51 protein-coding genes, 1 other RNA gene and 1 pseudogene (2 of these 53 cut by a window edge) are annotated in these 57671 nt (G+C 40.7%); 5 read left to right on the forward strand and 48 right to left on the reverse strand.

The features are described from left to right. The 17 genes from jag to DYD17_RS10040 form a co-directional block, all read right to left on the reverse strand. On the reverse strand, nt 1-9 hold the 5' portion of the coding sequence (jag, locus tag DYD17_RS09960; protein ID WP_115276470.1) for an RNA-binding cell elongation regulator Jag/EloR. The gene continues 906 nt to the left of window position 1, outside the view; the window shows 9 of its 915 coding nt (coding positions 1-9); its start codon is at nt 7-9; its stop codon lies beyond the left edge, outside the window. An 11-nt stretch (nt 10-20) separates the two neighbouring features. After that, nucleotides 21-848, reverse strand: a complete 828-nt coding sequence (locus DYD17_RS09965; RefSeq protein WP_115253145.1) for a YidC/Oxa1 family membrane protein insertase — start codon at nt 846-848, stop codon at nt 21-23. Next, nucleotides 814-1173, reverse strand: coding sequence for a ribonuclease P protein component (rnpA, locus tag DYD17_RS09970; protein WP_003052894.1), 360 nt, complete (start codon nt 1171-1173; stop codon nt 814-816). Before rnpA ends, DYD17_RS09965 begins: the two co-directional genes overlap by 35 nt. 539 nt (nt 1174-1712) lie before the next feature. Then, nucleotides 1713-2453: a response regulator transcription factor gene (locus DYD17_RS09975; protein ID WP_115253146.1), complete on the reverse strand. Its 741-nt coding sequence runs from the start codon at nt 2451-2453 to the stop codon at nt 1713-1715. Nucleotides 2454-2456: 3 nt separating this feature from the next. Further along, entirely contained in the window at nt 2457-3740 is a 1284-nt protein-coding gene (locus tag DYD17_RS09980) for a sensor histidine kinase (RefSeq protein ID WP_003052898.1), read from the reverse strand. Continuing rightward, on the reverse strand, nt 3741-5084 hold the full coding sequence (locus DYD17_RS09985) for a sensor histidine kinase (protein WP_115253147.1): 1344 nt from the start codon (nt 5082-5084) through the stop codon (nt 3741-3743). A 612-nt stretch (nt 5085-5696) separates the two neighbouring features. Then, the gene (gene gltX, locus DYD17_RS09990) at nt 5697-7145 is read right to left on the reverse strand and encodes a glutamate--tRNA ligase (RefSeq protein ID WP_003052902.1); all 1449 of its coding nucleotides are present in this window, start codon (nt 7143-7145) and stop codon (nt 5697-5699) included. 132 nt (nt 7146-7277) lie between these two features. Then, nucleotides 7278-8546 (reverse strand): MFS transporter, encoded by a 1269-nt coding sequence (locus tag DYD17_RS09995; protein WP_003052904.1) that lies wholly within the window; start codon nt 8544-8546, stop codon nt 7278-7280. Between the two features lie 94 nt (nt 8547-8640). Beyond that, a complete protein-coding gene (locus tag DYD17_RS10000; protein WP_003052905.1) occupies nt 8641-9342 on the reverse strand; it encodes a hypothetical protein in 702 nt (233 codons plus the stop codon). Nucleotides 9343-9345: 3 nt separating this feature from the next. Beyond that, nucleotides 9346-9792, reverse strand: a complete 447-nt coding sequence (locus DYD17_RS10005) for a LytTR family DNA-binding domain-containing protein (protein ID WP_003052907.1) — start codon at nt 9790-9792, stop codon at nt 9346-9348. Nucleotides 9793-10077: 285 nt separating this feature from the next. Beyond that, nucleotides 10078-10572 carry a beta-class carbonic anhydrase gene (locus DYD17_RS10010; protein ID WP_003052909.1) on the reverse strand — a complete coding sequence of 165 codons (495 nt, stop codon included), beginning with the start codon at nt 10570-10572 and terminating at the stop codon, nt 10078-10080. 188 nt (nt 10573-10760) lie between these two features. Next, the gene (gene radA, locus DYD17_RS10015) at nt 10761-12122 is read right to left on the reverse strand and encodes a DNA repair protein RadA (RefSeq protein WP_037585033.1); all 1362 of its coding nucleotides are present in this window, start codon (nt 12120-12122) and stop codon (nt 10761-10763) included. 82 nt (nt 12123-12204) lie between these two features. Next, nucleotides 12205-12651, reverse strand: coding sequence for a dUTP diphosphatase (locus DYD17_RS10020; protein WP_115253148.1), 447 nt, complete (start codon nt 12649-12651; stop codon nt 12205-12207). Nucleotides 12652-12759: 108 nt separating this feature from the next. Continuing rightward, a complete protein-coding gene (locus DYD17_RS10025; protein WP_003052915.1) occupies nt 12760-13527 on the reverse strand; it encodes an epoxyqueuosine reductase QueH in 768 nt (255 codons plus the stop codon). Nucleotides 13528-13645: 118 nt separating this feature from the next. Next, nucleotides 13646-15430, reverse strand: coding sequence for an ABC transporter ATP-binding protein (locus tag DYD17_RS10030; RefSeq protein WP_115253149.1), 1785 nt, complete (start codon nt 15428-15430; stop codon nt 13646-13648). Beyond that, a complete protein-coding gene (locus tag DYD17_RS10035; RefSeq protein ID WP_115253150.1) occupies nt 15430-17139 on the reverse strand; it encodes an ABC transporter ATP-binding protein in 1710 nt (569 codons plus the stop codon). Before DYD17_RS10035 ends, DYD17_RS10030 begins: the two co-directional genes overlap by 1 nt. Then, nucleotides 17132-17581, reverse strand: a complete 450-nt coding sequence (locus tag DYD17_RS10040) for a MarR family winged helix-turn-helix transcriptional regulator (RefSeq protein WP_003052921.1) — start codon at nt 17579-17581, stop codon at nt 17132-17134. The genes DYD17_RS10035 and DYD17_RS10040 overlap by 8 nt, the downstream gene beginning before the upstream one ends. A 202-nt stretch (nt 17582-17783) precedes the next feature. On the opposite strand from DYD17_RS10040, the gene DYD17_RS10045 reads away from it, so the two are divergent. After that, nucleotides 17784-18800, forward strand: a complete 1017-nt coding sequence (locus tag DYD17_RS10045) for an NAD(P)H-dependent glycerol-3-phosphate dehydrogenase (protein ID WP_003052923.1) — start codon at nt 17784-17786, stop codon at nt 18798-18800. A 31-nt stretch (nt 18801-18831) separates the two neighbouring features. Beyond that, nucleotides 18832-19734, forward strand: a complete 903-nt coding sequence (gene hasC / locus DYD17_RS10050; protein WP_003052925.1) for a UTP--glucose-1-phosphate uridylyltransferase HasC — start codon at nt 18832-18834, stop codon at nt 19732-19734. 163 nt (nt 19735-19897) lie between these two features. Here hasC and DYD17_RS10055 read toward each other — a convergent pair whose 3' ends face one another. The 3 genes from DYD17_RS10055 to DYD17_RS10065 all read right to left on the reverse strand — a co-directional run bounded on the left by DYD17_RS10055 (nt 19898) and on the right by DYD17_RS10065 (nt 23337). Further along, nucleotides 19898-20572, reverse strand: coding sequence for a rhomboid family intramembrane serine protease (locus tag DYD17_RS10055; RefSeq protein WP_003052927.1), 675 nt, complete (start codon nt 20570-20572; stop codon nt 19898-19900). Continuing rightward, nucleotides 20569-21096: a 5-formyltetrahydrofolate cyclo-ligase gene (locus tag DYD17_RS10060; protein WP_037585149.1), complete on the reverse strand. Its 528-nt coding sequence runs from the start codon at nt 21094-21096 to the stop codon at nt 20569-20571. Before DYD17_RS10060 ends, DYD17_RS10055 begins: the two co-directional genes overlap by 4 nt. Nucleotides 21097-21627: 531 nt before the next feature. Then, nucleotides 21628-23337 carry a thioester-forming surface-anchored protein gene (locus tag DYD17_RS10065; protein WP_115253151.1) on the reverse strand — a complete coding sequence of 570 codons (1710 nt, stop codon included), beginning with the start codon at nt 23335-23337 and terminating at the stop codon, nt 21628-21630. A 393-nt stretch (nt 23338-23730) separates the two neighbouring features. Here DYD17_RS10065 and DYD17_RS10070 point away from each other — a divergent pair, with 393 nt between their 5' ends. Further along, complete coding sequence (locus DYD17_RS10070) at nt 23731-25239, forward strand: helix-turn-helix domain-containing protein (RefSeq protein WP_115253152.1); 1509 nt, start codon at nt 23731-23733, stop codon at nt 25237-25239. A gap of 382 nt (nt 25240-25621) precedes the next feature. Here the strand turns inward: DYD17_RS10070 and DYD17_RS10075 are convergent, their stop codons facing one another. From DYD17_RS10075 to ffs, 5 genes and pseudogenes are all read right to left on the reverse strand, one after another. Next, nucleotides 25622-26971 carry a glucose-6-phosphate isomerase gene (locus DYD17_RS10075; RefSeq protein WP_115253153.1) on the reverse strand — a complete coding sequence of 450 codons (1350 nt, stop codon included), beginning with the start codon at nt 26969-26971 and terminating at the stop codon, nt 25622-25624. Between the two features lie 241 nt (nt 26972-27212). Next, nucleotides 27213-27539: pseudogene (locus tag DYD17_RS11295) on the reverse strand (TlpA family protein disulfide reductase); the annotation flags it as partial. 12 nt (nt 27540-27551) lie between these two features. Beyond that, nucleotides 27552-27824 (reverse strand): peroxiredoxin family protein, encoded by a 273-nt coding sequence (locus DYD17_RS11300; protein WP_236593268.1) that lies wholly within the window; start codon nt 27822-27824, stop codon nt 27552-27554. An 85-nt stretch (nt 27825-27909) separates the two neighbouring features. Continuing rightward, on the reverse strand, nt 27910-28530 hold the full coding sequence (locus DYD17_RS10085; RefSeq protein ID WP_115253154.1) for a hypothetical protein: 621 nt from the start codon (nt 28528-28530) through the stop codon (nt 27910-27912). 177 nt (nt 28531-28707) lie between these two features. Next, nucleotides 28708-28804: signal recognition particle sRNA small type (gene ffs / locus DYD17_RS10090), an RNA gene on the reverse strand. A 221-nt stretch (nt 28805-29025) separates the two neighbouring features. Between ffs and DYD17_RS10095 the strand changes: the two genes are divergently transcribed. Next, nucleotides 29026-30246: a transglutaminase domain-containing protein gene (locus DYD17_RS10095; RefSeq protein ID WP_115253155.1), complete on the forward strand. Its 1221-nt coding sequence runs from the start codon at nt 29026-29028 to the stop codon at nt 30244-30246. 101 nt (nt 30247-30347) lie between these two features. Here DYD17_RS10095 and tadA read toward each other — a convergent pair whose 3' ends face one another. The 5 genes from tadA to tgt all read right to left on the reverse strand — a co-directional run bounded on the left by tadA (nt 30348) and on the right by tgt (nt 33993). After that, complete coding sequence (gene tadA, locus DYD17_RS10100; protein ID WP_012767586.1) at nt 30348-30875, reverse strand: tRNA adenosine(34) deaminase TadA; 528 nt, start codon at nt 30873-30875, stop codon at nt 30348-30350. Further along, on the reverse strand, nt 30875-31654 hold the full coding sequence (locus DYD17_RS10105) for an MBL fold metallo-hydrolase (RefSeq protein ID WP_003052949.1): 780 nt from the start codon (nt 31652-31654) through the stop codon (nt 30875-30877). Before DYD17_RS10105 ends, tadA begins: the two co-directional genes overlap by 1 nt. Before the next feature lie 138 nt (nt 31655-31792). Then, on the reverse strand, nt 31793-32332 hold the full coding sequence (locus DYD17_RS10110; protein ID WP_003052950.1) for a biotin transporter BioY: 540 nt from the start codon (nt 32330-32332) through the stop codon (nt 31793-31795). Nucleotides 32333-32335: 3 nt separating this feature from the next. Beyond that, nucleotides 32336-32647: a CHY zinc finger protein gene (locus DYD17_RS10115; protein ID WP_003052952.1), complete on the reverse strand. Its 312-nt coding sequence runs from the start codon at nt 32645-32647 to the stop codon at nt 32336-32338. A 203-nt stretch (nt 32648-32850) separates the two neighbouring features. Next, on the reverse strand, nt 32851-33993 hold the full coding sequence (tgt, locus tag DYD17_RS10120) for a tRNA guanosine(34) transglycosylase Tgt (RefSeq protein WP_003052954.1): 1143 nt from the start codon (nt 33991-33993) through the stop codon (nt 32851-32853). Nucleotides 33994-34212: 219 nt separating this feature from the next. Here tgt and DYD17_RS10125 point away from each other — a divergent pair, with 219 nt between their 5' ends. Beyond that, a complete protein-coding gene (locus tag DYD17_RS10125) occupies nt 34213-35079 on the forward strand; it encodes a DUF975 family protein (RefSeq protein WP_115253156.1) in 867 nt (288 codons plus the stop codon). A 120-nt stretch (nt 35080-35199) separates the two neighbouring features. Here DYD17_RS10125 and perR read toward each other — a convergent pair whose 3' ends face one another. The 18 genes from perR to secE form a co-directional block, all read right to left on the reverse strand. Then, entirely contained in the window at nt 35200-35667 is a 468-nt protein-coding gene (perR, locus tag DYD17_RS10130) for a peroxide-responsive transcriptional repressor PerR (RefSeq protein ID WP_003052961.1), read from the reverse strand. Between the two features lie 66 nt (nt 35668-35733). Next, nucleotides 35734-36174, reverse strand: a complete 441-nt coding sequence (locus tag DYD17_RS10135; RefSeq protein ID WP_003052963.1) for a CoA-binding protein — start codon at nt 36172-36174, stop codon at nt 35734-35736. Nucleotides 36175-36380: 206 nt separating this feature from the next. Then, nucleotides 36381-39023: a DNA polymerase I gene (gene polA, locus DYD17_RS10140; RefSeq protein WP_115253157.1), complete on the reverse strand. Its 2643-nt coding sequence runs from the start codon at nt 39021-39023 to the stop codon at nt 36381-36383. Between the two features lie 144 nt (nt 39024-39167). Further along, nucleotides 39168-40895: an ABC transporter permease/substrate binding protein gene (locus DYD17_RS10145; protein ID WP_003052969.1), complete on the reverse strand. Its 1728-nt coding sequence runs from the start codon at nt 40893-40895 to the stop codon at nt 39168-39170. Nucleotides 40896-40912: 17 nt separating this feature from the next. Then, the gene (locus DYD17_RS10150; RefSeq protein ID WP_003052970.1) at nt 40913-42109 is read right to left on the reverse strand and encodes a quaternary amine ABC transporter ATP-binding protein; all 1197 of its coding nucleotides are present in this window, start codon (nt 42107-42109) and stop codon (nt 40913-40915) included. Nucleotides 42110-42541: 432 nt separating this feature from the next. Next, nucleotides 42542-43453: a diacylglycerol/lipid kinase family protein gene (locus DYD17_RS10155; protein ID WP_115253158.1), complete on the reverse strand. Its 912-nt coding sequence runs from the start codon at nt 43451-43453 to the stop codon at nt 42542-42544. A gap of 243 nt (nt 43454-43696) precedes the next feature. Continuing rightward, complete coding sequence (ulaG, locus tag DYD17_RS10160; protein WP_003052974.1) at nt 43697-44788, reverse strand: L-ascorbate 6-phosphate lactonase; 1092 nt, start codon at nt 44786-44788, stop codon at nt 43697-43699. A gap of 295 nt (nt 44789-45083) precedes the next feature. Continuing rightward, nucleotides 45084-46730 carry a BglG family transcription antiterminator gene (locus DYD17_RS10165; RefSeq protein ID WP_174221701.1) on the reverse strand — a complete coding sequence of 549 codons (1647 nt, stop codon included), beginning with the start codon at nt 46728-46730 and terminating at the stop codon, nt 45084-45086. 297 nt (nt 46731-47027) lie between these two features. After that, nucleotides 47028-47744 carry an L-ribulose-5-phosphate 4-epimerase gene (locus DYD17_RS10170; protein WP_115276471.1) on the reverse strand — a complete coding sequence of 239 codons (717 nt, stop codon included), beginning with the start codon at nt 47742-47744 and terminating at the stop codon, nt 47028-47030. A gap of 1 nt (nt 47745) precedes the next feature. After that, nucleotides 47746-48609: an L-ribulose-5-phosphate 3-epimerase gene (locus tag DYD17_RS10175; protein ID WP_003052980.1), complete on the reverse strand. Its 864-nt coding sequence runs from the start codon at nt 48607-48609 to the stop codon at nt 47746-47748. Nucleotides 48610-48612: 3 nt separating this feature from the next. Then, complete coding sequence (locus tag DYD17_RS10180; protein WP_115253159.1) at nt 48613-49275, reverse strand: 3-keto-L-gulonate-6-phosphate decarboxylase UlaD; 663 nt, start codon at nt 49273-49275, stop codon at nt 48613-48615. Between the two features lie 108 nt (nt 49276-49383). Beyond that, nucleotides 49384-49869 carry a PTS sugar transporter subunit IIA gene (locus DYD17_RS10185; RefSeq protein ID WP_003052984.1) on the reverse strand — a complete coding sequence of 162 codons (486 nt, stop codon included), beginning with the start codon at nt 49867-49869 and terminating at the stop codon, nt 49384-49386. 126 nt (nt 49870-49995) lie between these two features. Next, nucleotides 49996-50274: a PTS sugar transporter subunit IIB gene (locus tag DYD17_RS10190; RefSeq protein ID WP_002986367.1), complete on the reverse strand. Its 279-nt coding sequence runs from the start codon at nt 50272-50274 to the stop codon at nt 49996-49998. A 70-nt stretch (nt 50275-50344) separates the two neighbouring features. Then, nucleotides 50345-51778, reverse strand: a complete 1434-nt coding sequence (locus DYD17_RS10195; protein ID WP_003052986.1) for a PTS sugar transporter subunit IIC — start codon at nt 51776-51778, stop codon at nt 50345-50347. Between the two features lie 292 nt (nt 51779-52070). Next, on the reverse strand, nt 52071-54572 hold the full coding sequence (gene leuS, locus DYD17_RS10200) for a leucine--tRNA ligase (protein WP_115253160.1): 2502 nt from the start codon (nt 54570-54572) through the stop codon (nt 52071-52073). A 380-nt stretch (nt 54573-54952) separates the two neighbouring features. Continuing rightward, nucleotides 54953-56398, reverse strand: coding sequence for an LPXTG cell wall anchor domain-containing protein (locus tag DYD17_RS10210; protein WP_115253161.1), 1446 nt, complete (start codon nt 56396-56398; stop codon nt 54953-54955). Between the two features lie 432 nt (nt 56399-56830). Further along, nucleotides 56831-57370, reverse strand: coding sequence for a transcription termination/antitermination protein NusG (gene nusG, locus DYD17_RS10215; RefSeq protein WP_003052990.1), 540 nt, complete (start codon nt 57368-57370; stop codon nt 56831-56833). Nucleotides 57371-57588: 218 nt separating this feature from the next. Then, nucleotides 57589-57671 carry the end of a preprotein translocase subunit SecE gene (gene secE / locus DYD17_RS10220; RefSeq protein ID WP_003052994.1) on the reverse strand. Its footprint extends 94 nt past the window's final position, so only the last 83 of its 177 coding nucleotides appear in the window; its start codon lies beyond the right edge, outside the window; it ends in the stop codon at nt 57589-57591.

Below are 57671 nucleotides of genomic sequence, written 5' to 3' on the forward strand. Positions count from 1 at the left end.
TAATACCATAACCTAAACTCCTATTTTCTCTTCATTGCTTTTTTACGAGCACGACGTTCACGAAGACGGCGTTCTTTTTCTTCATTGGCAAGACGTTGTCTTTCCGCAATAATCTTAAAAGGATTGTTTAATAACAGTAGTTGTACCACTTGGAAGGCATTGGATACCGTCCAGTAGAGCACGACCCCACTGGCCAAGGTGAAACCCATGAAAAAGATCATTAGCGGCATCACATAAATCATAATAGTCATCATGATGTTTTTTTCTCTAGCCGCGAGGTTGGTTAACCACGTTGATAAGAACGTAAAGAGAGCCGCTAAAACTGGCAAGATATACAAATGGTCATGCTGTGCCAATTCCACCCACAAGAAGGTACCTGTTTTCAAGAAAGGTACCCGTGTCAATGCTTGGAATAGGGCTATCATGACTGGCATTTGAATCAAGAGCGGCATGAGGCTAGCATAAGGGTTGACCCCATATTTTTTGTAAAGAGCTTGACTTTCTTCAGCTAACTTCATCCGCGTTTCTGTATCTTTCCCAGCGTACTTCTTTTGCAATTCTCTAAGTTCAGGCTGGATGTCTTGCATCTTCTGACTTGATCTAATTTGCATGTTGAACAAAGGCATGAGCAAGAGACGAATGATGAGGGTAAAAAGAATAATCCCAACCCCAATAGACCCATCAAAGGAGAGCCATTGAATCGCTCTGGCAAAAAGATAGACCAACTGGTCCCAGCCACTGGTCGACTGGGCGGTTACTTCGCCACGGCCACAAGCCGCTAATAATAGAACTAAAGGTGCTAAACCTGCAATTTTAATATTTTTCTTCACTCTCAAAACCTTCCTCAAGCAATTGCGCTAACTTTAAAACATGATGTAAATTTTGTTGAAGCTCGTGGTAATCCAAAGTTTCTACTCCCTTGCGGGCAATTACCACAAAATCTTCTGATTTGAGCTGATTTCCTAGGGCCATAAGAACATGACGAATCTTCCGTTTCACAGCATTTCGTGTGACGGCATTTCCTAATTTTTTACCAGCTGAAATCCCTACTCGGAAGTGTTTTTGATCTTTTGCTAAATGATAAATGACAAATTTTCGATTTGCCGTGCTTTTGCCAACCTTAAAAATGGCTTGGAAATCTTTCTCACGCTTGACACGATAGGTCTTCTTCAAAACTTAACTCCATAATCTAAATTACTACCATTATACCACATCCCCTAAAAAATTAAAAAGCCCTAACCCTTTCAGATTAAGCCTCTTTCTGTACTATTTCTAGTTTTTGTGCTTCAACTGCCTCTTGTCACTCTATCTTTAGCCTAGTTCTCCTTCTGACAAAGGAATAAACTTCAGAAAACCACTATAAAAAGTCAGAGTCCACAAGACGTCAGCTACTTGTCTCTGTATTTAGCTATCAAAAAACCCGGCAAGCCGGGCTTTGACACTGATTTTACAATCAGTTAATGTGATATCCAAACAAAGACAACTGAAATAATCATATCATCTATTAGGCTGTCATATCAAAAATACTATTTGTTTATGGAGAGAGAGAGAAAACAATATTTTGATTGAATTGGGGATTGATCGCCTAATAGACCGATGATTTCGTAGATCTTTATTTACATTAGCTATTATAGCGAAAAATAGCCTGATAAGGTAACCATTTCCTGAAATGTTGGTTTTTTATCCTAAAATGTCAGTTATTAGGATTATTTTTAATGTAAGGCCTCCCATTTTTCAAAAAGGCATTTCATTTTTAAGCGTGAGACCATGCAGGAATCTCCATTATCAAAATAGAGGAGCTGTTTGGATTTATCAATACGCACAACCTTATCTAGATTAACCAAGTAAGATCTATGACATAAGAAAAGTTTTGGAGCCACGGCTTGTATCTCAGATAAATTGCCATAAAACTCCAATCTCTCCGTCTGAGTCCACAAACACACCTTATGGGGTGTCGTAGCAGTGGCAAAATAAAGGATATCTTTGTAAGGTAATTTCAATCTTGTCTGAGGGGTCTCAAATAAAAACATATCTTCTGATTCACGGCTAGACATCATCTCATAGGTATAGCGGATACATTCTTCAATCTGATCCCTAAATTGTTCTTTATCAACTGCTTTGTCAATAAAATCTAAGGCAGACACTTTGTATTTAAAAGAAATAGGAGCAAATTCAGAATGTGTGGTAACAAACACAATGACTGCATTGGGGTCTTTTTGTCGAATATCTGCTGCCAATTCAAGTCCTCGACGAGCCTCATCACCAATCTCAATATCTAAAAAATATAACTGATGGTCGCCTCTTTCTTGAATGCTTTCAAATAATTTATGAGGATTGGCAAACACTTCTAGCTGATTACAAGGTAATTTAGCCTCTTCCAAAATGTCTGCCACTACAGATTCAATACGTGTCTGTTGAATAAAATCATCTTCAAGAATAAAAATATTCATCATAGCTTATCTCATTTCTAACAATTGCCTCAAGCGGTAGTGATCACTTTTACTTGAAAGCGTAATTTGGGGATGACCATCTAATATTGTGAAAAAGCGTGGAAGACTCTTTTGACGGTCATGAAAAAGACTTACCATATCCACACGATTCGTTTTTGTACTATTTTCAATAATAAAGAATTGTTTCCCATCCTGTTTAAAATAGGCAATCGATAAAAAGGGCCTTCGGCTACCTTTTGCTGTCTCAATAGCGTTGTCCACTAGTCCAGTAAACAGTACAATAAGGTCTAGGAGTTTTATCGGTAAATCATCTATCACATCAGGAATTTCAATATAAAGATCAATGCCATAATGCTGCGCTTCAAGCAGTTTAGAATTCATGACACTGCGCACTACTGCTTCTTTGATATTGTCTAACGACGACATTTCATAGCCCGGCCGTCTCAGAGAGGTAGCTGATTGCTGAACAACGGTCTCATAAACTTGAGTAATACTTTCGATATCGCCACTATCGATACTATCTTTGAGACTGATTAAGATATTTTCCGAATCATGTTTAACTGTTCTGATATCACGGTAAAGTTGTTCAATCGACTGATTATAATTCTCTAAGTAAGCAATACGCTCATTCTGGGCTTGGGCTAACTTTTGTGATAACTGGTCCTTGGCAAAACGGTCTAACTTCACAATAATCCATATGAGAATAGCCAAATAGATAAAAATCAAAATAGAGCGGTAACGGAAATATAATCCTAAAAACTCACTCTGGACCTTCACCAAAAAATGCACAAAGAAATAGTAGGAAAACATGGTGGCATTCATCCAAAAAACCCACTTTTTCATTTTATCTTCGCTGATAAACCTTAGCAGGCTAAGATCAATGCTAAAAATATAGCTGAAGAGGTAAAACATGGGAAGAATCAGCAAATAACACAGTTCTAGAAGCCTAAGGTCACTATTGATTTGACGAATGCTGAACCCTAGCACAGCAGGCAAAAAGAAGAAACCAATCACCCGAAAAAGCAATTCAACAATCATAATGGCAAAGAAGCCATTGAAAATGTGTTCAGATAATTTCTTCTGAGGGGCAAATAATAAACTGACAATGATAAAGAAAAGTTGATCAATCAAGATGACATTATCAAAAAGGACATTTGCCTCAATAAAGATAGCCCCTGTCACACATAAGGGTTTCCACTTAAGCTTAATCCCTGAAGATTTTGAAAAAATAATCCAACTATCTATGAAGATGGTGGTATAGAAGAAAAACATACTGTGTATAAAAATCATCTAGTTGCCCTCCACCTTTGGAATTGTCAACGTTTGACTAAATTGATGACTGGAACTCTGAGTTCGCAAGCCAAGTTGAGGGTATTTTTGAATAATCCGTTGAGCATTAGCGAGACCAATCCCACGGCCTGATCCTTTAGAAGAGTAACCCTCTTCAAAAACTTTGGTAATGTTGACTTTTTCCTTGGTGCTATTAGTGACCGCAAACACCTGCTGATCATCCAATAGAAAGTAAGCAATGGACATCCGAGAAACTTTAGCCTCTAAAGCTGCTTCGATGGCATTATCACAAAAGATAGACATCAACAGCAACAAATCTAACTCTGGGAGGTAGGTTGCTTCAATCTTATCAGGGACCTCCACATTAAGGGCAATACCAGATTTTTCGGCACTGATAATCTTCGCTGACAGTAGACTTTTAATGGATGATATCCCGATTTTTCCTAACTTGGAAATATTATAGTGTTTGTCATCCCAGTAGTCGTTAGCGTCATGGACGGTCGAAGCGTACACCTCTTGGATATGGCTCACTGATCGTGTTTGAATGGCTTTGCCTAAGCTTTCTAAACAGTTCAAATAATCACTCTGAAAAATCCTAACATCCCGATAGAGTTTTTCCAGATGTTTGCCATAAGTTTCCAGATTGGCTACATAAGCCTGTTGCTCTTTTTTCAACTCGTTTTTGAGATACTCCTTGGATTTGTGATTAAAATAAGACAGTAGATAGACCAAAAGAAGCATGAATATTAAGAAGAGCAATTTATAGGAAGTTGGCATGACCATAGAATGCTTAAAATGTAAAAAAGGATCAGTAAATCCTAAAATCATAAAAATATCAATATAGTAAGCCACAATGAAGATTAATAAAATTTTATAGAAGTTACGAGATCTGACTGAGTGGTCCGTTTGGAAAATAATTTTATAATCTTTCCCCACAAGGTAATTAATGACGGCAAAACTTGGGAATATCATGGCATACGCTAAAAAATCTACCACAATATGACTAAAGTAAAGGTCATTAGATAGAAAAATGTAAGGAATAATGATCATCACAATGAAGCGAGATAATAAATCAATAAAGACACCGGGCGCAAAAGCGAGGAAAAGCGACTTTAGAGAAAACACTTGGTGATTTGCCTGCCTCAAGATTATTAAAAATAAAAGAGGGTCAATCAATAAAGGTGAGAGGTATGGAAATTGATTAAAAAACAAAGCTATCGCCAAGACAAATAATTGTTTCCAAGCTGGTAATGTAATATCAGATAAGAAGGAAAAAATTGAGATTTCGGTCAAGTAATAGATGATAATAGATACAAATAAAAAAATATAATCGCTACTGGCCATTTTTCCTCCTTTCTAACTTTATTATTTTAGCATATTTTCAAACGTTGGCTATAATACTATTTGATTACAATTCTTTAATCAAACTCACCTAAAAAACGTCAAAAAAATATTGTACACTAATTAAGCTCTAAAAACCATCTCCTGATGTCAAAACTGAGCATCTTTTTTCAAAAAACTAGCTTACGACCAGCCTGACAACCCAAATTTTCTGGTTAGAAGGTAATAAACACTATATTGGAAACAGACACAAAAAACTGAGAAGTTTCCTCCTCAGTCCCAGGTTGTAGACAATGTACCTCTAAGAGAATTGTTTACAATATCATCCAAAAATAGTATCACTGTCTGCCTTCTATTAGTCATAGGCGAGCGAGGTGAGCCCAAATCCAATACTTGACGCCGTAACAAAAACGCCAGAAACGTCATGTTTCTGGCGTTCGGAGATTTTGAGACCTAGGCTCAACATCTAGATATGAAATCCCGTAGGGAGTTGCTACCGTCCGTGCTAGCTAAGTAAAGTAGCATAAAAATAATAACTTTGACGAAATCAGACTTTCTCCTCAGTCCTTCCATGTCTTAGGCCTTGTTAGAATAGACAAAACTTATGACAGGTTTTTAAAGCATCTTGTTAATATGTTCGATAGATTTGTCACGACCTAGCAAATAGATTGTATTTGGTAATTCAGGGCCATGCATTTCACCAGAAACAGCAATACGGATTGGCATAAAGAGGTTTTTCCCCTTGATTCCTGTTTCTTTTTGAACAGCCTTAATTTGTGGGAAAATGTTTTCTGGTTTGAAGTCTTCATCTGACATAGCTTCCAATTTTTCCTTGAAAGCTTTCAAAACCGTCGGAACAGTTTCACCTGCCATTACTTCTTTTTCAGCTTCTGTCAATTCTGGGAAGTCTGAGAAGAAAAGATCGGTCAGTGAAATAATCTCATCTGCAGATTTTAACTGTGGTTTGTATAATTCTACTAGCTTCTCAGCTTTTTCAGTCAAACGGCCTGCTTCTTCAAGGAAAGGTTTGCAGAGGGCATAAACTGTTTCAAAATCCGCATTTTTTAAGTACTCATTGCTCATCCAATCCATTTTCTTCTGGTCAAAGGCTGCTGGCGACTTGCTGAGACGATTTTCATCAAAAAGGTCAATTAACTGCTCACGAGAGAAGATTTCCTCTTCTCCGCCAGGATTCCACCCCAAAAATGCAATAAAGTTAAAGACAGCTTCAGGCATATAGCCTTTTTTGCGGTAATCTTCGATAAATTGGAGAGTATTGGTGTCGCGTTTAGATAATTTTTTCCCTGTGTCAGAATTGATGATAAGGGTCATGTGACCAAAGGCTGGCGCTTCCCAACCTAGGGCTTCATACACCATCAATTGTTTTGGCGTATTGGCTATATGGTCATCCCCACGGATAACATGTGAAATTTGCATGTCGTGGTCATCTACAACAACCGCAAAGTTGTAAGTTGGGTAACCATCTTTTTTCTGAATAACCCAGTCACCACCAATATTGCCACCTTCAAACTCAATATCCCCTTTAACCATGTCCGTCCATTTGTAAATACCAGCTTCGTTAACAGCTAAACGAACGGTTGGAATAATTCCAGCAGCTTCACGCTCAGCAATATAAGCTGCTTTTTGCTCTTCTGTCATGCCAAGAAATTCATTGATGTAGCGTGGTGTCTCACCTGCTGCTTCTTGGCGCTCACGCTCGGCTGCCAATTCGTCTTCTGTCACGTAAGACTTATAGGCCTTGCCTTCTGCCAATAATTGATCAATGTATTTTTGGTAGAGATCTAGACGTTCTGACTGGCGGTATTGCTCATGGGTTTCTGGGCTTTCATCCCAGTCCATACCAAGCCATTTTAAGTTTTCTAATTGCGAACGCTCTCCGTCTTCCACATGACGTTTACGGTCGGTATCTTCAATACGAATGATAAAGGTGCCGCCATGATGACGCGCATAAAGGTAGTTAAAGAGCGCTGTACGCGCATTCCCGATGTGTAGTAATCCCGTTGGACTTGGTGCGTAACGCACACGAATTGGTTTTATTGACATGTGAGTCTCCTGTAACATTTTCAAAATTCAATCGTTTTTATTATAGCACTAATTAGACAAAAAAGGGAGGGGATTTCTCTCTTTCAAATCACAGCTGTTCTCTCTACCGAGAATCCGTCAGGAATTATCTTGTTAGATCACATCTTGAGAAGAACTAACAGGTGCTAGCTGGCGGTTCTTATACACATAAGCAATGAGTAAAACACTCAACCCCATAAATAGCATGCTAATCCAGTCTAAAGGAACTAACACCACCAGCCCTGATACCAAAAGACGTGATAGGACAGCGCCAAACTGAACATAGGTTCCAATTCCAGACCCAATCATGGCAAGCCTTTCTTCGGGTAAGGTATTCATGATAACAGCATTTAATTTAGGATTAATCATCCCAGAAATAATGGTTGTTAAGACAAGGCTACAGTAAAGACCATAAATAAAGTGAAGAAGGAGACTAATAAAAATAAAAGGAGTCATGAGGGTAATCAATTTAACCAAGAAAAGCAGACGTGTCTCTCTAAACACTGTCATGGCTAAAAAGCCACCTAAAATTGTTCCTGCAATACTAAAGGTTGATAAAAGCGCTAATGTGGTAACAGGATTAATGACCAGCATCGATTTGTCCTGACTAATGAGGGCTGCGACAAGCAGTGAAATAACTGTAAACAAAGCATTGAGAAAAGGGGCCACTACTAAACATTTACTAATATCAGGATATTTGATGCATTCTTTAGCCGCAATTATCATATTGCACCATAAATCTTTGATAAAACGTGTTTCGTTCTTCTGATCTACTAGGATTGGGCGTTCCTTAACCAAAGCGTCTAAGGATGGTGCTAAGAACACCATGAAGCAAGCACAGATTCCAAAGGTAGCCGCATTCACAAATGCTAAACTTCTAAAACTAAACACAGTAACCAAAACAGCGCCAAGAGTCTGGAAACCAATTGAAAAAAGAGACCGTGCTGTCTGGCGAAAAGCGAAACTATCTGCACGGTCCTCATTGGACACAATACGAAGACTTAGAGGGGTGTAAAGCCCATCCTCGTATTGTCCTGCCAGATCAGATAAGACATTGATGAAAGCCACCACAACGACAACCCAGAGGCTTGGTTGAAAACCAATAATAATACCGACAATCAAATAGAGTCCTACTCGAAAAAGTAAGGTCTGGATGATCGTTTTAACCTTATGAACAGTTTTATCCGCCCAATACCCCATGATAAAACCTGTCAAGTAGGGCAATGCCTCCGAAAGACCAACAATCGAAATGCCAAGCTTGGCATCAGGGAGCTGCAAGACATAAGCCATTAAGGCTAAATAGTACATTACATCTCCAAAACTGGAAAGCATATCATTGGCGAATACAGCCATAAAGAGCTTATTAGTCAGTAGTTTTTTCATGAGGTCTCCTTTGTTTAATTTACAGAATTTTTAGATGAATTAGCTGCTAAGAAAAGAGCAGAAAACTGGTCGTCTATTCTACTCTATGAATGGCCTAAAGGTAATGAATTTCAATACCTGAAAAGACCAAATCGGCAACGATAACCAAGACTTTTTCCGTTTCTGGTGCTGTAGGAGCTTGATTAACCGAGCTGAAAACATGATCTCCCACAACCTCTACTCGCCAATGACACGGAAGATAAATGGTTACGTACGAAAAGACGGCATCAACAGTGTAAGTAGCCTGTTCTCCTTCTATTTCAGCACCATCAAAGTAGACCGTTGCACTTCCCAACAAAACATCTACAGAATCATTTGAAAAATGATTGTCATTAATGTAACGGCTAAAACCGCCAAAAACCTTGCTCATGCCTTTATTAAGATGTTTAACCATCTTATCATTTTCAAAGGATGTCTGGTTATTATAATATGAAAAGATGGAGTTGCCATAACGAGAAGGGTTAGTGCCTTTGAAAATCAATGTCAACCCTAAACCAACTAGAATTGTCACCAGCATCAATAACCAGCTGGTGATATTAACCCAATGGAATATATCGTTTAACTGGGCAAAACTACAAATAGCCAATACTGTTCCTAAAATAAAATGATGTTTAGCAAGCTGGCTAATGGCTCCAAAGGTCAAAAAGGCAACCCATATAACAGTCCAAATAGGTAACTGGGCGAGTCCCAACTGTTCTTTGAAAAGCAAGAACCCTGCTAATAAAATCAATCCAATTCCTAATAATGTGCGTTTCATATGTTACCTCATTTCCCTAAGCTTCTCTTTCAATAATTGATAATAGTGGCGTGACACATGGACCTGTTTATGGGTCTCGTAAAAACAAATACGGCTTGTCCCTGAGAAAGATTTTTCCAAGGCATAAATGCAGCTTGTATTGACAATAGTCGCCTTAGCCACACGACAGAAAGTCGTCGGAAGATAAGCCTCTAATTCATATAACTTGAGTTTGACTTCATAAGCATTGTCTTTTGTATGGCCAAAAATTTTAGACCCATCTGTCTCAAATAAGAGAATATCGGAAAGAGCTAAAAAATATTCATTGTTGTCCTTGTAAAAAATCAGGGGCTGGCGCTCCAGTTGGAGAAGCGCCTGCTGAAGTTGAAGAACCTGCTCTGTGACCTGTGCTGCTTTAATGTTGACTTCAATATTCTCACAGGACGCATCTAATTCAATCACAATCTTCATTGGGCACCTCCCTTCCCTGTCCTAAGAAACATTTAATCTAGTCATCACCTTTGTTACTCTATTATAACAAGCTTTGACCTGAATACAAGAGCATTTAGGTAAGTGGTCTATTTTTCAACCTAATTGGTTAAAACCAATCCCTAAAACAACACAGACACTTACTACTGCTGAGCTATGGTATTTCTTAAACCCCTTGTCAATCAAAAAAGCCCCAGAAGGGCTTATCTATTAGGTATGACTAACGGAAGGTAAAAAAGACACTACACTTTAGAAAGCCAAGCTTATTTACACCACAGGTGTCATGCGTCCAGTGTCCACATCATAGACAGCTCCATTGATTACCACATCATCAGGAATCAAAGGAGACTGACGCAAAATAGCCATATCTTCTCTGACACTTGCCTCCACGTTTGTAAAAGGCAGAAAATCTCTATCGCCTACCTCAACGCCTAAGCTATCTCGAAGCTGCCTCGCAAAACCTTCATTAGTAAAGGTTTGCGCCCCACAGTCTGTATGATGCAAAACTACAATTTCGCGCGTTCCCATTTGCTGCTGAGAAATAACCAGCGACCGAATCATATCCTCTGTCACACGCCCACCCGCATTCCGTAAAATATGGGCATCTCCAAGGGCGAGGCCCAATGCTTGTGCCACGTGCAACCGCGAATCCATACAAGTCACTATGGCCACTCGCGTTTTAGGTTTTAGAGGTAAATGTGCTGTGCCGTGCAAAGCTACATAAGCTTCGTTAGCTGATAAAAAATGGTCAAAATAAGACATGCCTAAACTCCTTTTGAAAAATAGTAGAGCTATCTTAGATAGTAGTCTGTCTATCTTAACATCTTTTAGTAGAAATAGCTGGATTAACCTCTTATACGGTCGATATCGTTCGGAAAGTTAAAAAAAACAAATGATTTGGATACTTTCTTGACAAGGTTCCTCCTCACTTGCTCTTGCTTTCTAATTTTCTAGCCAAAAACGGCCTTTAAAACCTGACCGACTGTTGTTACACCCACCACTTCAATATCATTAGGAATACTGATGCCCTGCAGAGCATTTTTAGGGGCGTAAATTTTAGTAAAACCAAGCTTGGCTGCTTCATTAATCCGTTGTTCGATACGGGTCACCCGCCGAATCTCACCAGTCAATCCAACCTCTCCTAAGAAAGCTTCTTGAGGGTTGGTTGGTTTTTCCTTATAACTAGATGCGATGGCCACGGCTACAGCTAAATCAATGGCAGGTTCGTCTAGTTTGACACCACCAGCCGACTTGAGGTAAGCATCTTGATTTTGCAAGAGAAGCCCACAGCGTTTTTCTAAAACTGCCATGATTAGGCTCACACGATTGAAATCAAGTCCCGTAGTGGTTCGTCTAGCATTGCCAAAAACGGTTGGGGTGACCAAAGATTGGACTTCCGCTAAAATTGAACGACTGCCTTCCATGGTCACCACAATGGCGGATCCTGTAGCACCATCTAATCGCTCTTCAAGAAAGACCTGACTTGGATTTAAGACCTCAACAAGTCCAGCTGATTGCATTTCAAAAATACCGATCTCGTTGGTAGAGCCAAAACGGTTTTTCACCGCCCGCAGGATGCGAAAGGTGTGATGCCTTTCTCCTTCAAAATAGAGAACGGTATCCACCATGTGTTCTAACATACGGGGACCAGCCAAGGTTCCTTCCTTGGTAACATGTCCCACAATAAAGGTTGCAATGTTGTTAGTCTTTGCAAGTTGCATCAATTCGGCAGTGACTTCTCTCACCTGACTAACAGATCCTTGAACACCTGTAATATCAGGACTCATGATGGTTTGGATAGAATCAATAATCAAAAAATCTGGATTCAGGTTTTCAATCTCTGTACGAATGGCCTGCATATTGGTTTCAGCATAGAGGTAAAATTCATTGTCAATATCCCCCAGACGCTCACTCCGCAGTTTAATCTGCTCTGCTGATTCTTCTCCAGAAACATACAGAACAGTTCCCTTATTAGCTAGCTGCGTGGATACTTGCAGGAGTAAGGTGGACTTCCCAATACCTGGATCGCCACCAATTAAAATCAAGCTCCCCGGAACGACACCACCACCGAGGACACGGTTAAACTCTGCCATATCGGTCTGTGTCCGATGATAGTTGATATTGTCCACATCTTTTAATTTAACGGGCTTACTTTTCTCACCTGTCAAACTAACACGAGCATTTTTAATCTCTTTGACCTCAACTTCTTCCACAAAGGAAGACCAGGCCGAGCAGTTTGGGCAACGCCCTAAATATTTGGGTGACTGATATCCACATTCTTGACAAATGAAGGTTGCTTTTTTCTTTGCTATGGTACTCTCCCCCTTGATAAAATCAACAAGCTAGTCCTGTTGCATTAAGTAACAGGACCCTATTGGCTATAACACAACTTTCTTATTTTCCGGTAGAACCAAAACCACCTGTTCGTTCACCGCTGGCTTGATCACCATCAGCAATCAAGAAAGGCATGAAAACACCTTGAATAATGCGCTCACCAACTGCCAGTGTAACCGGTTGGTCCGTAATGTTTTGCATCTGCGCAAAAATATGCCCTTCATTAGCATCATTTCCATAGTAATCCCCATCGATAACTCCAACGGAATTAATTAAAATCAACCCTTTTTTCCGAGGATTTGACGAACGGTCATAGAGGTAAAGTACTTCGCCATCTTGCATATAGGCTTTAACGCCTGTTGGCACCAACTTAATCTCTCCTGGTGCAATGGTTACGGCCTCAGCAACAGACAAGTCATAACCAGCCGCATGCGCTGTCTCACGTTTTGGTAATAGGTCCTTATTGGTAAATCCTGATATAAGCTCAAACCCACGAATCTTAGTCATCTTTTTCATATCCTTTCAAGTCAATCATATCCTCTTATTATAGAATATTCGCAAAAGAATAGCAAAAAAGCGGTCGACTTTAAGCTGACCGCTCTTTAAAGCATATTATCACATCTCTTCCCCCCGATAACTAAAGCGGATGTGGGGGAAATCATTATCCAAATCCTTGTCTGCCATAAAAGCTTTGGCATCTTTTTTCACTTGAATCAAGTCAATGCCCTGCATTTTGGCAGCGTAGACACAGCCACAATAGCATTGGCGGTAAATATCATACTCCTCACACATTTCAACGGATCTGCGATAACCGTTGTTTTTCTTGAAATCACTTGGCAGATATTTGGTGGTGTAAACCTTTTGCACATCGATACCCACATCATTAATGATTTGCGAATTTTTATGAGGACTGATGGTTAGGGCACTGGCAAAGTAGTCAAAACCAAGTTCCACTGCTTTTTGAGCGGTCTTGTCTAATCGGTAATCAAAACAGACACGGCAACGATCCCCACCTTCTGGTTCCTCTTCTAAGCCTCGCACTTGTCGAACGTACTCATTGGGGACATAGTCCGCTTCGAGAAACTGAACAGTATTGCCTGTTTTAGCGTTGAACTCAGAGACAAACTGTTGTGTCACATAAGCTCTACGATGGTATTCGTCCTTAGGGTGAATGTTAGAATTGGCAAAGTAAACCGTAATGTCAGCAAACTGCGTCAGGTATTCTAGAGTGTAAGTGGAGCAAGGGGCACAGCAGACGTGCATTAAAATACTGGGACGCACGGATTCTTTCGCCCAAGCCTTGGTCATCTGCTGCATGACCCTGTCATAATTTATCTTTTGATTGGGATTCATGTTAGCGAGAATCTCTTGTAAATCAATCATTGTTGCTACTTTCTAGTTGTTTTTTCTCTTGCTTGCTATTATACCACACCAATCAAAAAAGCTTGACTGCTTTATTGATAAGCAAAAAAACTCCGCTAAGAAGCGGAGCTGATATCATCTATTCAAAGACAAATTGATTGTGATACAATTCAGCATAAAAGCCTTTTTGATGCAATAATTCCTGATGGTTTCCTTGCTCAATGATCTTACCATCCTTGAGAACAATAATTTGATCTGCATTTAAAATGGTTTTGAGGCGGTGAGCAATGACAAAGCTGGTTCGACCTGCTACGATAGCTTCCATGGCCCGTTGAATTTTACTTTCGGTAACCGTATCAACATTTGAAGTGGCTTCATCCAAAATCAACACTTCAGGATCAGTAAGCAGGGTTCTGGCAATAGAAATTAACTGCTTTTGACCTGTTGAAAAGACGTTGTCATCATCTGAGACATAGGTATTGTACCCTTCTGGTAAGGACATGATAAAGTCATGAATATGGGTTGCACGCGCAGCAGTTTCAACCATGTCTTGACTAATGGTCTGATCGCCAAAACGAATATTATCGGCAATGGTTCCTGAAAAAAGAACAGACTCTTGCAACACAATCCCAACCTTCTGACGGAGACTATCCAAATCGTAGTCACGAATATCACGACCATCAAAGGTAATCGAACCTGCATCCACATCGTAGAAACGGTTAATCAAGTTCATAATGGTGGTCTTTCCAGAACCTGTCGGTCCAACCACGGCAATCATTTTGCCCTTGGGTGCCACAATAGACACATCTGATAAGACTTTTTGCCCAGGAAGGTAACCAAAATCAACGTGATTGATGGCCACTGCTTCTTTTAAGCTGGTAAATGCTGGTGCATTTTGTGGACGAACTTCTTCGGTCTCATCAAACATTTCTTGAATACGGTGAGCACCGGTAAAGGCCAACTGTAATTCTCCCCAACTAGATGCAATTTGCATCATGGGTTGATAATATTGTTGCGAATACTGAACAAAAGTCACCACCAAACCTAGAGCTGCGGCAGCTTGTATGGATTTGTCGTTGAGGACAATTGCTGAACCAGCAAAAATCACGATAGCTGTGTTAACCAGGCTCATCCCATTCATGACTGGGAACAACAGCCCTGAGAACAGACGCCCTTTGAAGGTTGCCTGCCGAACCTTCTCATTGTGTTCCAAAAAACCTGCAACCGTTTCTTCTTGAACACCCTGTACAATAATCGCTTTTTGGCCAGAAATTTTTTCGTCCATGTAAGCATTTAAGGCACTAACCTCTTGCTGTTGAATATTGGTGTATTTTCTTGCCAAACGAATGATAATGACTAGGAAAATAAGAGCAACTGGGGTTGAAGCCATGGCTAGCAAAGCCAAGCGGCTATCTTGCCTAAACATCATCCAGACCAAGCCGATGTAAAGGGCAATATTAGTTACTACTTGAACCAAAGATTGGTTCAGCGAGTTTTGAATATTATCCAAATCGCTTGTGAAACGAGAAAGAATATCCCCATCTTTATGACGGTCAAAAAAGGCAACCGTCAATCGTTCTAATTTGCCAAATAAACCCTTGCGCATGCGGTTGGTTGAATGGGCTACAATACGCGTAAACAAGAAACTGTAAATCAAGTTAGCTAAAACGGTAAAGATATAAGCCATTAGTAACTTGAACATCACAGCATTAAAAGCAGATAAATCAGTACTAAAATGCGTCTGTCCACTCATCTTAGCAACATAATAAGCTTGTCCTATTTTCCCCAATTCGGTCAAGGAATCGCCTAAAAAGACAGGCGCCTTAACCTGCAAGTAAGTTGCCAGAATAATAGCAGCAGCAATCACTACAAATGATATCCGGTAACGTTTAAAATAAAACCAGAAAAAACGCGCTGTCTTCATTAGTCTTCCTCCTTCCCTTTTTGGGTCTCATAAATTTCACGATAAATCGCATTATTAGCAACCAACTCAGCATGAGTTCCTTCGCCAATCAGTTGGCCCTGATCGAGAACTAAAATCTTATCAGCCTTTACCACTGACGAAATCTTTTGGGCAATGATCACTGTGGTGGTCTCTTTCAACTCTTTATTCAAGGCTTCTTGAACTAATCTTTCTGACTTGGCATCCAGAGCCGATGTTGAGTCATCCAAAACAAGAATCTTAGGTTGGTTAATGACGCCACGCGCAATTGACATCCGTTGTTTTTGACCACCGGAGAAGTTATTGCCTCGTTCTTCCACTTGGCTTTCATAGCGGTCATCCATACGATCGATAAATTCCTTGGCTTGAGCAATACGTGCAGCTCGTTCCATGGCATGATCATCTGCAGTTGCTGATCCTTGACGAAGATTATCTGCAATGGTTCCCGAAAAGAGAATAGCCTTTTGCAACACGATAGAAACCGTTTGACGAAGAGTCGATTGACTCAAGGATTTAATCGGTTTGCCTCCCAGTAAGATTTGACCTTCTTGCGGATCAAACAAGCGCGGAATAAGCTGTGCCAGTGTAGACTTCCCAGCACCAGTAGCACCGACAACACCAACCATTTGACCAGGTTCAATCTTAAAGGAAATATGACGTAAGGTCGGCTCATCATCATTAGGATAAGTAAAGCTGACATCCTCAAAGACAATGCTACCTGAAACCTCTTCTTCTTGCTCAGTGCCAAAGGTCATGGCTGGCTCAGTATTGAGAATCTCTTTGAGACGACCAATAGAGACAAAGGCGCGACTAGCTTGCATGCCCATAAAGCCGACCATGATAATTGAAAACATGATTTGCATCATATAAGTCATAAAAGAAGCAATATTCCCAATAACAGTAGGATCTGTTTCAACCATGCCTGAAACCATATAGATGGACACATACACTGCCAAATAAGATACCAACATCAAAGCAGGTTGCATCAACGAAAAACCATAACCGATAAAGAGATTCAAATCTAATAGTTCATTGGACGTTTCTTTAAATTTGGCATATTGTTCCCGTTCTTGCACAAAGGATTTAACCACACGCACGCCACGAAGGTTTTCCTTAGCAATTCGATTAATCTTGTCCATCAACTTTTGGAATTTCCCAAAACGTGGGCCCATCTGACTCATGACCAAAACCATGATAAGACCAATCAAAATAACCATCAGCACAATCACCCACCATAAGTCAGGTAGGGTCTGCACCGCCATAATAAAAGCTCCAATAAAGAGAATCGGCAGACGGAAAAGCACTTGAAACAGCATCATTACCAAATTTTGGATTTGGTTAATATCATTGGTCATCCGAACCACGAGGTTCCCAGCATTAAATGCCTCCACATTAGCATATGAAAAACTCTGAATTTTTCGAAAAGTCTTTTCTCGAATATCCGCTGAGACCCCTTGAGCAATCTTAGCAGCTAAAATAGTATTAACTGCCCCGGAAATCAATCCCATCAGCGCAATAATAAGCAACAATATCCCCACATTGTAAATCTTACCTTGGTTATTTTGAATAACAGCACTCAGCACATCTTTTAAATAATGAGGCTGCAGCAAACTGCTCGCTACCACCCCAATAATCATGATGAGCGAGCCCAATGTGTACCATTTGTAACGCAAAATCGCTTCTTTAAGCATCGTTCTCTCCTTTGTAAGTTAGCATATTTTGCTTAAGCTGCTGAATCACCTTTTTAACCGTCAGCAACTCCTCTCTCGTGATTTCTTTAAAGAAATAATGTTCAATATCCTTACGACATTCTTGCAACAAAGGCAGTTTCTCCCGTCCTGCCTTAGCCAAAATGACTTGCTTGTAGCGCTTATCTACTTGGGAAGGAAGAACCTTAATAAAACCATTTTTGACCATGCGTTTAACAAGATTACTGGTAACTGATTTTGAAATTTGGAGTTCTTTTTCAATGTCCTTCACAAAAATTTCTTGATCTTGATGCTTGGATAGAAAAACCAAAACGTGTCCCTGGGGTCCTGCTAAATGTTCAAGGTTATATTTCTTTGCAATTTCATCGCTAATTTGTTCAACCTGATGTGTCAACTCACGCAAATCCGCAATTACTCGTGACATCTGTTACCTCCTTAATAGTTTTCATGATAAGTATTTTAGTTCTCTGGATAACTATTGTCAATTAAAATGTCTTGATTTTTAAAAATTCTAATTTCCATTCCAAACGGGCAAGAGACTTGATCCCCTCTGATATCTTTTCTGATAGAGTTACCTTTCCTCTTATGTTATAATAAGATGATTAGCTCTTAAAGGAGAAGGTAAAATGACAAAACAAAAAGTAGCTATTTTAGGACCTGGTTCCTGGGGAACTGCCCTATCACAGGTACTAAATGATAACGGCCACGACGTTCGTTTATGGGGAAACATTCCTGCTCAAATCGACGAAATTAATACCGAACATACCAATAAGCACTATTTTAAAGACATTGTCTTAGATGAGGCAATTAAGGCTACTCTTGATTTAAGAGAAGCTCTAGCAGATGTTGACGCAGTGCTTTTTGTTGTCCCAACCAAGGTGACGCGCTTAGTAGCTAAACAAGTGGCTGAAGCGCTAGACCATAAGGTTGTAGTGATGCATGCCTCTAAAGGGTTAGAACCTGGAACGCACGAACGACTATCGACTATCTTAGAAGAAGAAATTCCAACTGATCTCCGCAGTGAAGTGGTTGTTGTCTCAGGACCAAGCCATGCTGAAGAAACCATTGTTCGTGACATTACCTTAATCACAGCAGCTTCTAAAGATATCGAAGCCGCAAAATACGTCCAATCCCTCTTTAGCAACCACTACTTCCGCCTCTACACTAATACCGATGTGGTAGGTGTTGAAACAGCTGGGGCCCTCAAAAACATTATCGCTGTTGGAGCTGGGGCCCTTCATGGATTGGGTTACGGGGACAATGCTAAAGCCGCTGTGATTACGCGTGGTCTGGCTGAAATCACTCGTCTCGGTGTTAAACTAGGGGCTGATCCCCTCACTTACAGTGGCTTGTCTGGTGTGGGAGATTTGATCGTCACCGGTACTTCTGTCCATTCTCGTAACTGGCGAGCTGGGGATGCCCTTGGACGCGGTGAAAAACTCGAAGATATCGAACGCAATATGGGCATGGTTATCGAAGGCATTTCCACCACTAAGGTTGCCTACGAAATCGCTCAAGAATTGGGTGTTTATATGCCCATCACAAGCGCGATTTACAAATCCATCTACGAAGGAGCCGACATTAAAGAAAGCATCCTTGGAATGATGTCAAATGAATTCCGTTCTGAAAACGAATGGCACTAAGCCATAGATTATAAAAAGTGAGGAGTTACTGATGTCCAAAGTCAGAAAAGCAATTATTCCTGCTGCAGGTCTAGGAACACGTTTTTTACCTGCTACCAAAGCTCTTGCCAAAGAGATGTTGCCCATCGTTGATAAACCAACCATCCAGTTTATCGTCGAAGAAGCGCTAAAATCTGGCATCGAGGAAATTCTTGTGGTGACCGGAAAAGCTAAACGCTCCATCGAGGACCATTTTGACTCAAACTTTGAATTAGAATACAACCTCCAAGCTAAGGGGAAAAATGAGCTGTTGAAGTTAGTGGATGAAACCACTGCCATCAACCTTCATTTTATCCGTCAAAGCCACCCAAGAGGACTGGGAGATGCTGTCTTACAAGCCAAAGCCTTTGTGGGCAATGAGCCCTTTGTGGTAATGCTTGGAGATGACTTAATGGATATCACTAACCCGAATGCCAAACCTTTAACCAAACAACTCATGGAAGATTACGATGAGACTCACGCTTCTACTATTGCTGTTATGAGAGTTCCTCATGAGGATGTCTCCAGTTACGGGGTCATCGCTCCTCAAGGAAAAGCTGTCAAAGGGCTTTACAGTGTAAATACCTTCGTCGAAAAGCCGCAACCAGAGGAAGCTCCTAGTGACCTCGCTATTATTGGCCGTTACCTTCTAACACCTGAAATTTTTGATATTTTGGAAAGACAGCCCCCTGGAGCAGGCAATGAAGTGCAACTCACAGATGCTATCGATACCCTCAATAAAACTCAGCGTGTCTTTGCACGAGAATTTAAGGGTGACCGTTATGACGTTGGGGATAAATTCGGATTCATGAAAACATCAATCGACTATGCCCTAGAACACCCACAAGTTAAAGAAGACTTGAAAAATTATATCATCACACTAGGAAAAACATTGGAAAAAAGCGATGCTAAATAACCGAAATCAAATCAAGAAGCTTTTTCTTGATAACTTATGAATGACACTCAGTCCCTGAAACAACAGCATTTCAGGGACTAAGTTATGTTAATATCTTTTTTACCTGCTAATCGTCATCATATCCATGTGAAAAATCTCGTGACGATGAACTTACCTCAACACTCTAATAAAGAAAGCTTAGTAGGAGGACTGCAGCTAAAACCAAAACATAGGTAAGTAAAGCCAAATCTTTCTGTAATGGCTTTAGTCTCAGCTTTTGAAATTTATTGGAAAAGCCTAAGCCAAGCAAGGCTCCACCCACAATCCCACCAACATGGCCTGCCATACTCACATTTGGCATGACCAGATTCAACACTAAATTAACGATAATTAAAGTCTGATAAGCCTTACCAAGTTCTCTTAAAGCTTGATTATTCCCAAATGCACCTAAAACCATAATAGCTGCAAACAGTCCAAATAAGGAAGTTGACCCCCCAGCAGCTACTGTCTCTGGTGTGAGCCACATGGTAAAGGCATTTCCCATAATTCCTGAAAAAACATAGAGCAAGAGAAAGCGGTGCGACCCCCAAATCTCCTCAGCCATTTGACCAACAAAATAGAGGGTTAAGGCATTCACAAAAAAATGCCCCCAGCCAATATGCACAAAAATCGGAGTGACCAGACGCCACATCTGATTTGGAAAAGCCTTGACGGCCAGTCCATACATCCCACCAAATTGATAAATCGCTTGAGAACTAGTCGCTAGAGAACCATAAACCAACTGCATGGCCATAAATACCAAAGCTGTTAACAGTAAGAAGAAAATAGTCATGGGCTTCTCTTTTAAAAAATGTGTCATCTGCGGTAAACCTCCTGAACGGCGATATCATGGGATTCTGGGACAAATGCCTTCATTTGGCAATCGTAAATAGTGCTAAAAGTCGGGCCATCGTAATCTTGCAAATAACAGTCATAGTAGCCACCACCATAACCGATACGAAACCCTTGCTCGTTAAAAGCCACACCGGGAACATGCAGGCAATCAATGGCATACTTTGGAATTTCTTCTTGACTCTGAGGTTCTAAAATACCAAAGGAGGATACGGCTAAATCGCCCGCCTGATAAGCTACAAAAATCATGTTTCCTTTTGCCAGCACCTTTGGTACCACCACGATCTTTCCATCTGAAAGCGCCCGCTGGATGAAATCATCTGTTTGATACTCTGTTGGGAGTGAGAGATAGGTTGCTATCACCTGAGCCTCCTGATAAGTGGGACTATTGACCACATCGGCCAGCAACGCTTTGTCTTTTTGTCGCTTAAGCTCTGGTGCCATCGTTCGTAAAGCGTTCAACACTTCTTGCCGAATTTCTTTTTTCATCATGCCCCTATCATAACACAAAGCAAGAAAAAGATTCAAGATAACTTTCCTATCAATAACAATCCTAAATGCCACCTACCACCTTAAGCTTTTCAGAACAGCTTGTTATCTATCTACTAGTATCTCTTTGTGATGTCATGTCAAAACGATTTAACATAAAGGGCATCTAGAAAAAGATTTAAGGAAAGTTTAAGGTTCTTATCGTAAAATAAAGTCATCCTAAAAAGCGGTTTACCTAAACCGGTTGGGAGAATAAGTTTCTCCTTGTTTTCCCTTTTCATAAATCTCCTGGTCACCTATCCTCTTAGGTGACCTCCCTTATTAAGCCTAATCAGTTCGCCGACTGGTTAGGCTTTTTAGCTATCCGACATATGCCTCCTACCCTATGACTACTCCTTAGAAGCAAGTAACACAGGATTTCTGAAACAAAAAAAAGCTGAGAGCACCCTCATGCTTCCAGCCTCTTTGTTAGAATCTCCTGTTATAGCAACAAGTGATTCTTCTCTTACTAATCATTAATCATTGCAAAAGTTGTTAAGCTTTTGACGCTTTTCTTTTGAGAAGACCCCAAAGTGATACTAAGAAGAGGATCATTGCTCCCACGATAGTAGATAAGACATGTTCAGCTTCCCCTGCGGCTGGCAAGCTCTCCTTAGCCTTAGGTTTTTCAACGGCAGGTAGTTGTGGTTTGTCTTCCTTAGGCCACTCGTTATCAAAGTGGATAGAGAGTTTAGGCTTGCTATCTTCTACTTCAGTTGTAGAGCCAGATTGGCCATGTTCAGTTGGTAAGTTCTCCTCGATATCAACAATCTCTCCCTGACCGCCGATAATGACTTCTGGGCCTTTAGTATCCTCAACCTCGGTTGTAGAGCCAGATTGGCCATGTTCAGTTGGTAAAGTTTCCTCGATATCAACAACCTCTCCTTGACCGCCGATAATGACTTCTGGGCCTTTAGTATCCTCAACCTCGGTTGTAGAGCCAGATTGGCCATGTTCAGTTGGTAAGCTCTCCTCAATATCAACAACCTCTCCTTGACCGCCGATAATGACTTCTGGGCCTTTAGTATCCTCAACCTCGGTTGTAGAACCTGATTGGCCTTGCTCGCCTGAAAGGCTCTCTTCCGTTTCAACAATCTGACCTTGACCACCAACAATTACATCTGAACCTTTAGTGTCTTCAATCTCAGTGGTTGAACCTGATTGGCCTGATTGACCAGGTAGTGGTGAATCATAAGTCTCTTCCACAATAGGGTCTTTATTTTCTTGAATGGAAACAACTCCATTATGAGCACCACCTTGACTACCAGTAGCCGTATCTTCTGTCGTTTCAACAACATTACCACCACCGATAACAGTACCAAGATCTTCCTCTTTAGGAATTTCTGGTTTAGGGATAATAGGAATAGCAGGTTGCAATGGCAACATCGGTTCAACTAAAGGTTCCGTAGGAATCTCTGGTTTTATAATTTCAACATTAATATCTGGCGTGCTAGGTTGCGGTTGTTCTGGCTCTTTTGGTTCTGGAACTTTAGGTTCCTCTGGTGTTTTCGGGATTAAAGTTGAACCAAGAAGGTTTTGGTAGGGTTTATGAGCGTAATTTTTATCGGTAGTTATATAAATATCTAATGTATAAGCACCCATAGAATCTTGAGATTCACCTGCTTTTTTCCCCTCTTCCACTAATGAATCAAAAGCTTTTCTTTCTTCTGGAGTTAATTTTTCAGAAGTTTGTAAATAGGCATCAGGGTTATCCTGATTATCACTAAAAAACCAAATGGCTAATTGAGTAACTTTACGACTAGATAGCTCACTAAGACCTTGAATTTTTTTTACGGTTGGGTATCCTTTCTGTAAAACAGCTACCAGTGATTTTTCTATGTTACTGACTAATCTTGGGTTACTAGCATTTTGCTTAAAAATTTCCAAGTTACCTGTAGATTTTCTGTATAAGGGCAGTTTAAATTGGTAATCAAGTTGTGTTTCTTCAAATGTTTTTCCAGAGTTCCAATTCTCTGGCCATTCTCTATCCCGATTAAAACAATAAACAACGTACTCATCTTTTAACTCACGCTTTGGATCGCTTGTAGGTGACACATATAAAAAGAACGGTGATTGTTCTCTCGTTCCATCATTCCACCCATAATACTGTTCCGCTAATACCCTCAACGTCCCCACACCGAGACTTCCAGACATGACAACAACAGCTGCTGTTGTTGCCAGTAACTTTTTCACAATGTTCTTCAATTCTCTCTCCTCCAAAAGCGAGCTTCCTCAAATCATTTGAGAAATACTCAACTTTGCTTTTTAAATTATTTTACTTAGGATAACACACCATTCAGATTTTCCGAAGCCATATCACTCACTTTCCCTTCCTAAAATCGATAATCTTTTTATCTAATTTAGATATCATTATCATCGAACTATTATATTCTTAGTGATATCTATTCGAACATATCGCTAATTTTTTTATAATTTTTTATTCATATAAATAACCGCTAACTGTTTGCTTATAAGACCTGACACTTTTGTCTTATACTTGTCAAATCAACCATATGAAGTCCTGTTAGTTGACTTTTTAAAAAGTTCCGTTACAATATAAGGAATTGTACAATTTAATTTAAGGAGAGAGAAATTACATTGTTAGATCATTACTTGGAGCCAGATATTATTGACCAAAAGATCTTATTAGCTATTTTATTGACCGACAAAGAGCTGACCTTGGAGTCTGTCTGCACACAAACCGCTTTAACGCCTCAAAAAGTAAAACAATATTTCCGTCAGTTTAACGCCCTCTTTAAAGGTTCTCTACGCATTGAACTCGTCAAATCGATGATTTATTGCACAGTCATTGATAACAAGGAAGAGGGCTTTTTCTATGATATCTTTGCCTTGTCAGACACCTTAAAGATGCTGATCTTTCTACTCACTGACAACCAGCAAAATAAAGCTGTTGCAACTTATACACGCCAGCATTTTATTTCCCAATCAAAGGCTTACCGCCTTATTCATAAACTAAAAGACTACCTCCAAACCATTGGCCTGGACATTGTGGACAATACGGTTGTTGGGGATGAATTGCGCATTCGCTATTTAATCGCCCTCTTGCATAAAGAGTATGGCATTGTGCTATACGATATCCGTCATGAAGATATTGAAATCATCCATTCTTTTATCTTTGCAACACAAAGAAACCTGAAACCTTCTGCCTTTTTGGATAAGAAATTCCTCTTTTTTGACATCTTACTGATGTTGTCCTGGAGAAGGCACAAGCATCCTGTTCGCTTACCTGACTTACCGTTATTTAATCAGCTCAAAACCTTGTCCATTTTCGATGAAATCAAGCATTATGCTGTATCTGAAATTGAACCTCGAACCCAGCATCAATTATCAGCTGATGATTTTGACTACCTCTTTTTGATTTACTTGACAGCGGATAATTTTTTCCTCACGGATTACTGGACATCAGACCACCGAGAGCAGCTTTTTAACGTGATTGCTGAAGATTCCGACTATCGACTATTGGCGAGTCGCTTACAAGAACTGGTAGGGGACCATTATGACATTACCCAGCACATGTCTAGCTTACTCCCTTTCTTCAGAAGGACCCTCTATAATTTACAGATGCTCATTACCTTTGATGGTTACTATTCTGACCAGTATCAAGGAAATACCCTCTTGCTTGAAAAAATCAAAACACTTATCAAGAAGTGGCTAGCCGATACGGGCAGACAAGGAAATCTCAGTACAGGATATCTTCACTTCATGTGTTTACTGTTCGAGCAAATTTTGGAAAGTTCTGTAGCCCCCGTTAGCATTATTATTGTGGAGAGTCAGGAAACGATTGGTGATGTTATCACTCGATTTATTAGTTCGACCGTTCCTGCTTACAAGATTGATTTGTCACGGCTCAATATCTTATCTGAAAACATTTATCATTATGATAAACCGGTTGATTTGGTTGTTACCAGTCAAAACTTGCTGCCTTTTCTAAAAGAACTTAAGGTCTTTCCAAAAGAGACCTGCTTGATTGGTTTAAGTTTAGATGGTATTCAGCAACAATGTGAGGACTTGACTAAAACTATCTTAGCCTTGCACCAACAACATTATCAAAAACATTTGGAAGAGCTCTTATCTTCTTCACATTAATTGTTAATCCCTTCCTCTAAAGACTTTAATGCTTTAAGGGCTTTTTGACGATTTAAAAAAATCCTTTCGAGCTCTTTTATCACTTTCTTATCACTTATTTTGTCCCTTACTTCCTACTCATGCATCAAAAAAGTATTTTATTCGATAAGGGCTTTACTGATTTTCTATCTTAATCACACAGACTGATTCCAACCCTCATATGTCTTTACATCAAACATTTTTATTTGTCAACGATATTAGCCCCATCTGAGGCATACTATCAGACGTCAAGGCCTCGAGTAAGACAGTTTGTAAGAAACTTCACTCTATTACAATCCAGGCTCCTAAAACCGGAGCACTTAAAAAGACTTCCCTGAGGAAGTCTTTTTGATTAATCTGTTTATTAGAGTCGAGCGTTAAGCTCTGCTGATAATTCTTCAAAACCTGGTTTTCCAAGAAGCGCAAACATGTTACGTTTGTAAGCTTCAACACCTGGTTGATCAAATGGGTTAACAGCATTCATGTAACCTGAAACAGCGATAGCAAGCTCAAAGAAGTAAACAGTGTAGCCAAGGGTAAATTCGTCTTGAGCTGGAAGAGTAACAAACATGTTTGGCACGCCGCCATCTGTGTGGGCAAGAAGCACACCATCCGTAGCTTTCTTGTTAACGAAATCAACGTCTTTACCTTGAAGGTAACCAAGTCCATCTAGGTCTTCTGCTAATTCAGGAATGATAACGTTTTTACGAGGTTTATCAACACGAATAACTGTTTCAAAGAGGTTACGGTAACCTTCTTGGATAAATTGACCAAGTGAGTGTAAGTCTGTTGAGAAGTTAGCTGAAGTTGGGTAGATGCCTTTTTGGTCTTTTCCTTCTGATTCACCAGCTAATTGTTTCCACCATTCTCCAAAGTATTGAAGAGATGGCTCGTAGTTAGCCAAGATTTCAGTGATGTAGCCTTTGCGGTAAAGCACATTACGAACAGCAGCGTATTGGTAAGCAATGTTTTCAGAGATTTTGTCTGAAGAAAGGTCTTTACGCGCTGCATTTGCACCTTCCATGAGAACTGTGATGTCTGCACCTGATGCAGCAATTGGCAACAAACCAACAGCAGTCAAGACTGAGAAACGACCACCAACGTTGTCTGGCACCACAAATGTTTCCCAGTTGTTAGCGTCAGCTTCTACCTTAACAGCACCTTTCACTTTGTCTGTTGTAGCGTAAATACGCTTGTTAGCTTCTTCTTGGCCATATTTTTTAACCAAAAGTTCTTTGAAGACACGGAAAGCAATCGCTGGCTCAGTCGTTGTTCCTGACTTAGAAATCACGTTTACTGAGAACTCTTTGTCTTGAACGTACTCTACAAGGTCAGCTAAGTAAGTTGATGAAATAGAGTTTCCTGCGTAAAGAATTTGTGGCGCTTTGCGCTCTTTGGCAGTTTGTAAGTTAGCAAAGTGATGGTTTAAGAAATCGATAGCAGCTTTGGCACCAAGGTATGACCCACCAATACCGATAACCACAAGAACTTCGCTGTCTGACTTAATTTTTTCAGCAGCAGTCAAGATACGTGCAAATTCATTTTTATCATAGTTTTCTGGAAGATCAAGCCAGCCCAAGAAATCTGAACCTGGTCCAGTTCCTTCACGCAATAACTTGTCGGCCTCTGTGACTTGGCCTTGTAAAAAATCAATTTCATGTTGTCCCGCAAATGACTCGAGGACTTTTGAATAATCAAATGTAATATGTGACATGAGTTTCACTCCCTTAAATTTTAGGTTCCACTAGTATGATAACCTTTTCTATCTAATATTTCAATGGTTTTTATCGGATTTCGACCTCGAAAAAAGCATCATTTTTGAAAAGGTTTTCAAGCTTTCATCCTTATGAAAACAAGCTATGCGTGGCTCCTCTAAGGACAATGGAGGTGATGATAACCTTTTGTTTTCATAGTTTCTGAAATTTTTTCTGAAATAGCAGGAGTGCTTACTCTAGTTATGAGTCTTTATTCTGTTGAGGTAAGAGGTTTAAAATTTGGCTCTCCAGTTCGTTTTCCGTCATATCTGCAGTTGTGACGTGTTTAACCACCCCTTTCTTATCAATGAAAAAATAGGTGGGAACAGCAGTTACTTGTAACTGATTAGCAGCCGCCATCTGCTGATCATAATAAATAGGAATCTCATAAGGCAGTTGTTGACGGTAGTTAGCTGCCCTGTCTCTAGTTTCTTTACCTTGTGCGGATCCGGTCGCATTCAAAAAAAGAAAAGTGATGTCGTCATGGTAAGTTTGGTATAGTTTACTCATGATAGGCATCGCTTTTTGGCAATGCTGACATCAACTGGCCCAATCCATCAGAACCATGGGCTTGCATTTAAACTCACTTAGAGACACGTCTTTCCCCTCTTGTGTCATAATCTGGACGTCAGGAAGTGGTTGGTTAACCCAACGACTAGCAGGAATAGCTTCCGGTTGAGCTGGGGGAGTGACTTGTTTAGAACGCCATAGCATAAAGCCTAAGACAGTCACAAATAAGCATAGTATGCCAATAAGCGCGTAAAAATGACGATAGGTCTTCGTCCGCCGAACCTCTTTTCCAGGTATTTTCATTTACTTCATTAAATCATAACACAATATTATCTTTGGCTGGTTAATCTTGTCTATCAAAAAAACGATCCTAAGGCCGCTTAATTTGTTATTTGAGGGATTTGATAATTTCAATACGGGTAATAACCCCTTCGTGCATATGATCAATGCGCAAAGCGACATCCTCAAAGGCAATCGATGCCCCAATTGATGGGAGTTTATCTTCCATTTCTAAGTGCCGAAGCATCAAATCACGCATCAATTCATCTTTACTAGCAGCTGGTAAAGTCACACGCGCCAGCACATTTGCTAACTTAACCTTTTGGCTACCTCGGACAACCACATTAGACGTGTCATCAAAACTAGTAAAGAGGTATTTCCGAGTGGCAAACAAAATGGTTAGCGCCACCACACTTAGCAGTGAATCTACAGGCGAGCCATGAGCAACAACAATCTGACGAGCAATGGCAAATAAGAGAACTTCAATAATGGTGCCTGAAGTATGTTTACTCAACATCTTAATCAACTCGACCCCAATCGCAATACTCATCGCCTGGTTGAGAAAATTCTGCAGGTAGGTGTCCAAACCACTCTTAATTGAGAAAATCCCAGTCAACATCAAGGCTAAATGCCCAGTCAAAATCAACAATGATACTAATAATATAATGGAAATCAAAATCTCAACATAATACGACAATTCGTATAACCTAACTTGTAAATACTTTCTCATGCTATCTCCTTCACGTTACCTCTTCTCATTATATAAAAATTATCATCGTTTGAACACTAAAAAAGCAAGCCCTAGATGGACTTGCTATGAATATTAGGAGAAAAAAGCTGCTACAATGCTACGATTTTTTTATCAATTATCGCTTGCATGACTAAATAGGATTCCTTATTTAGTTAATAACAACAAAAAAAGAGCACACACCTGACAATCGCTTAGGGCTGCTGGATTCCTCCCCTGACCCACTTCACGCACAAGTGTTGCTCCACTTTTATTATAGCATATTATGATGCATTTGCAAAGGCTTCTTGAAGGCTTTAGCACACTTTTTCTTGATTCCTGCTAATGGCTTCTCGTTGTTTCATTCATTTTAGTGAGGAAGTTCATAAAGGACATTTTTCAGAAAACAACAATTTTATTTTGAAAACGTTTCACTTTCAATCAATTGCTCTTTCTCTATGGTATAATGAAAGGGATTAGATTAGAACGGGGTTGGTTATGAAAAAAAGGATTAAATGCTTAACAATAATGACTTTTGTGATGCTTGGCTTATCTGCTTGTAGTCTCATTAGTCAACCTTCTAACCAAGAAAATAACCTTACTTTAACAGGTCAAAAACGACAAAAAGCCATCGCAAAAGTGGGACAGCATTACTATTTTCAACAACTGTCTAAACCCGAACAAGAAAATTACCTCACTTTGCATGACAGTCTCTCACAGTTTCGTGAAGTTATCAGTTTAGCACCTACTTCTAAAGAAAGCCTCATCAAAACTGTAGATGCTTTTATGATGGATAATCCTGAGTTTTACTGGATTACTTCGGCGGATTACCGTTTTGAACTTTCGGACCAAAATGCCTTTGTCACCTTTCCGCTGCCAAAAGACGTTGAAAAAACCTACCAAACCTTACAAACCATCGGTGACAGTATTATAGCTAAAATGCCAGCAGAAAATGATTATGAGAAAGTGAAGTATTTCTACGAGGTGATTATCCAAGACACCGATTACAACAAAGCCGCTTTTGAAGCTTATCAATCGGGTGATCAAACTCAGATTTCTTCTAACCAGGATATCAAAAGTGTCTTTATTGATCATTTATCCGTGTGTAATGGTTACGCCCAAGCTTTTCAATTTCTCTGCCAGAAAGCTAATATTCCCGTTGCCTACATTAGAGGAACAGGAACATCTCGCCAAACGCAGGAAGCCTTTCCTCATGCTTGGAATGCTGTCCAGCTTAATGGTCAATACTACGGAGTAGATACGACTTGGGGCGATCCAGTCTTTGATAACCACTTGTCTCAACAGCAACAAACTGACATCAATTACAGCTTCCTTTGCTTACCAGATCAACTCATGTCGTTATCTCACCAAGCTAGCAAAGACATCGTCTTCAATGCTAAAGAGACCTCTAAAAACGTGTGGAAGATTCCGGTATGTACAGATGATAGCCTCATTTACGCTAAGCGTAACCAAAGTTATCTGACTACTTTTGACACTAATGTCATCCTCAACAGCCTAGAAGGCCAATTGTTACAAGGACAAGAACAGGTTAGTCTCCAATTTGCCAATCAGGCTGACTATGACCAGATGGTTGCAGATGTCGTCGATAACCAAGCCAGATACCACAACTTGTTTAGTCACTACTGGGACAATTATAGTGGCTTCTCTTATGGACTCTTAGCAGAAACCTTGAGTATTACCTTTACCAATCGTACTTAGATGACTAAGAACCACAGGACAGTTACTGCCCCTTTCTATCTTAAACACATCTATCCGCCCAAAAAGAGACTTAGTTATCCTTCTAAGTCTCTTTTTCTTGATTAGGTTTCGTCATTAGCAAGCAGTGCTTCTTGCTCTTTAGCTAGACGCTTAGCTTCTTTTTGACGTTCACGTCCTTGTCTAAAGAAGGTTTGCATGATGTTAGCACAGTCTTCTGCTAGCAGTCCACGCTCCACTTGCACGCGGTGGTTCAAGCGCTCATCTGTCAAAATCTGGTAAAGGCTGTCTGTCCCACCAAATTTTTGATTGCTGGCCCCATAGATGACATGGGGAATTCTTGCTAGCCCAATAGCACCACTACACATCACACACGGCTCGATGGTCACAAACATCGTGGTGTCCAATAATCGCCAGTTTCCTTCATGAGCGTTCGCCTCGTTAATAGCCATCATTTCGGCATGCATAATGGCTTGGTTACTCTCTTCACGCGCATTGTGCCCACGACCAATAATCTCACCATCCTTGACAATGACACAGCCAATAGGGATTTCAGCTTTCTGCAAGGATTTTTCGGCTTCTTTTAAAGCCTCTTGCATGAAATAAGTTTGTTCGTCTAAACTATACAACATTAGGAAAAACTCCCCAAATCCCACGACTTGTGAGGGAATGCCAATTCAACAGGAATACTTCCTGCGTACACTTGTGTTTCTTGCCTTAACACTTCCAAGTGATTGTCAGGATCAATACCTTCTGGAGGAACCGGTGGCATGTGGGTCAAGACAAGCTTCTTAACACCTGCCTGGCTAGCCATTAGTCCTGCTTCCTTACTGGTCAAATGTGCCATATGATTTTCATTGCCTTCGTATAAGTAAACATCTGCTAAGAAAAGGTCTGCTTCTTTTGCAAAGTCTGCCAATCCTTCAAAATAACCACTATCTCCAGTAAAGACAAGTACCTGACCAGTCGCTCTCTCTACAATTCGAAAGGCATAGCATACAACTGGATGAACCGTTTTAAGAAAGGTAATGTCAAAAGGACCAATCCGTTCAACTCCAGTGACATCATAAGCTTTTCCTTCGGAAACATCAGGAATGCTTAACTTAGCAAATTCGTGTCGGTCCTCATCATGCCCATAAATAGGTAGTACCTTTGGTTCCCACAAGTGTTTAGGGTAAAGTTGAAAATAATGTCGCAATACTCCTAAGTCGGCTACGTGATCAGGATGGTAGTGGCTAATAATCACTGCATCCAAATCGAGAGGACTGATTTCTTTCTCCAGCTCATTGAGCGCTCGACTACCAGCATCCATCAGTAATTGAAAGCCGTCATGTCCTGTCAGCAAATAAGACGTTGTTCCTGCCTCTTGATAGGGATAAGCTCCCCAAGAGCCTAAAGTGGTTAATTTCATCTCAAACCCTTCTTTCTTGCTTTCCTACTATTATAACAAAAATTAGTGTTAAAAAGGACTGAGACCCACCAAAAACAGGTCCTAGCAGATAAATCCGCCAAGACCTGTTCAACACAACTTAACTATTTGATGATTAGATTACTGTTTTGTATTCAAGAAACTGTCTTTGTATTTAACAGCAATAATCGTTGCAATAATTGCTTTGATGGTATCCCCTGGAATAAAGACCAAGTTTGATAAAAGAGAAGTCATCAACGGCATCCCTGTGTAAGCTGCCAACCAAATCGCTCCCATCACATCCACTAGCAAGACTCCTGAAATGAATAAGGCTAAGAAAGCAAGTGGTGTGTTCTTTGAGAACCAGTTACGGTAAAGTAATGAAAAGGCAATTGGGACAAAAAGGTAGGCAATAACATACCCAGCTGATGGTCCCATCAAGACTGGAATAGTTGTTCGTGATCCTGAAAAAACTGGTAAGAAAAGCCCAATCACTAAGAATAAGAAAACAGATAGGGTTCCTTTTTTACCACCCAACATCAATCCAGCCAACATGATGCCTAAGTTTTGTAAAACAATAGGGACTGGGATAAAGCCTAGCGGGATAGCAGGAATAAAACCTAAAATAATGATCAAAGTGGTCATCATAGCCACCTTAACAAGTTCCTTGGTTGTAAACATCAGTTACGACTCCTTTAAAAAATAGATATCCTTGTGTCGATGACAGGCCGGATTAAAGGGACTTTGACAATAGGGACAATGACCACACGCATACTCAGCTTGACTCAAGAGCTTTCGACAGTGGCCACAAATCACAGGAAACATTTCAGCAGACCCTGTTGGCACAAAGGCATGCTCTGTTAACTGGTCATGGCAATGGTAAGAAGCATAATAAGTCTGACAAAAAGTACATTTGAGGCTAACAATATCAAGAGTTGTGTGATAGTGCAGGCATCGATACTCTTGGTCAAGGTCAATTCCAAAACAGTCCGTCATATCTCATCCTCTTGTAAGAGTTTAATCAAAAGCTTACCCTTTGTCAACTCCATTTTTCAAAAAGGGTAACTATTTTCTGAAAAAGAACAAGGAAAAAACAAATTTTAGCTCTGAGCATCGCACAGTACCTACTTGTCTACACAAAAAATCCTGAAGCCAGAGACGATAAGTCGCCATCCGTTTCAGGATTTCATCATATCTAACTAGAAATTACGGTTAGATTTGTTATAACCATACCGTTCTAGGAAATCTTGGCGGAATTCAAGTAAGTTATCGTCCATAATAGCCTGACGGACTTTTTTCATCAAGTTAACCAAGAAATAAAGGTTGTGGTAGCTTGTCAAACGAATACCAAAAGTTTCGTCCGCTTTTAGTAAGTGACGAATGTAGGCACGGCTATAGTTTTGACACGTGTAGCAATCACAATCATGGTCTAGTGGGGTAAAGTCTTCTGCGAATTTTGCATTTTTCACCACGAGGCGTCCCTCACTAGTCATACAAGTTCCATTACGGGCAATCCTTGTTGGGAGCACACAGTCAAACATATCCACACCGCGGATCACACCATCAATCAAGCTATCTGGTGCCCCTACCCCCATCAAGTAACGTGGTTTGTTTTCTGGTAAGAGTGGGGTTGTGAAATCAAGCACAGCATTCATTTCTTCATGCGTTTCTCCAACGGCCAAGCCTCCAATAGAATAACCTGGAAAATCCATAGCTACCAAATCTGCCGCTGACTGACGACGAAGGTCCTCAAATCCAGCTCCTTGAACAATTCCAAACAACCCCTGGTCATGAGGACGACGATGGGCTTTTAAGCCACGTTCTGCCCAACGACTAGTACGTTCAATGGATTTTTTCACGTAATCATAAGGTTGGTAAAATTGTGGGCACTCGTCAAAACTCATCATGATGTCAGAACCAAGATTGTTTTGGATAGAGATGGCTTTTTCGGGTGATAGAAACATTTTTGAGCCATTCAAGTGATTTTTAAAGGTAACCCCTTCTTCAGTGATGTTTCGTGAATCAGCTAAAGAGTAAACTTGAAAACCGCCCGAATCGGTTAAGATTGGTTGATCCCAATTCATAAACTTGTGCAGACCACCTGCGCGAGCAATCAAATCATCTCCTGGACGCAACCAGAGGTGATAAGTGTTTGATAAAATAATCCCTGACCCAATAGCTTTTAACTCTTCTGGAGACTGTGTTTTAACAGTAGCCTGAGTTCCTACCGGCATAAACATAGGGGTTGGGAAAGTCCCGTGAGGGGTGATAATTTCTCCCAAGCGTGCACCCGTATGCTTTTCTTTTTTGATAAGGCGATACTTAATCGGATAATCTGTCATGTGCTTTCTTCCTTGCTATCAAGATAAACAGTCTTGAGCTTTTTTGATCTGCCTGAGTTTCCATCATAATGAAGGGCTTCAAGATGACATGTTGTTCCAGCGCCTATCATTTTATCAAAAAATTGCAAACTTGTCATGCCTTCCTAGACAGCAGAATTACCCTCATTATCAACTTTCTAGCTTCTCTATTTATGGTATAATATGGCAAAGGAGTTTATTATGTCAATTAAAGAAATAAAACGCCAGGCAAAGACGACCCTAGCAAATCTTTCTGGTAAATATGTACTATTTTTAATACCAACCATTCTCACTATTTTTCACTTTGGTATTGAGGTCCATCAAGGCTATGTCATGGCTACAGGCATCAAAATATCCTTAGTGGCCAACTACTTCCCTTTACTTATTGCCCTCATCATTACCCTTTTTACGTTATCAGCCGCCTTTACCATGATTGATGTTGTTAGGCATTACCGTCGAGAAGTGACTTTCAACGAATCAACAACGGCTTTTTCAGGAGAATACTTTGGTAAGTTGGTGGTGCTATTTATCATGAAATGGTTATTCTTCCTCGTTTGGTCCTTGATTTGGTTCCTTGGACTTTTCATCTTCATCCTAGGTTTATCAGCCTTTTTGATGAATGCCAAATCAGGTACAGGTGTGGCTATTTCCCTGATCTTTTTAGTGTTTGGGGCCATCTTAGCTGTAGTCGGATTTGGAATCTACCTCAACCGCTACTACGCCTATAGTTTGGCAGAATATATCCTTTACGACAAGGTGAAAGAAGGAACCTACTTGGGTACGGTTGATACTATCGAAATTAGCGTTGCAATGATTAAGGGGTATAAATGGAAACTCTTCTTATTACAACTCAGCTTTATCGGTTGGTTCCTGCTCAACATCTTGACACTGGGTTTGCTAAACATTTACCTCTTGCCTTACTTCACAACGGTCAATGTTATTTTTTATAACCAACTAAAACAACGCTTTGATGAAAGTGACGAACCTTTTGAAGGGGAACATCTCCGAATTCCTAAACTGTCAAATCATCAAACTAAACCTGTCATGTGTGACGACTCACACGACTAATGCTTCACTTCCTTTTCTGATACTGATAAAAATCTTCCAGCACTCTGTTGAACACTGGAGGATTTTACGATATTTTCATTAGTAGAGAGGTTCAGGACCACTTCTCCCGTGATGTTAACATTAGAAGTCGGATTTGCCTTTGGCCTGACACTCTGGACAAACACCATAAGCGATAACAGGGATACGTGTCACCTTATACCCCGTCTGCTGGTGAGCCTCTTTGGCAATGTCCATGACATCTACGTCCATAAAGTCAGCGATTTTGCCACAAACTTCGCATACCACATTGACATGTTGATGTCCCATAAAGTCATAATAAGTGGTTAAATCATTGCTAATCTTTAATTCTGCTACAAATCCTTCATCCACTAAGACTTTCAAGTTATTATAAACCGTCGCTAGACTCATGTTAGGGAATTTAGGCTGTAAGTCACGGTAAATCTTATCGGCACTAGGGTGCTCTGTTGACTGAATCATGTAAGAAATAATGGCTTTACGCGTTTCCGTAATCCGAATATGTTTTTGCCGTAGATGCTCTAGGACATTTTCATAGGCATCTAGGGCTTGCTGATGTGAATGAATGTCCATAAGCTGCTAACTCCTATCATTTTTTCTTTATTATATCACAAGATAAGGATTTCAACGACTAAAGATCTATCCTTGTTTGATGATTAAGTCTAAGTAGTCAACCTTGAGGCAGCGATTCATGACAATCGCCTGCTTGCCCGCAGATCGTAAAATCATTTCCGCTTCTTGATTTTCAAGGCCTAACTGTGCCCAAAATACTTTGGCTTGACTCTCCAAAAAGTCTCTGGCAACTTCTGGTAAAAACTCACTTCTGCGAAAGACATCTACAATGTCAACCTCAAAAGGAATAGCTTTGATTGTTGCATAGACTAACTCTCCTAAAATCGTCTGTCCTGCCAACTTGGAATTAACAGGAACAATCTGATAGTCCATAGCTTGCATAAACTTGGCAACCTGATAAGCAGCCGTATCTTGTCGGTCAGAAAGGCCGACAATAGCAATGGTCTTAGCAGATTCTAGATAAGTTCTTAAGATATCATCTGAAGGATTTTGAAATCGGTAGGTCATTTTCTACTCCTCACCTCTTTAAAAGAGAACATAGTAACAAGCCACAAAGACCAAGATAAAGGCTAAGGCAATCAAAAACATGACACCAGCCAATTTTAAAATCATTCGTAACAAGAGCTCAAAACCGTTCATTAGTTCCCCTTACAGTTTCTATTTTCATGTTATTATAACATATCTTATAAAAATGAGAAACTTCATGAAGAGAGCTACTTGGCTTCGTACCAGCTCTGGCCTGCATTTTCATCTGCGCGTAGAGGAACTGCCAAGTCAACAGCGACTTCCATGGTCTCTTTGACTAACTTTTTAACAGCAGCCAACTCAGTGTTTGGCACTTCCAAAACAATTTCATCGTGCACTTGAAGGAGCATTTTAGCTTTGAAACCACCTGCTTGCAAGGCGTTGTCCAGGTCAATCATAGCAATTTTTAGAATATCAGCTGCGCTTCCTTGAATCGGCGAATTGATGGCAGTACGCTCTGCAAAGGAACGTACGTTGAAATTGCGAGAATTGATGTCCGGTAATTCACGACGACGCTTAAAGAGGGTCTCCACATAGCCCTTGTCTTTAGCCTCACGAACCACATTTTCCATATAGGCTTTGATGCCAGGATAACGTTCAAAGTAAGTATCAATGTAAGACTTGGCCTGTTTCCGAGTGATGCCAAGGTTATTTGACAAACCAAAATCAGAAATCCCATACACAATTCCAAAGTTAACAGCCTTGGCATTGCGGCGGTCATTGGCAGTAACATCTTCTGCTTTCTCAATGCCAAAGACACGCATAGCCGTTGAGGTATGGATGTCTGCCCCTTCGTTAAAGGCAGCAATCAAATGCTCATCCCCTGAAATATGTGCCAGTAAACGCAGTTCAATCTGTGAATAATCTGAACTCAACAAGACGGCATCTTCTTGAGATGGGGTAAAGGCCTTGCGAATCAAACGCCCCTGTTCCAAACGGACAGGAATGTTTTGAAGGTTAGGGTCAACACTAGACAAACGACCTGTCTGGGTGAGGTCCTGCACGTAGCGGGTATGAATCTTGCCATCAGCCAGAATATAATCCTGCAAACCAATCACATAAGTAGACTGTAATTTGGTAATTTGGCGATAGTCCAAAATTTTAGCCACAATTGGAGCAATCGGCGCTAGACGTTCCAAAACATCCACTGCTGTAGAATAACCTGTCTTGGTTTTCTTAGTCATCTCAAGAGGTAACTGCATCTTCTCAAATAAGATACTGCCCAGCTGTTTAGGTGAATTAATGTTAAATTCTTGACCAGCCATATCGTAAATCTCTTGGGTGAGGGCTTCAATAATGGCCTTATTTTGCTCCGCCATGTCTTGCAGAGTAGCTCTATTAACCTTGATCCCTTCAATCTCCATTTTAGCAAGAATGTTCGCTAACGGTAGCTCAATTTCATGGTAAAGAGCAATTTGATCATGGTCAGCTAGTTTCTCCACCATAGGCGCTCTACTATCCAAAAGAACCTTGACTTTACGGGCTAAATGCCCAAGCAGAAGCTCTTTTTCAGGAACAGCTCTTTTGACACCCTTGCCATAAATGCTGTCATCTGCTTCTAGGGAAATGTCGGTGAAAAGCCTTGCAATAGTAGTGAGCTCATTGTCTTCCACATTTGAGAGAAGGTAATTAGCCAATCTGGCATCATAGCTAGGTGCCACTAAATCAAGTCCTAAGTGACTCAACAGGACCTTACTACGCTTAAAGTCATAGGTGGCAATAGGTTTTTCAAAGACCTTTTTGAAAAGGTCAGTTGATAACAAGCTGAGGTCAGTTGACGCATAAATCTGCTCTCCATGTCCCCATGCAAAGCCAATGATGTCCTCACGATGATAATTGTCCCGAAGCACTTCAAAGTAGAAGATGTCCTCATCGCTAAAAAGATCAGCAGAGAGAGAAGTAACTTCTTGGTAAGAAACAGCTGCGATAGCTTCTTGAGGCATCTGACTCGCCAAATCTTTTTTCAGTTGGACAAAATCCATTTCGTCGTAAAACTTAGACAGACTAGCAACATCAGGACCATTGTAGATAATATCATCTAAGCCAATTGTGATAGGAGATGTTGTATTAATGGTTGCTAAGGTTTTAGACAGAAAAGCTTGGTCACGGTCATTGAGCAAGTTTTCTTTCATTTTGGAAGCTTTGAAACCTTCAACGTGCTCGTAGATACCTTCTAAACTACCAAATTCGTGAAGGAGCTTGAGACCAGTTTTTTCACCGATTTTGGTAACTCCTGGAATGTTATCCGATTTATCCCCCATCAAGGCTTTGAGGTCAATAAACTGGTTTGGCGTCAAGCCCATTTTTTCCATGAGGTAAGCCGGCGTGAATTCTTCAAATTCGGCAACACCTTTTTTAGAGATTTCAACCACGGTATTTTCGTCAGCCAATTGAATCAAATCCTTGTCTCCGCTGACAATGGTCACATCGAAAGGCACTTCTGTGCGCTCCGCCATTTTATCCAGCGTCCCAATAATATCATCGGCTTCGTAATGTTCCAACTCATAATAAGCAATACCAAGGGCTGTCAACATCTCACGAATATAAGGAAATTGCTCACGAAACTCCTCTGGCGTCTTAGCGCGACCAGCCTTGTAGTCTGCATACATTTCTGTCCGGAAGGTGGTTTTGCCCGCATCAAAAGCCACCAGCACATGTGTGGGCTGGACTCGCTTCATCATGTGGTCTAACATCAAATGAAAGCCATAAATGGCATTGGTATGAAGACCGCTATGATTTCTAAAACGGTCGATTTGATTGTAGAGGGCAAAAAAGGCACGAAAGGCAACTGATGACCCATCAATTAACAGTAATTTATTCTTGTTTTCCATAGCCTTATTATAACACAGTGGTGCAGGCTTTGCTCTTTCAAGCCTTTACTTTTACCCATAAGTGAGCCCCAAACTGAAAAAAGCCTAGGAGCTCTCCTAGACTTCTATGATGATGTGTTATGATAAGCATTTCCTAAAGTTAGCTTATTTGGTCCAACTTGATACCTTAGATTTGTTTGCCTCTACCCATTTTTTAGCGGCAGCTTCTGGAGTCATGCCCTTGTTGATGTCAAGCATGACTGCTTCCATATCTTTTTTGGTCCAGTGGAACTTATCAATGATTTTGTAGACATTTGGAAGGTCTTTTTTCAAGCCTTTACGGGCAATGGTATTGATGTTCTCAGCAGAGCCAAAAGTTTCTTTAGGATCTTTAAGATACTTCAAGTCATATTTAGCAAACATCCAGTGTGGTGACCAAGCTGTCACGACAATAGGATCTTTTTTCTTGATGGCTTGGTCTAAGGAAGTCGTCATGGCTCCTGTTGATGCCGCAACTAATTCCCAGCTTGATAGATTATCATAGTCCTTAAGGGCATTTTTTGCAGCTGTCATGATTCCTGCACCTGGCTCAATTCCTGTGATTTTTTGATTGGCTTGACTAGTTAAATCCCCAATACTGTTAACATCTGTCATGTATTTTGGAACAGCTAAACCAAGTTTGGTCCCTTTTAAATTAGGTCCTAAATCATCTAATTTTGACTTGTATTTCTGATATTGTTGGCCATGGGTAACAGGCAACCAAGCACTGGTTGAAAAGTCGGCATTCCCATTTGCAATGGTTTGCCACATAACGGCATTGTCAAGCGGTGTCAAGGTTACATGGTAACCTTCTTTTTTCAAAACTTCTGCAATCACGTTAGTTGAGGCAACTTCAGAATCCCATTGCACGTAGGCAATGTTAACATTTTCACCTTTTTCTGCCATACCAGAAGTCATGGCCATAATACCACGTCCTAAAGCAGCTATCAAAAAGACAGCAAGCGCTGATAGAGCAATCCATTTATTGGTTTTGCCAGCTTTAGCTTTTTCTTGCGGTTTACTGTTGAAAAGCTGTGTCATACGGTCAAGAACAATAGCCAAGATAACCAAGGCAAGACCACTGACAAATCCACTACCAATATCAGCGTGCTGAAGAGCTGATAAGACTTCACGTCCTAAACCAGGCGCACCGATCATGGATCCTGTGACAACCATGGAGAGGGCTAGCATCATGGTCTGGTTGACACCCGCCATGATGGTATTTTTAGCCAAAGGCAATTCTACCTTGAAGAGCTTTTGTTTCCCCGTTGACCCAAAGGCATCTGAGGCTTCAATCAATTCTGTTGGAATGTCACGAATGGCCAAGTTTGTAAAACGAACCGTTGGTGGTAAGGCAAAGATGACTGAGGCAAACACACCCGGAACCATACCAATACCAAAGAAGGCAACGGCTGGAATCAAGTAAACAAAGGCTGGCATGGTTTGCATAAAGTCCAAGATAGGATTAACCACTTGGCGGACCGTGGCATTTTTAGCCATCCAAATCCCTAGTGGAATACCAATCAGAACTGAAATCAAACTGGCAACCAAGACCAAGGTAAAGGTATTAATTAATTGTTCCCAGAGACCTTGGTTATAGATAAAGAGCAAGCCTAGGAAAGTAAAGGTTGGTAGGGGCCATTTTTTCTTAGCAAGGAAAAACATAGCCGCTGTTACCAAGACGATAAAGAAAAGGGGATGAATAAACAAGAGAGTCTTGGTCATCCAGTCCATCAAGAAGCTTCCCACAGCTTGTAGGACATCAAAAAGTCCTGAGAAGGTTTTGGTTATCCATTCCGTTAATTGTTCAACCAGTTGAGCCACTGGTAATTTCGTTTGTAATATCGTTTCCAAAATGCAATCACTCCATTCTAGTTAAGGTCTTCATCTGGGATGTTAGCTAAAGCTTCAATCACACGTCCTCGGATTACAACCCCTAACAGACGGTTATTGTCATCTGTCACTGCAATCGGTGCAGAAGAGTCATAAATCAGTGGCATAATATCTGTGATAACGGTGTCTTTTGAAACCGTTCTAACGTCACGGTCGATGACTTCTGATAACGGTAACCCTTTTTTGCGGGCTTCAATAGCTGCATCAGCTGTTAAGCTACCCACTAATTGGCGGCGGCGATTCGTCGCCATCAACATAGACACCTCTTCATTATGCATACGGTTCAAGGCAACTTGAGGCCCGTCCAATTCAATGGTTGTCGTTAGCGGTTTAATCATAATATTTTGTGCTGTCAAGACTTTAGAACGGTCCACGTCTTCAACGAATTCACGAACAAAATCGTTGGCTGGGTTAGTCAAGATTTCTTCTCCCGTTCCAATTTGCATGATTTGACCATCTTTCATCAAGGCGATTCGGTCACCAATCCGCAAAGCTTCATTCAAGTCGTGACTAATAAAGATGATGGTTTGTTTCATACTGTCTTGCAGATCAAGCAATTCATCTTGCATTTCACGACGGATTAAGGGGTCAAGGGCTGAAAAGGCCTCATCCATTAATAGGATTTTAGGACTATTTGCCAAGGCACGCGCTAAACCAACACGTTGTTGCATCCCACCAGAAAGTTGGTCAGGGTACTGGTCCTTGAAATCCAGAAGACCAGAATTATCAAGGGCTCTTTCAGCTAATTCCTGTCGCTTTTCTTTTGGAACGCCACGCAATTCCAAACCAAATTCAGTATTTTCCAAAATGGTTTTATGCGGAAATAGGGCAAAGCTTTGGAAAACCATGTTAATGTCATGACGGCGAACTTCACGCAGTTGCTCTGCAGACATGGTTGAAATGTCTTTACCCCCAAGTAAGATCGATCCGGTTGATGGTTCAATCAAACGGTTCAACATACGAACAAGAGTGGATTTCCCGCTTCCTGATAGCCCCATAATAACGAAGATTTCACCTTCTTTAACCTCAAAGCTAGCATCATAGACACCTACAGTTGCACCTGTTTTCTTGAAAATCTCATTTTTACTTTTGCCAGCCTTGACCATTTCAAGCGCAGCCTTTTGCCGTTTGCCAAAAATTTTACTCAAATGTTTGACTTCTAAAATAGTATCCATTTATTCCTCTCCTAAATGATAAATTATGTCTAGGTATGATTTTGGCATGCTACAACCTAACAGTCACCAAAATATTAAAAGTAGCCCTACTCTTTTTGTAGTTATATGGTCACTTTTTTGCTTAAAAAAAGAATCTGCCGAAACAGAACATAACTATGTTATCATGTGTGGTCACTTTATGTCAAGGACAAGGTCCTGATTTTAGAACTATTGATCAATCCTGTAACCGTTTCTAAGCTTGTTATCACTGCATTTTTTTAAGATGATATTTTTTTGACTGGATAGTGAATTCTGCGCTATTTTCCCCTTAAATTGGCACTTTTAGGGTCACTTTGAAACAAAAAGCCACCTTAAAAAAGGTGGTCACTCACTCTAAAATGGCAACAAACAGTCGTGTGAAAACTAAGGTTTTTTAGGATAATCCGTAAAATGTTATTCCGTATCTGTTGTCTCTGATTTACGACTAGTGTAAACCTCTATATGGCTTGGAAGTACTTTAATGCTTAGAGGCAAGTCATCGCCTTCATCCCCATCGACATTACTTTTAAGACTAGCATCTTCCAGTGCAATATTAACTTCCTTGACCCGTTCATAACCCAATTGGTCACTGCCTTTGGTCTCAGCTGAAAATAGGCTTGGTAAGGCTGCTAATGTGTCAAAAAAAGTTTTGTCCTTGATATAAACCAGATGAAGGTAACCGTCATCTACTTTCGCATTTGCTGTCAGTTGATCAAATCCTCCAATGGAATTGGTCAATCCAACCAGAATGAGGGAACTTTTTAACTGCTCTTCTTTCCCATCGCGAGTCAGTTGAAAAGTGTAACTGGTATTGGTCACAACTTGTTTGAGGCCTGATAAAAAGTAGGCAAGAGGTCCTAAAGCTGTTTTTGCCTTATCGTCCACATTGTTAATGGACTCAGGAATATTGCCAATAGCAATAATGTTCATAAAATAAGCATCATTAACCTGGCCAACGTCAATAGCTTTAGGATGGTCCAAATCAAGACTGTCAATTGCTTGATCAGGATCCAAAGGAATATCCAAGGCACGGGCTAAGTCATTGACTGTCCCCAAAGGCAAAAAGCCAAAACGTGGACGATGAGACTGCCCCGATATCCCGTTGATAGCTTCATTAACAGTGCCGTCTCCACCCATCGCAAAGACACTATGGTAACCATCATCTGTTGCTTCTCGCGCAAAAGCCTTGGCATCTCCAGCTTCTTTGGTATGCTTGACAGTGACCTTATCGAAATGGTCAGACAATTTTTGCTGCATCTTCGTTTCGTATACTTTGGCCTTTTCCCCACCTGAAGCTGGATTAACAATCAGTAACGCATCTTTCATCTTTAGACTCCCTTCCTTGTGGCTGCTTCTCAATGATTCTCCTCAAGCTCATGGCTCTTTTTAACCACTCCTATCTGCCTTTATTGTAACACAAACCTTGGCATTTGCCTTTTCTAGAGACTGATTGAATAGTAATAGCTACTCACTCACCATTTTAAGCATCAAAAAGCTCACCCAAGTGAGCAGGTCCACAAAACCAACTGGCTTTGTGAGCTACCTCTAGCTTGGATGAGTCGATGGGTATTAAAGAAGAGCTTTGAATTGGATATTTGAGTCTTCTAAGAAGCAATCATCAAAACCACGTGGGTGATGGTATTCGATGCGGTCTTGGTCTTGTGGATAAGTGTATTTACCACCAACTTCCCAGATAAATGGATGGAAATCGTATTGAAGACGTTCTTTGCGCATTTTCCACAATTCAAGAATTTCATCTGTTGATGCCATAAAGTTTGACCAGATGTCATAATGAACTGGAATAATGACTTTGGCATGGAGATTTTCTGCCATACGAAGCAAATCAATCGAAGTCATCTTATCTTGAATACCAATTGGGTTTTCCCCATAGTTGTTCAAGGCAACGTCAATCTTGTAGTCACGACCATGTTTAGCAAAGTAGTTGGAGAAGTGAGAATCAGCACCATGATAAATGGTTCCACCAGGTGTTTCAAAAATGTAGTTAACAGCTTTACGTGCCATTTCGTCATCCGTCACCGCTAAACCTGCCAATTCACCACCTTGTGCGTCTGCTCCTTCGACAGGAAGAGTCACCAAGCAAGTGCGGTCAAAAGATTCCACAGCTGTCACTTTCATGTCTTTAAACTCAAAGCTATCACCTGGTTTCAAGATCATGATACGGTCTTCAGGCACACCCCATTTTTTCCAAATTTCGCCGCATTCGTATGGACCTACAAATTTAACGTGGTCAAGTTTTGGATTGTTGATAATGGCTGCCGCAGTATTGATATCAATATGGTCACTATGGTAGTGAGAAACCAAATAGTAGTCCAATTCGTTAATCATGAATGGGTCAATGACCATTGGCTGTGCTCTAAGGTTTGGTTGCAATTTACGCACACCTGCCATATTAGCCATTTGATGGCCGCGCACCATGTCTTTCACTTTTTTAGTTGATTTACCACGCGCAGACCACAAGTCCATGACAATATTAGCACCGCCCGGGGTTTTGATCCAGACACCGCAGTTTCCTAGCCACCACATGGCAAAATTGCCGTCTGGCACCACTTCTTCTTCGATTTCTTCGTTTAACCACGTTCCCCATTCTGGGAATGTGCTAAGAATCCATGATTCACGTGTAATATCTTGTACTTTAGCCATTAGATTTCCTCCAAGAGTGTTCTTCTTTTCTATAAGTTAAGTATAGACTTTCTTACCACTGATAAAAAGACCAAGTCTCACACAGTTGTGTGTTCAAAAATGGACTGGATTCAACCCTAACTAAGCTAGAAAAATGCCTTTAATGTGATGTTTTGCCTTCCTGAGATGATGAGAACAAAAGCAAAAATTGCCCTAAAAACAAGGGGAGATATTTTCTCAGAACATACTAAAAACCTCAGTTATGTTTTTTCTACGTCATAGAAAAACTGAGGTACCTTTTTTGATATGTAGACACTCACAACAATTCTCGGTGAATGAGTTTCTCAATTTTAGAAGTCAGCGCATAGCAATCGGACTCGTCTTTGACAACTGCCTCGATTGCCTTAGCCAGTTCTGTAGAAAAACGTGAGTGCTCTGTCAAACGCCCCTGTTTAGAGAAACGAATCAGCCTAATAATATCATCATCACTTAAAACCGGATTGACAATTAAGATAGGCACTTTGGTTTCCAAAATATCTGTTGTGGCAACAATCATATCTACTGATAAGAGGTCATAGACGCTCTGGTACTGCTCTGTGGTAAAGACCGCTTCAATCTGACCATTGGCCAAATACCGTTGGCACTGTTTGAGCAAGAGCTTTTGAATCCCAATCCCGTCGTCTGACACGATAACCAACTTGGTTTTGTCTTGATCAGGAGTATTATGCCGCAACTCTCCTCCGAGATGGATAGTTAGATAGGCCACGTCATCATCGGTCAGATGAATATCCCAATCCTTTTCGAAAATGGTGGCACAGGACTGCGCCATGGCAAATAATTCTTCGTATTTTTCTTTGATGTGGTCTGTCAGCGGATTAACCGAGAAAATACCATAAGCTTTGCGGTAAACAAGTGCCTTACAGTGAGTGGTTAACTGCTTTAACAAATCCTGCCTATGGGTGAAATGCAACTGGTAGCGTTTCTCCAACTGGTCAATAAAATGACTAATCGTCGCTCGCATCTCATCATAATCTTGACTTTCTACGTGGCGATCCTGATCTTTTCGGAAAGACAGCATGAGCATGGCTACCATTCCCACTTCAATATCGTCCAAGTGAAACTTAAAATTCCTATAGAGTTCCCCAGCTAATTCCTTAGCAATCTGGTATTCTTTACGCTTCCAGATAAGGTTAAAATCCTTTTTAAGAGCACTTTTAATATCTGAATCAAGCCGCATGTTACGATAACTTAAGAGCATGAAAGGTAAGATTTGCAACATAAATTGACTATCTTGAGTATTAATTGTCTTTCCTAGACTAGCCTGAGATAAAAGGAGGTACTCGTGAAAATATGCTAGAATATCTTTTGAAAAATAAACGGAAAGCCCCTGTATTTCTGACAACTTCCGATTAAACACGTCAATAAAACTACCATTTCCTCCTTGATAAACATCCACCAATAGTTTGTAAAGGTATTGAATTAAAACCATAGGATGACAATCAAAATAATAACCTCTCGCTTTAGTCACATGCAATTGAATCTTGTACTGCTTATCCTCCAATTCTTCCCGAAGTTCGGTCAAATCATTCAATATAGTATTACGGGACACATCATTGATTTGCATGAGCTTATCGATGGTCACTCGTTCAGTAGATACTGCAATATACACCGATGATAGACGCCTGCGTTCATCACTTTTCATGACGTAGTTGTAATCAGTCACGTCTTCTAATAGCAAACGGCAGGCAGCCTTTTGCTCGTCATTTAAGAGAATACCAATCCTTGGATAAGATGTGATTTGCTCAACTTCTCTTGGTAAAGCCTCATTAATCTTTTCAAGCTGATAATAGACTTTACGCCGTGATTGATTTAGGGCGTGTGAAATCGCCATGACTGTTTCAGGTACTTCAAGTTTAAGTAAGTATGAGAGCAAATCATAACTCTTTTTATCCAAAATCATCATTGTTACAAACCTCCTCTCTAAAAATCTGTCTTTGTCTATTTTATCATGATTTGGACAGCTTGACAGCTATCTCCTGTAAAGAATCTTGTTAGCAGGGCAAGTGTGTGGCTTTTATTAGAAACCCTATTTCTAACCAATCATCGCTAAGAAAACTCTTCCATAGCGAGGTGAAGTCGTCATTTTTTAAAGTAGCGATACCGAGCAAAATGAGGCTGGGACTCCTGTCCACAGCCTTTTTTTACTGTCAATATATCCTAAAGTAGACCAATACCTTAAGGTTAAAACTCACGCTTATTCTTAGTGCTCATCGCCTTTTTGTCCATAATAAGCATTTGGCCCATGTTTACGCAAATAATGTTTATCCATAATGTATGTTGGTGCAGGCTCTACGCGGGGATTGATTTGCTCAGTCAAGCGATTCATTTTAGCCACCTCTTCTAAGACAACAGAGTGGTAAACAGCTTGCTCCGGCGTTTTCCCCCAAGTGAATGGGCCGTGGTTACGGACGACAATACCTGGCACCGCCATAGGATCTAAGCCTCGCTTACTAAATTCTTCCAAAATCACGCTACCAGTTTCTTGTTCATAGGCCCCATCAACTTCTTCTTTCGTTAATGAACGAGCGCACGGAACTGGGCCATAGAAGTAGTCAGCATGCGTAGTTCCATAAAACGGAATGTCACGACCTGCCTGTGCCCAACCGACAGCTTCTGTGGAGTGAGTGTGGACAATACCCCCCACTTCTGGCCAAGCTTTATAGAGCTCCACATGAGTTGGTAAATCTGAAGAAGGGTTCAAATCACCTTCGACCACATTCCCATCAAGGTCTGTAACAACCATGTTTTCTGGTGTCAAAAGCTCGTAGTCCACACCAGAAGGCTTGATGACGATACGCTCTAACTCACGGCAAACTTCGGAGACATTGCCCCAAGTAAATTTGACAAGGCCATGTTCTGGTAAAGATTTATTGGCCGCACAGACACGTTCTCGCATTTCTTGTAAATTTTTTACCATATTACGTCAACCCCGCTTTTTCAATGAGTGGGTAAAGAAAATCCTGTGCTTCTTTGATAGCAGCTTTTGTTTCCTCTACCGTTTCACAATTTTCTGACCACATTTCAATCAAGAATGGCCCATTGTAGTTGGTTTTCTTGATGACCGCAAACATCTCTTCCCAGTCCACACAACCTTGACCAAATGGCACATCACGGAATTGCCCTTTTGAGGTTTCTGTGACAGCATAAGTATCTTTCAAGTGGAGGGCTGCAATGGATTTGTGGCCATTGTAAAATTCACTCCACAAATCATTATGCCAGGCAGACACATTGCCTGTATCAGGATAGACAAAGAGATAAGGTGAATCAATTTCTTTTTCAACTGCCAAGTATTTCTCAATAGAGTTGATAAAAGGGTCATCCATGATTTCAATGGAAAGCATGACTTGGGCTTGCTCAGCCCAGTCACAAGATTGTCTCAAGTTTTTGATAAAACGAGCACGGGTTTCAGGTGATTTTTCTTCGTAATAAACGTCGTAACCAGCCAATTGAATAGTACGTACCCCAAGGTCCTGTGCCAATTCAATACACTGTTTCATCAATTCCAGAGACTTGGCTTCAATAGCAGGATCGTTTGAGCCTAGTGGGTAACGTCTATGACCAGAGAAACAAATGGTCGGGATGCGAATTCCTGTTTCATAAATGGCTTTCACTAAATCAAGACGTTCTTCCTTAGTCCACTCTAAGCGAGCTAAGCGAGCATCTGATTCATCAACAGACATTTCCACAAAATCAAAACCTAAGTCTTTTGCAAATTGCAAGCGTTCACGCCAGGTAAACTGTTTTGGCGTTGCTTTTTCATAAATACCAATAGGACGTGCCATAGGTTACCCCCAGATACGTTTGATCTCATCTTTGAAGGCACGCGCCGCTGCAGCAGGATCTTCTGCTTCAGTAATGCCTCGCCCTGCGATAAAGGTAAAGACATCAACCCCTTCAAAAAGTTTCAAAGTGTCTACATCAAGCCCACCAGTTACTGACACGCGGAAGCCCATGTCAATCAATTTTTTCACCTTGTTAAGGTCTTTTTCACCCCAAGTTTCTCCAGCAAGAAGGGCATCACGTGATTGGTGGTAAATGGCTTGGGAAATCCCAGCGTCAAGCCATAATTGAGCTTGTTCATAAGTCCAATCACCATAAAGTTCAATTTGAATCTCCCCACGGTCTCCGCGCACTTCTTTTATGGCTTTGAGGGCTGCTTCCATGGTTGGAATTGTCGCACAGCAGATACAAGTCATCCAGTCAGCACCACGTTTTGCATTGTTTTTAGCCACCGTGCCACCAGCATCAGCACATTTGGTATCTGCCACGATGATTTTTTCTGGGAAAAGGCTGCGCAAAACCTCAACCAACTCGCTTCCGATTTGAAGCAAGCAAACCGTACCGGCCTCGATAACGTCTACTTCATGGCCGACTGAAACGGCCGCTTTGATAGCCCCTTGCAAGTTAGAATGGTCTAAAGCAACTTGTAAATTTGGAAGATGTGTCATGTGTTTTTCCTAGAACTCTCAGCGGCTATGAAAAAGCTGATGAGGAGTTCTTATCCTTTCAATAATGATTGTGAGTCGTTTTATCCGTTTAAGTCAGTAAGCTATCGCTTAAGAGTCTAAATCCAAACCTTCTAAATACGGGCTATTTTTTGATTCTTCTACCATTGCCAGCACTTCTTCTGAACTTTGGCAAGCCACCAAGCGTTCAATGGCATTATCAAGTTCAAACAAGGCCACAATTTGTGGAATAGCGACTGTTGTGTGGATAGAAGGGTCTGTTGCCGCCAACGTCAAGAGAACAGAAACCTCTTTACCATCTGAGAAGGTGACTGGTCTTGTTAAAGTAATCAAAGAAAAGGCATTACGGTTGACCCCACGACCTGCTTCTGCGTGAGGCATTGCCATCCCTGGCATCAGCACATAATAAGGGCCGTATTTTTCGGTTGATTCAATGATGGCGTCGTAATAAGCTGATGTCACTGCTCCGCTATCAATTAAGGGCTGAACAGCTAATTGAACAGCTTCTTGCCAAGTCTGTGCCTGTAACCCCAAACGAATAGAGTCGTTAGCAATAAAGGCTTGTTTTAAATTCATAAATATATCTCTTTCTAGTGTTTTTGTTTTAAAACACACCATTTTCTTGTCTGTTAACTGACTTTTGCTAAAGAGAAAGAGTTGGGAACCTTCGTCACAACTCCTCCTTTTTGTTTTAGAATCAGCTTATAGCACTTCTTGCAATTTGGTTTTGATTTCATTGTCATCCATCAGGTTATCAAGACCAACTAGGTGACCTTTCGTACGACCATCAAGTTCATGAATCAAGTGGTTTGAAGCCACCACAATATCATAACCAGAAGCCAGACCTTTTGCTTCACCAACAGAACAAGACGCAGATTGAATATCAGTCACACCAAGTTGACGAAGTGCATTTTCAACTTTCATTTTAATCACCATAGATGATCCCATGCCATTGCCGCATGCTGTTAATACTTTAACCATTCGTTTTTCCTCCAAAGTTCTTAGGTTTATATCTTGTTAAAATAGCAGAGCTATTATGCGAGAGTGGTGCTTATTGAGCTTCACCACGGTAGTAAGCTTCTTTATCTTTAGCTTTTGCGAATTGCAATTGTGGAATAGCAAGAAGGAAAATGCAGACAAGAGCATAACCTGCAATGCCAAGGAATTTGAAGAGGTAACCAAATGGTAACCATGGAAGAACCAAGTCGATGTTTCCGTGATAACCACCTGTAAGGCCTAGTAAACCAACAGCTACTGCACCGAGTGCAACTTGCAAAATACCTGAGATAAAGGACAATGCAACTGCTGCTTTCCAACCACCACGTTTATCAGCGTAAACCGCAATTGCCGCATTATCAAAGAATACGGGAACGAATCCTGTGATAATTAAGATTGGGTTTTTAAAGATAACAAGAAGAGCAATCGTGATTAATTGACCGATCAAACCAAAGGCAAATCCTGAAAGAACCGCATTTGAAGAACCAAAACCGTAAGAGGCTGCAACGTCAACCGCTGGGAATGATCCTGGAAGCAATTTGCTTGAGATCCCTTGGAAGGCATTGGTCAACTCAGAAACGAACATACGTACACCTTGCATCAAAATGAAGAGGTAAACAGAGAAAGTAAGTGATGTTTGAAGAATATACATGAAGAAAGCTTGCTTAGCTGGGTTGAAAGCGCCTGGTCCGATTAACTCTACATTAGACATGATGTCTGGACCAAGGACAGCCAAGATAGCTCCAAAGAAGACTAACATTAAGGTTGCTGACGCAACAACGGTATCGTGGAAAATATTTAAGAAGGTTGGTAATTTTAAGTTATCAAGGTTTTCTTCTTTTTTACCAAAGATTGGCGCAACCTTATCCACAAACCAAATAGCAAATTGTTGTTGGTGACCAATCGCAAAACCACCGCCACCTGTTAGGCGTTGTGTTGCTTCAACCGTCATGTTTGAGCTGACTGCCCAGTAAAGACCACAGATGATACCAACTGCCCACGCACCAAAGGCATTTTGGAATTGAGGGATTAAGAGAAGGACAAAGACAGAGATAGTTGCTGCCTGTTGTACCATGATATGACCAGTGATGAAAAGGGTACGAACTTTAGTGACTTTGCGAAGCGCAACGAGAAGAATGTTGACCCCAAAACCAATCAAAAGAGCTGTAGTGGCTACACTGATGAAGCCCATTTCTTCTAATTTGGTATTGGCAGCCGCAAGACCAAAGTAAGGGTCAATAACAGCTGCTTTCAATTCAAATTTCTTGGCAAGAGCCACTAAGATTGGACGGAAGGTCGTTACCAGACCACCTGCACCAACGTTCAAAATCAGATAACCAACTGTCGCTTTGACAAAACCGGCAAAGACTTCATAAATTGGTTTTTTAAGGAGTAAATACCCAATTAAAACCAAAAGACCTACAAAGAAAGCTGGGTTTTGCAAAATGTTTTGCGAGAACCAGTTTAGGGGAGCTAGGAACATTTCCATGCGAACTACCTCTTTTCAAAGTTTATAAATATAATGTTTTTATATGTTCATTATAGGTAATGAAAGCGTTTTAAAAAAGACCAACTATCACACAAAGAAGTGTTCAAAATTAGACTTCAGTTAACTTATTTTAATATTTAACTATACTTAATTTATTTAAAACCCTTTAAAAAAAGTAGTTAATCTCCCAACAAAGCCATAATCCTTAGGCTTTTCCAACGAAAAAAGACCCCCCTGGAACAGGTCCCCAGTGGAGTCTATATAGATATCAACTATTATTAGTCTTTGATTGTTACTTTACCACGATATTAACAAGCTTGTTAGGGACTGCAATCACTTTGACAATGTCTTTGCCTGCAATCTCAGCTTGTACTTTCTCGTTAGCAAGGGCTGCAGCTTCTAAGTCTTCCCTAGAAAGGTCCTTAGCAACCACTAATTTCGCTTTGACTTTTCCTTTGATTTGGACAACGATTTCCACATCATTTTCAACCAATTTGGACTCATCCCAAGTTGGCCAAGCCACATGAGCAATGGACTCATCTGATTGAGTAATCATTTGCCAGAGTTCTTCACCTAAGTGTGGCGCAAATGGAGCAATCAATTGCACAAAGCCTTTGGCATAGTCCACAAACAACTGATTTTCTTTATTAGCTGCATTGACAAAAATCATCAATTGAGCAATGGCAGTATTGAACTTCATGGTCTCAATTTGTTCAGTAACAGCTTTGACAGTTTCGTTATAAACTTTATCCAAGGTGCCGCTATTTTCCGTCACAATCTCCTTAGTCGTCACCAAACGGTAGACGCGGTCAAGGAACTTACGAGAACCTTCTAAGCCTTCTTCGCTCCAAGCGATTGAGGCATCTAATGGCCCCATGAACATTTCGTAAACACGCAAGGTATCTGCACCGTATTGTTCGACCACGTCATCAGGATTGACAACGTTTTTGAGTGATTTAGACATTTTCGCTGGTGCTTGTTCAAGCTCCTCACCTGTTTCGATATGGAAGAAGCTGCCATAACGTTTTTCCACCTTGTCAGTCGCTACAAGCGCTCCACGATGGTCACGGTAACTTGCTCCCAAAATCATCCCTTGATTGAAGAGTTTTTGGAATGGTTCTTTGGTTGGCACAACGCCTAAATCGTAAAGGACTTTATGCCAGAATCGAGCATACAGGAGATGAAGCACCGCGTGCTCGGCACCACCCACGTAAATATCAACAGGCAACCATTGTTTCAACAATTCTGGGTCCGCCAAAGCTTGATCGTTGTTAGGGTCAATGTAGCGCAAATAATACCAGCTTGAACCAGCCCATTGTGGCATAGTATTGGTCTCACGACGACCTTTAACACCATCTTCGCGGGTCACTTCTAACCAATCAGTCAAGTTAGCTAGTGGTGACTCACCTGTTCCTGAAGGGCGAATATCTGAAGTTACTGGCAAGACAAGCGGCAACTCATTTTCAGGAACAGCTGTTGAGGTGCCATCCTCCCAGTGGATAATTGGAATCGGCTCACCCCAATAACGTTGGCGGCTGAAGAGCCAGTCACGCAAGCGGTAAGTCACTTTTTCATTTCCAACTTCCTTGTCTTCAAGCCAAGCTACCATCTTAGTGATTGCGTCAGTCTTGTCTAGACCGTCTAAGAAGTCGGAATTAATGTGAGGTCCATCCTCGGTGTAAGCAGCCTCTGCCACATTACCACCCTCAAGCACTGGAATAATCTCAAGGTCAAATTGTTTGGCAAATTCCCAGTCTCGTTCGTCGTGGGCAGGTACAGCCATAATAGCCCCTGTACCATAACTTGCTAGCACATAGTCCGCAATCCAGATTGGCATTTCTTTGCCATTGACCGGGTTAATAGCGTAGCTACCCGTCCAAACACCTGTTTTTTCCTTAGCGAGGTCAGTGCGGGCCAAATCAGATTTCAAGCTCGCTTGGCGTTTGTAGTCAGCCACTGCCTCTGCTTGTTTAGGGCTAGTGATTTCGTCAACAAGGGCATGTTCTGGCGCCAAAACAGCGTAGGTTGCTCCAAACAAGGTGTCAGGGCGTGTGGTAAAGACAGTAAAGTCTTTGTCACTGCCTTTAACCTTGAAGGTCACATTGGCACCGGTTGACTTACCAATCCAGTTACGTTGCATATCCTTGATAGACTCTGGCCAGTCAACCTCTTCTAAATCTTCTAAAAGACGTTCAGCGTAGGCCGTGATTTTAAGCATCCATTGGCGCATTGGTTTGCGGACAACAGGGTAGCCACCACGCTCAGAAGTTCCATCAGGCAGCACTTCCTCATTGGCAATAGCTGTTCCCAACTCTTCTACCCAGTTCACAGGAACTTCTGCCTCATAGGCCAAGCCTTTTTCATACAATTTGGTAAAAATCCATTGCGTCCACTTGTAATAGTCTGGGTCAGTGGTATTAACTTCACGATCCCAATCATAAGAAAAACCAAGGGCATTGATTTGGCGTTTGAAGTTAGCAATATTTTCCGCTGTAAACTCTGCTGGATCATTACCGGTATCCATAGCGTATTGCTCAGCAGGCAAACCGAAGGCATCCCAGCCCATTGGGTGCAAGACATTGTAACCTTGAGCACGTTTAAAGCGACTTAGAATATCTGTTGCCGTGTATCCTTCCGGGTGTCCGACGTGAAGACCGGATCCTGAAGGGTAAGGAAACATATCAAGTGCATAAAACTTAGGTTTCGAAGCGTCTGTTCCTGTCTTAAACGTGTGATTGTCAGCCCAGAAGGCCTGCCATTTCGGTTCAATGGCTTTATGATTGTAAAATGTCATGTCAAATCTCCCATGTAAAAAAGTCTAGTCTCCTTATTATAGCATGATATGAGGCTTTTAGGAATGGGCAAGTGAAGCGATGTGTTGTTAATTTCAGATTTTTCAAACTATTATAGCTTTATAAGCTCCAAGAAAGTCGCCCAACACCTCCCAATAATAGATAGTCCACCAAACACTTGTACCATCCATCCCGTGATAACCATAAAATCTAATAAACAGTTAGAAAACCACAACAACTCAAATCACTGTTAACCAAAAAATAACATCTGACAAGCGAAAGTCATATTAACTGGAAAACACGCCGATACTAATAAAGAATGAAAAAAGCAAACCACTAGGATTTGCTTTTTTAGCTTTTAGAGATAAGTATCAGACTGAGATTAGTCTTCTTTGCGTTTGCCTGCAACAGCCATAACACCTGCACCTTCCATAATGGTAAGTGCTGCAGCTGTAAAGAATGCGTTGGTAGCTTCACCTGTTGATGGTAATTGTACCTTGTTAGATGCAACACTTGATGATGCCATACCAGTTGTAGCTGACGAACCTACTTTAGTAGATTTAGTAATATCTTTAATCTTAGCTGCTGATTCAGCTTTCAAGCGGTCAATTTCTTTTTGGAAGTTAGCTTTTTCTTCTTTAGAAGTGTTTTCTAAAGCTTCAAACTCTTTAACTTTAGCTGCAAGCTCTTCTTCAAGACGTTTAATTGCTGCTTCAAGCTCTGCTATTTTTTCAGCATGTGCTTTCTTCAAGTCAGCAATTTGTGTTTCAAGTTTTGCTTTTTCAGATTTAACTGCTTCAAGGTCTTTAGTAACAGTCTCTAGCTCTGCCTTAACTTTAGCCACTTCTTCTTTGGCAGCAGTCACTGCAGACTCAAGTTTAGCAACCTTAGCTTCTGATTCAGTTTTTGCTTTTTTAAGTTCTGCTACTTTAGCTTCTGATGCTACAAGTGCGGCATCTGCATCTGCTTTTGCTTTTGCTAAGTCAGAAAGGTCACGTTTACCAGCTTCAACCAACTGATTTGCATTAGCAAGATCTGACTTCACTTTTTCGACTTCAGCTTGAAGTTCTGCGATAGTGGCATTAGCAGCTTCTAATGCGGCATCTGATTGAGCTTTTTCAGCTTTCAAGCGGTCAATTTCGGCAAGTTTTTCCTGCATTTCACGTTTTGCAGATTCCACAAGACGACCAAAGCTATCCACAGTATTGAGAAGATCTTCAGCTTCAGCTGTTTTAGCCGCTAATTGATTAGCTAAGTCTGTTGAGACAGCAAAGGCTTTGTCTCGGCTAGCTTCTGCAGCTGCTAACTTATCGGCAAGATCTTTAGAAACGTTAAGAGCATTAGCCTTAGCTTTTTCAGATTCTGCTAACTTATCGGCAAGGTCTTTAGAAACTTTGAAAGCGGTATCGCGTTCTTTTTGCGCACTTGACAAGTCTGTGGAAAGTTTTTTAGTCTCTGCAAGAGTTGCTTTTAACTCATCATCTAATTTGCTTACTTTTTTAGACAACTCATCTGCTTCTTTATGTTTTTTAGAATACTTGTCTGCTTGATCTCTTAATTGATCATTTTTCTTGTTTAATTCTTCTTGGGTTTTCTCAGAAAGATTCTGAAGAATTTTACTCTCCTCACGGAACTGAGTAATTCTCCTCATTGCCTCTTCTTTTGCTTTAGCAAGTAGATAAGGAGCCAAAGGAGCTGTATTGTCTCTAGCTAAAGGACTATCTGCATGTAAATTTAATAAATCTTCAAGAAATTTATCTGGTAATCTATCATTAACTGAAAAGGCAACACTTTTCTGTACAACATTTATAAAGTGTTTTCTAGGCAATTAGATAGAATCTAGCCATATCACATCTGCTTATACTTATCAGAAACATTTCCTAATTTTTCAACTTCCACGAGAATCCTAGTATCATTACTAGCATTATTAGTAGTATCAACTCTTCTCAAAAAAGGGCTCTTTGAATACTAGCTTTCTTTCAGCCGGCAAAACTGTACTTTAGGTATTGTACTATACCAGTTAATACAAACGATGCTACAACTCTATCTAAAACGATTTTTTCTCAGGTATCCTTCATTTATTTTTCTTTTGTCTTCTCGTTTACTTAAATGTCATCCCTTTACAGACTATTGCAAGGTAGCTTCACCTGTTTAAAGACCTTTTCATTTACCACACTAAAAATCAGACGATAAAACATACCGTCCGATTATTTTTTATGTCAAAAAGTGATTATTACAATGCTATAATCACTTTTATTGATTACAATTCTGCAATTTGGTAGAGCTCTACTTCCGCCACTGTTTCGGAACCAAACATATTAAGTAACAGTTTCACTTTATTGTTTTCAATTTCAACCACACGTCCTTCTTGGCCCATAAAAGCGCCATCAATAATTTGTACCACATCGCCCTCTTTGATGTTAGTATCAAAGACATCAATGGTTTGTCCCATAGATAATAGGATGGCACGGATTTCTTCTTCAAGTAGTGGCGTTGGTTTAGAACGGTTACCGTGTGAACCCACGAACCCAGTAACGTTTGGGGTGTTACGCACCACGAACCAAGCTTCATCTGTCATGACCATTTCTACCAATACATACCCTGGGAAGCGGTTTTCTTCGATTTCTTTGGTTTGCCCATTTTTTTCCACGTTAACGGTTTGCGTTGGGATTTCCACGCGCAAAATATTGTCCAACATGTTGTAAGTCTGTGCACGTTGCAAGAGGTTTTCTTTCACCTTGTTTTCGTAGCCTGAGTAAGTTTGGAGGACGAACCAGCCCTTGTCAAAAGAATCTAACATGATGTTTCCTTTCATTATAAAAAAAGCCTCTTTTGGCTTTTGCGATGTTTTCTATTACCCTCATTATAATAGAAGAAACTGCCACTGTCAATGAAAGACCTTGTTCGTGACACTTTCTAATCTCCATTTTCAACCTGAGCTATTAAGCACTCAAAAAGGCTGGGAATAATTCCCAGCCTGGCTTTTCCAAGCGATGTTTTCCAATCTCTTTAGTTAACTTAGAAGAAATTGATCAATGATAATACGCCTTTTGACAACAACTGGTCAAAGATATAAATAATCACCGTAAAGAAAGCCGTGT

Origin of the sequence: Streptococcus dysgalactiae subsp. dysgalactiae (assembly GCF_900459225.1) — a bacterium.
GTDB lineage: Bacteria > Bacillota > Bacilli > Lactobacillales > Streptococcaceae > Streptococcus > Streptococcus dysgalactiae.

Excerpts from the sequence above, each read along its gene's own strand:
- DYD17_RS10185 (WP_003052984.1), bottom strand. The coding sequence starts at position 49,869 with ATGAATTTAAAACAAGCCTTTATTGCTAACGACTCTATTCGTTTGGGG.
- DYD17_RS10000 (WP_003052905.1), bottom strand. The coding sequence starts at position 9,342 with ATGAAACGCACATTATTAGGAATTGGATTGATTTTATTAGCAGGGTTC.
- ulaG (WP_003052974.1), bottom strand. The coding sequence starts at position 44,788 with ATGGCTAAAGTACAAGATATTACACGTGAATCATGGATTCTTAGCACA.
- DYD17_RS09975 (WP_115253146.1), bottom strand. The coding sequence starts at position 2,453 with ATGATGAATATTTTTATTCTTGAAGATGATTTTATTCAACAGACACGT.
- DYD17_RS10020 (WP_115253148.1), bottom strand. The coding sequence starts at position 12,651 with ATGACTAAGATTCGTGGGTTTGAGCTTATATCAGGATTTACCAATAAG.
- DYD17_RS10155 (WP_115253158.1), bottom strand. The coding sequence starts at position 43,453 with ATGAAAGATGCGTTACTGATTGTTAATCCAGCTTCAGGTGGGGAAAAG.
- DYD17_RS10040 (WP_003052921.1), bottom strand. The coding sequence starts at position 17,581 with ATGTCACGAGTAATTGCGGATTTGCGTGAGTTGACACATCAGGTTGAA.
- DYD17_RS10010 (WP_003052909.1), bottom strand. The coding sequence starts at position 10,572 with ATGTCTTATTTTGACCATTTTTTATCAGCTAACGAAGCTTATGTAGCT.
- nusG (WP_003052990.1), bottom strand. The coding sequence starts at position 57,370 with ATGTTAGATTCTTTTGACAAGGGCTGGTTCGTCCTCCAAACTTACTCA.
- DYD17_RS11300 (WP_236593268.1), bottom strand. The coding sequence starts at position 27,824 with ATGAAAATACCTGGAAAAGAGGTTCGGCGGACGAAGACCTATCGTCAT.
- DYD17_RS10165 (WP_174221701.1), bottom strand. The coding sequence starts at position 46,730 with ATGATGATTTTGGATAAAAAGAGTTATGATTTGCTCTCATACTTACTT.
- DYD17_RS10190 (WP_002986367.1), bottom strand. The coding sequence starts at position 50,274 with ATGGTTAAAGTATTAACAGCATGCGGCAATGGCATGGGATCATCTATG.
- polA (WP_115253157.1), bottom strand. The coding sequence starts at position 39,023 with ATGGAAAACAAGAATAAATTACTGTTAATTGATGGGTCATCAGTTGCC.
- hasC (WP_003052925.1), top strand. The coding sequence starts at position 18,832 with ATGTCCAAAGTCAGAAAAGCAATTATTCCTGCTGCAGGTCTAGGAACA.
- DYD17_RS10150 (WP_003052970.1), bottom strand. The coding sequence starts at position 42,109 with ATGGATACTATTTTAGAAGTCAAACATTTGAGTAAAATTTTTGGCAAA.
- DYD17_RS10170 (WP_115276471.1), bottom strand. The coding sequence starts at position 47,744 with ATGGTAAAAAATTTACAAGAAATGCGAGAACGTGTCTGTGCGGCCAAT.
- DYD17_RS10030 (WP_115253149.1), bottom strand. The coding sequence starts at position 15,430 with ATGAAGACAGCGCGTTTTTTCTGGTTTTATTTTAAACGTTACCGGATA.
- DYD17_RS10055 (WP_003052927.1), bottom strand. The coding sequence starts at position 20,572 with ATGACACATTTTTTAAAAGAGAAGCCCATGACTATTTTCTTCTTACTG.
- DYD17_RS10085 (WP_115253154.1), bottom strand. The coding sequence starts at position 28,530 with ATGAGAAAGTATTTACAAGTTAGGTTATACGAATTGTCGTATTATGTT.
- DYD17_RS10035 (WP_115253150.1), bottom strand. The coding sequence starts at position 17,139 with ATGCTTAAAGAAGCGATTTTGCGTTACAAATGGTACACATTGGGCTCG.
- DYD17_RS09980 (WP_003052898.1), bottom strand. The coding sequence starts at position 3,740 with ATGATTTTTATACACAGTATGTTTTTCTTCTATACCACCATCTTCATA.
- DYD17_RS10135 (WP_003052963.1), bottom strand. The coding sequence starts at position 36,174 with ATGACCTACCGATTTCAAAATCCTTCAGATGATATCTTAAGAACTTAT.
- DYD17_RS10175 (WP_003052980.1), bottom strand. The coding sequence starts at position 48,609 with ATGGCACGTCCTATTGGTATTTATGAAAAAGCAACGCCAAAACAGTTT.
- DYD17_RS10125 (WP_115253156.1), top strand. The coding sequence starts at position 34,213 with ATGTCAATTAAAGAAATAAAACGCCAGGCAAAGACGACCCTAGCAAAT.
- DYD17_RS10105 (WP_003052949.1), bottom strand. The coding sequence starts at position 31,654 with ATGAAATTAACCACTTTAGGCTCTTGGGGAGCTTATCCCTATCAAGAG.
- DYD17_RS10045 (WP_003052923.1), top strand. The coding sequence starts at position 17,784 with ATGACAAAACAAAAAGTAGCTATTTTAGGACCTGGTTCCTGGGGAACT.
- DYD17_RS10075 (WP_115253153.1), bottom strand. The coding sequence starts at position 26,971 with ATGTCACATATTACATTTGATTATTCAAAAGTCCTCGAGTCATTTGCG.
- DYD17_RS10110 (WP_003052950.1), bottom strand. The coding sequence starts at position 32,332 with ATGTTTACAACCAAGGAACTTGTTAAGGTGGCTATGATGACCACTTTG.
- DYD17_RS10005 (WP_003052907.1), bottom strand. The coding sequence starts at position 9,792 with ATGAAGATTGTGATTGAATTAGATGCGTCCTGTGAGAATATTGAAGTC.
- perR (WP_003052961.1), bottom strand. The coding sequence starts at position 35,667 with ATGGACATTCATTCACATCAGCAAGCCCTAGATGCCTATGAAAATGTC.
- DYD17_RS10095 (WP_115253155.1), top strand. The coding sequence starts at position 29,026 with ATGAAAAAAAGGATTAAATGCTTAACAATAATGACTTTTGTGATGCTT.
- DYD17_RS10195 (WP_003052986.1), bottom strand. The coding sequence starts at position 51,778 with ATGGAAATGTTCCTAGCTCCCCTAAACTGGTTCTCGCAAAACATTTTG.
- DYD17_RS09985 (WP_115253147.1), bottom strand. The coding sequence starts at position 5,084 with ATGGCCAGTAGCGATTATATTTTTTTATTTGTATCTATTATCATCTAT.
- tadA (WP_012767586.1), bottom strand. The coding sequence starts at position 30,875 with ATGTTGTATAGTTTAGACGAACAAACTTATTTCATGCAAGAGGCTTTA.
- DYD17_RS10060 (WP_037585149.1), bottom strand. The coding sequence starts at position 21,096 with ATGATGAAAAAAGAAATTCGGCAAGAAGTGTTGAACGCTTTACGAACG.
- DYD17_RS10025 (WP_003052915.1), bottom strand. The coding sequence starts at position 13,527 with ATGATTGATTTACAAGAGATTCTCGCTAACATGAATCCCAATCAAAAG.
- DYD17_RS09995 (WP_003052904.1), bottom strand. The coding sequence starts at position 8,546 with ATGAAAAAACTACTGACTAATAAGCTCTTTATGGCTGTATTCGCCAAT.
- DYD17_RS10180 (WP_115253159.1), bottom strand. The coding sequence starts at position 49,275 with ATGACACATCTTCCAAATTTACAAGTTGCTTTAGACCATTCTAACTTG.
- leuS (WP_115253160.1), bottom strand. The coding sequence starts at position 54,572 with ATGACATTTTACAATCATAAAGCCATTGAACCGAAATGGCAGGCCTTC.
- gltX (WP_003052902.1), bottom strand. The coding sequence starts at position 7,145 with ATGTCAATAAAACCAATTCGTGTGCGTTACGCACCAAGTCCAACGGGA.
- DYD17_RS10115 (WP_003052952.1), bottom strand. The coding sequence starts at position 32,647 with ATGACGGACTGTTTTGGAATTGACCTTGACCAAGAGTATCGATGCCTG.
- tgt (WP_003052954.1), bottom strand. The coding sequence starts at position 33,993 with ATGACAGATTATCCGATTAAGTATCGCCTTATCAAAAAAGAAAAGCAT.